General features: G+C 67.6%; 49 protein-coding genes (2 of these 49 cut by a window edge). 32 read left to right on the forward strand and 17 right to left on the reverse strand.

Going from position 1 to position 57671, the window contains the following annotated elements:
* On the forward strand, window positions 1-9275 hold the 3' portion of the coding sequence (locus tag OHB23_RS07895; protein ID WP_328811242.1) for a non-ribosomal peptide synthetase. It extends 10918 nt beyond the left edge of the window; only the last 9275 of its 20193 coding nucleotides appear in the window; its start codon lies off the left edge, out of view; it ends in the stop codon at window positions 9273-9275.
* Between the two features lie 66 nt (window positions 9276-9341).
* Here the strand turns inward: OHB23_RS07895 and OHB23_RS07900 are convergent, their stop codons facing one another.
* The 5 genes from OHB23_RS07900 to OHB23_RS07920 form a co-directional block, all read right to left on the reverse strand.
* Window positions 9342-10817 carry a WS/DGAT domain-containing protein gene (locus tag OHB23_RS07900; protein ID WP_328811243.1) on the reverse strand — a complete coding sequence of 492 codons (1476 nt, stop codon included), beginning with the start codon at window positions 10815-10817 and terminating at the stop codon, window positions 9342-9344.
* Between the two features lie 252 nt (window positions 10818-11069).
* Entirely contained in the window at window positions 11070-11921 is an 852-nt protein-coding gene (locus tag OHB23_RS07905; RefSeq protein ID WP_222639575.1) for an ABC transporter permease, read from the reverse strand.
* Window positions 11918-12733, reverse strand: coding sequence for an ABC transporter permease (locus OHB23_RS07910; RefSeq protein ID WP_374197830.1), 816 nt, complete (start codon window positions 12731-12733; stop codon window positions 11918-11920). The genes OHB23_RS07905 and OHB23_RS07910 overlap by 4 nt, the downstream gene beginning before the upstream one ends.
* A complete protein-coding gene (locus OHB23_RS07915) occupies window positions 12724-13722 on the reverse strand; it encodes an ATP-binding cassette domain-containing protein (protein ID WP_285184397.1) in 999 nt (332 codons plus the stop codon). The genes OHB23_RS07910 and OHB23_RS07915 overlap by 10 nt, the downstream gene beginning before the upstream one ends.
* A 116-nt stretch (window positions 13723-13838) precedes the next feature.
* A complete protein-coding gene (locus tag OHB23_RS07920) occupies window positions 13839-15293 on the reverse strand; it encodes a wax ester/triacylglycerol synthase domain-containing protein (protein ID WP_328811244.1) in 1455 nt (484 codons plus the stop codon).
* Window positions 15294-15456: 163 nt separating this feature from the next.
* On the opposite strand from OHB23_RS07920, the gene OHB23_RS07925 reads away from it, so the two are divergent.
* Together OHB23_RS07925 and OHB23_RS07930 are read left to right on the forward strand one after the other, a co-directional pair.
* Complete coding sequence (locus OHB23_RS07925; protein WP_328811245.1) at window positions 15457-16515, forward strand: alpha/beta hydrolase; 1059 nt, start codon at window positions 15457-15459, stop codon at window positions 16513-16515.
* A 32-nt stretch (window positions 16516-16547) separates the two neighbouring features.
* Window positions 16548-17441 (forward strand): glycosyltransferase family 2 protein, encoded by an 894-nt coding sequence (locus OHB23_RS07930; protein ID WP_222649731.1) that lies wholly within the window; start codon window positions 16548-16550, stop codon window positions 17439-17441.
* A gap of 117 nt (window positions 17442-17558) precedes the next feature.
* Here the strand turns inward: OHB23_RS07930 and OHB23_RS07935 are convergent, their stop codons facing one another.
* Window positions 17559-18035 carry a hotdog fold domain-containing protein gene (locus OHB23_RS07935; RefSeq protein ID WP_027504645.1) on the reverse strand — a complete coding sequence of 159 codons (477 nt, stop codon included), beginning with the start codon at window positions 18033-18035 and terminating at the stop codon, window positions 17559-17561.
* Between the two features lie 588 nt (window positions 18036-18623).
* On the opposite strand from OHB23_RS07935, the gene rpsJ reads away from it, so the two are divergent.
* From rpsJ to OHB23_RS07995, 12 genes are all read left to right on the forward strand, one after another.
* The gene (gene rpsJ / locus OHB23_RS07940) at window positions 18624-18929 is read left to right on the forward strand and encodes a 30S ribosomal protein S10 (protein WP_003938093.1); all 306 of its coding nucleotides are present in this window, start codon (window positions 18624-18626) and stop codon (window positions 18927-18929) included.
* Between the two features lie 14 nt (window positions 18930-18943).
* A complete protein-coding gene (gene rplC, locus OHB23_RS07945; protein ID WP_027504646.1) occupies window positions 18944-19609 on the forward strand; it encodes a 50S ribosomal protein L3 in 666 nt (221 codons plus the stop codon).
* Entirely contained in the window at window positions 19606-20295 is a 690-nt protein-coding gene (gene rplD, locus OHB23_RS07950) for a 50S ribosomal protein L4 (protein ID WP_027504647.1), read from the forward strand. Before rplC ends, rplD begins: the two co-directional genes overlap by 4 nt.
* Window positions 20292-20597: a 50S ribosomal protein L23 gene (rplW, locus tag OHB23_RS07955; protein WP_027504648.1), complete on the forward strand. Its 306-nt coding sequence runs from the start codon at window positions 20292-20294 to the stop codon at window positions 20595-20597. The genes rplD and rplW overlap by 4 nt, the downstream gene beginning before the upstream one ends.
* Window positions 20598-20644: 47 nt before the next feature.
* A complete protein-coding gene (gene rplB, locus OHB23_RS07960; protein WP_027504649.1) occupies window positions 20645-21481 on the forward strand; it encodes a 50S ribosomal protein L2 in 837 nt (278 codons plus the stop codon).
* 17 nt (window positions 21482-21498) lie between these two features.
* Window positions 21499-21780 (forward strand): 30S ribosomal protein S19, encoded by a 282-nt coding sequence (gene rpsS / locus OHB23_RS07965; RefSeq protein WP_027504650.1) that lies wholly within the window; start codon window positions 21499-21501, stop codon window positions 21778-21780.
* Window positions 21777-22181 (forward strand): 50S ribosomal protein L22, encoded by a 405-nt coding sequence (rplV, locus tag OHB23_RS07970; RefSeq protein WP_027504651.1) that lies wholly within the window; start codon window positions 21777-21779, stop codon window positions 22179-22181. The genes rpsS and rplV overlap by 4 nt, the downstream gene beginning before the upstream one ends.
* Window positions 22181-22984: a 30S ribosomal protein S3 gene (gene rpsC / locus OHB23_RS07975; RefSeq protein WP_027504652.1), complete on the forward strand. Its 804-nt coding sequence runs from the start codon at window positions 22181-22183 to the stop codon at window positions 22982-22984. Before rplV ends, rpsC begins: the two co-directional genes overlap by 1 nt.
* Before the next feature lie 3 nt (window positions 22985-22987).
* Complete coding sequence (gene rplP, locus OHB23_RS07980; RefSeq protein WP_027504653.1) at window positions 22988-23404, forward strand: 50S ribosomal protein L16; 417 nt, start codon at window positions 22988-22990, stop codon at window positions 23402-23404.
* The gene (gene rpmC, locus OHB23_RS07985; protein WP_027504654.1) at window positions 23404-23649 is read left to right on the forward strand and encodes a 50S ribosomal protein L29; all 246 of its coding nucleotides are present in this window, start codon (window positions 23404-23406) and stop codon (window positions 23647-23649) included. The genes rplP and rpmC overlap by 1 nt, the downstream gene beginning before the upstream one ends.
* Window positions 23646-23927 carry a 30S ribosomal protein S17 gene (rpsQ, locus tag OHB23_RS07990; RefSeq protein WP_027504655.1) on the forward strand — a complete coding sequence of 94 codons (282 nt, stop codon included), beginning with the start codon at window positions 23646-23648 and terminating at the stop codon, window positions 23925-23927. Before rpmC ends, rpsQ begins: the two co-directional genes overlap by 4 nt.
* Window positions 23928-24027: 100 nt before the next feature.
* Window positions 24028-24720 (forward strand): hypothetical protein, encoded by a 693-nt coding sequence (locus tag OHB23_RS07995; protein ID WP_328811246.1) that lies wholly within the window; start codon window positions 24028-24030, stop codon window positions 24718-24720.
* Window positions 24721-24726: 6 nt separating this feature from the next.
* On the opposite strand, the gene OHB23_RS08000 is transcribed toward OHB23_RS07995, so the two are convergent.
* From OHB23_RS08000 to OHB23_RS08025, 6 genes are all read right to left on the reverse strand, one after another.
* Window positions 24727-26271, reverse strand: coding sequence for an alanine/glycine:cation symporter family protein (locus OHB23_RS08000; RefSeq protein ID WP_222645520.1), 1545 nt, complete (start codon window positions 26269-26271; stop codon window positions 24727-24729).
* A 76-nt stretch (window positions 26272-26347) separates the two neighbouring features.
* Window positions 26348-27352, reverse strand: coding sequence for an aldo/keto reductase family protein (locus OHB23_RS08005; RefSeq protein ID WP_222631698.1), 1005 nt, complete (start codon window positions 27350-27352; stop codon window positions 26348-26350).
* A 42-nt stretch (window positions 27353-27394) separates the two neighbouring features.
* Entirely contained in the window at window positions 27395-30514 is a 3120-nt protein-coding gene (locus tag OHB23_RS08010) for a helicase HerA domain-containing protein (protein WP_328811247.1), read from the reverse strand.
* 14 nt (window positions 30515-30528) lie between these two features.
* The gene (locus OHB23_RS08015; protein ID WP_222630467.1) at window positions 30529-31215 is read right to left on the reverse strand and encodes a hypothetical protein; all 687 of its coding nucleotides are present in this window, start codon (window positions 31213-31215) and stop codon (window positions 30529-30531) included.
* On the reverse strand, window positions 31212-32234 hold the full coding sequence (locus OHB23_RS08020; RefSeq protein WP_328811248.1) for an endonuclease domain-containing protein: 1023 nt from the start codon (window positions 32232-32234) through the stop codon (window positions 31212-31214). The genes OHB23_RS08015 and OHB23_RS08020 overlap by 4 nt, the downstream gene beginning before the upstream one ends.
* Before the next feature lie 137 nt (window positions 32235-32371).
* On the reverse strand, window positions 32372-33697 hold the full coding sequence (locus OHB23_RS08025; RefSeq protein ID WP_328811609.1) for an AIM24 family protein: 1326 nt from the start codon (window positions 33695-33697) through the stop codon (window positions 32372-32374).
* Window positions 33698-33879: 182 nt separating this feature from the next.
* On the opposite strand from OHB23_RS08025, the gene rplN reads away from it, so the two are divergent.
* From rplN to OHB23_RS08050, 5 genes are all read left to right on the forward strand, one after another.
* Window positions 33880-34248 carry a 50S ribosomal protein L14 gene (gene rplN, locus OHB23_RS08030; RefSeq protein ID WP_027504662.1) on the forward strand — a complete coding sequence of 123 codons (369 nt, stop codon included), beginning with the start codon at window positions 33880-33882 and terminating at the stop codon, window positions 34246-34248.
* Between the two features lies 1 nt (window position 34249).
* Complete coding sequence (gene rplX / locus OHB23_RS08035) at window positions 34250-34564, forward strand: 50S ribosomal protein L24 (protein ID WP_027504663.1); 315 nt, start codon at window positions 34250-34252, stop codon at window positions 34562-34564.
* Complete coding sequence (gene rplE / locus OHB23_RS08040) at window positions 34564-35130, forward strand: 50S ribosomal protein L5 (protein ID WP_027504664.1); 567 nt, start codon at window positions 34564-34566, stop codon at window positions 35128-35130. Before rplX ends, rplE begins: the two co-directional genes overlap by 1 nt.
* Window positions 35131-35134: 4 nt before the next feature.
* Window positions 35135-35320 (forward strand): type Z 30S ribosomal protein S14, encoded by a 186-nt coding sequence (locus OHB23_RS08045; protein ID WP_027504665.1) that lies wholly within the window; start codon window positions 35135-35137, stop codon window positions 35318-35320.
* A 194-nt stretch (window positions 35321-35514) separates the two neighbouring features.
* On the forward strand, window positions 35515-37029 hold the full coding sequence (locus OHB23_RS08050; protein WP_328811249.1) for an APC family permease: 1515 nt from the start codon (window positions 35515-35517) through the stop codon (window positions 37027-37029).
* A 71-nt stretch (window positions 37030-37100) separates the two neighbouring features.
* Here the strand turns inward: OHB23_RS08050 and OHB23_RS08055 are convergent, their stop codons facing one another.
* Complete coding sequence (locus tag OHB23_RS08055; RefSeq protein WP_027504666.1) at window positions 37101-37586, reverse strand: hypothetical protein; 486 nt, start codon at window positions 37584-37586, stop codon at window positions 37101-37103.
* A gap of 741 nt (window positions 37587-38327) precedes the next feature.
* Between OHB23_RS08055 and rpsH the strand changes: the two genes are divergently transcribed.
* The 9 genes from rpsH to map all read left to right on the forward strand — a co-directional run bounded on the left by rpsH (window position 38328) and on the right by map (window position 43964).
* Entirely contained in the window at window positions 38328-38726 is a 399-nt protein-coding gene (rpsH, locus tag OHB23_RS08060; protein ID WP_027504667.1) for a 30S ribosomal protein S8, read from the forward strand.
* A gap of 14 nt (window positions 38727-38740) precedes the next feature.
* A complete protein-coding gene (gene rplF, locus OHB23_RS08065) occupies window positions 38741-39280 on the forward strand; it encodes a 50S ribosomal protein L6 (RefSeq protein ID WP_328811250.1) in 540 nt (179 codons plus the stop codon).
* On the forward strand, window positions 39280-39702 hold the full coding sequence (gene rplR / locus OHB23_RS08070) for a 50S ribosomal protein L18 (RefSeq protein ID WP_037184745.1): 423 nt from the start codon (window positions 39280-39282) through the stop codon (window positions 39700-39702). Before rplF ends, rplR begins: the two co-directional genes overlap by 1 nt.
* A gap of 46 nt (window positions 39703-39748) precedes the next feature.
* Window positions 39749-40420: a 30S ribosomal protein S5 gene (gene rpsE, locus OHB23_RS08075; protein ID WP_027504670.1), complete on the forward strand. Its 672-nt coding sequence runs from the start codon at window positions 39749-39751 to the stop codon at window positions 40418-40420.
* Window positions 40413-40598, forward strand: coding sequence for a 50S ribosomal protein L30 (gene rpmD / locus OHB23_RS08080; RefSeq protein WP_027504671.1), 186 nt, complete (start codon window positions 40413-40415; stop codon window positions 40596-40598). Before rpsE ends, rpmD begins: the two co-directional genes overlap by 8 nt.
* Entirely contained in the window at window positions 40595-41038 is a 444-nt protein-coding gene (gene rplO, locus OHB23_RS08085; RefSeq protein ID WP_027504672.1) for a 50S ribosomal protein L15, read from the forward strand. Before rpmD ends, rplO begins: the two co-directional genes overlap by 4 nt.
* 221 nt (window positions 41039-41259) lie before the next feature.
* Entirely contained in the window at window positions 41260-42582 is a 1323-nt protein-coding gene (gene secY / locus OHB23_RS08090) for a preprotein translocase subunit SecY (RefSeq protein ID WP_027504673.1), read from the forward strand.
* Entirely contained in the window at window positions 42579-43166 is a 588-nt protein-coding gene (locus OHB23_RS08095) for an adenylate kinase (RefSeq protein ID WP_027504674.1), read from the forward strand. Before secY ends, OHB23_RS08095 begins: the two co-directional genes overlap by 4 nt.
* Window positions 43167-43169: 3 nt before the next feature.
* A complete protein-coding gene (gene map, locus OHB23_RS08100; RefSeq protein ID WP_056441857.1) occupies window positions 43170-43964 on the forward strand; it encodes a type I methionyl aminopeptidase in 795 nt (264 codons plus the stop codon).
* Window positions 43965-43992: 28 nt separating this feature from the next.
* Here map and OHB23_RS08105 read toward each other — a convergent pair whose 3' ends face one another.
* A complete protein-coding gene (locus OHB23_RS08105; RefSeq protein ID WP_222639397.1) occupies window positions 43993-45012 on the reverse strand; it encodes a glutathione S-transferase family protein in 1020 nt (339 codons plus the stop codon).
* A 9-nt stretch (window positions 45013-45021) separates the two neighbouring features.
* Window positions 45022-45738, reverse strand: coding sequence for a GNAT family N-acetyltransferase (locus OHB23_RS08110; RefSeq protein ID WP_056441865.1), 717 nt, complete (start codon window positions 45736-45738; stop codon window positions 45022-45024).
* A gap of 82 nt (window positions 45739-45820) precedes the next feature.
* On the opposite strand from OHB23_RS08110, the gene OHB23_RS08115 reads away from it, so the two are divergent.
* The 3 genes from OHB23_RS08115 to OHB23_RS08125 all read left to right on the forward strand — a co-directional run bounded on the left by OHB23_RS08115 (window position 45821) and on the right by OHB23_RS08125 (window position 48818).
* Window positions 45821-46411: a PadR family transcriptional regulator gene (locus OHB23_RS08115; protein ID WP_056441868.1), complete on the forward strand. Its 591-nt coding sequence runs from the start codon at window positions 45821-45823 to the stop codon at window positions 46409-46411.
* The gene (locus tag OHB23_RS08120) at window positions 46408-47931 is read left to right on the forward strand and encodes an MFS transporter (RefSeq protein WP_222639404.1); all 1524 of its coding nucleotides are present in this window, start codon (window positions 46408-46410) and stop codon (window positions 47929-47931) included. The genes OHB23_RS08115 and OHB23_RS08120 overlap by 4 nt, the downstream gene beginning before the upstream one ends.
* 95 nt (window positions 47932-48026) lie before the next feature.
* On the forward strand, window positions 48027-48818 hold the full coding sequence (locus OHB23_RS08125; protein WP_328811251.1) for an enoyl-CoA hydratase/isomerase family protein: 792 nt from the start codon (window positions 48027-48029) through the stop codon (window positions 48816-48818).
* A gap of 6 nt (window positions 48819-48824) precedes the next feature.
* On the opposite strand, the gene OHB23_RS08130 is transcribed toward OHB23_RS08125, so the two are convergent.
* Both OHB23_RS08130 and OHB23_RS08135 read right to left on the reverse strand, forming a co-directional pair.
* Window positions 48825-49595, reverse strand: a complete 771-nt coding sequence (locus OHB23_RS08130; RefSeq protein ID WP_328811252.1) for a tyrosine-protein phosphatase — start codon at window positions 49593-49595, stop codon at window positions 48825-48827.
* On the reverse strand, window positions 49588-57671 hold the 3' portion of the coding sequence (locus OHB23_RS08135) for a non-ribosomal peptide synthetase (protein WP_328811253.1). The gene runs 9538 nt beyond the window's last position; 8084 of the gene's 17622 nt are visible here — the last part of the coding sequence; its start codon lies off the right edge, out of view; it ends in the stop codon at window positions 49588-49590. Before OHB23_RS08135 ends, OHB23_RS08130 begins: the two co-directional genes overlap by 8 nt.

The following is a 57671-nucleotide window of genomic DNA, read 5'->3' on the forward strand; positions in this document are numbered from 1 at the left end:
AGGGCCTGAAGGCCGCCGCGTCCATCGACGGCATGGCCGTCACCGGCGCTCAGGTGCTCGACGCGACGCACTACCCGATCAACGTGGTCACGTTCGCGGACACGCAGATCCGCATGACCCTGCGCTACCTGCGCGACCTGTTCTCCGACGAGTACGTGTCCGCACTGGGCAGTCGCCTGCAGGCCGTGTTCGCGGCGTTCGCCACGGCACCGGGTGCACCCGTCGGCCGCATCGAGACGCTGCTCGCCGACGAGCGCACCGACCTGCTGTCGCGCCGCGGATCCGCCGACGTCGACGAGCGCACGCTCGTCCGGATCCTCGAGGACGCCGCGGATCACGCTCCCAGCAGACTCGCCGTCCGCCAGGGATCGGTGCAGTGGACGTACGAGGAGCTCGACGCTCGTGCCACGCGCCTCGCGCGCGTCCTCGTCGACGCGGGTGTCGGACCGGACGTCGTGGTGGCCGTGGCGGTTCCGCGGTCGCCCGAGTTCGTGCTCTGCGTCTGGGCGGTCGCCAAGGCGGGCGGTTACGTGGTGCCCGTCGACCCGGCACACCCTGCCGAGCGCATCGACTACATGGTGCACGACTCGACGGCGGCGCTCGGCATCACGACGGTCGCCGACCGCCCCGCCGACGTCGACGGGCTGCGGTGGCTCGTCCTCGACGACGAGCAGTTCGCGGCCGACGTCGACTCCCGCTCGCCCGAGCGCCTCACCGACGGTGAGCGTCTCGGCACCGTACGCATGAGCAACGCGGCGTACATGATCTACACGTCCGGATCGACCGGTCGCCCCAAGGGTGTCGTCGTCCCGCACACCGGTCTCGCCAATCTGGTGGCCGCACAGACGGACTCGCTGGGGATCGATCACGCGTCGATCATTCTGGCCGTGGCGTCGACGAGCTTCGACGCGTCGATCTTCGAGATCCTGCTGGCCGCCGGCAACGCGGTTCCGCTCGCACCGGCGCCCGCCGGGTTCTACGGCGGACCCGATCTGGCGCGCTTCGTCACCGACGAGGGTGTCACCCACATGGTGATCACGCCGTCCGCGCTGGCGACCGTCGAGCCGGACGCGGTGCCGTCCGTGCGCGCCGTCATGCCCGTCGGCGAGGCTCTTCCGCCGGATCTGATGGCGGCGTGGGCGACGTCCGGCCGCACCGTCGTCAACGGGTACGGACCCGCCGAGACGACGATCATGATCAACGCGTCGGTGCCCCTCTCCGCAGGCGATCCGATCACGGTGGGCGGTCCCAGCAAGGGCACTCGCGAGTACGTGCTGGACGGCCGACTGCGGCCCGTGCCCGTCGGCGTTCCCGGTGAGCTCTACGCCGGAGGTCCGGGTGTCGCGCGCGGCTACTTCGGCCGCCCGACGCTCACCTCCGAGCGCTTCGTCGCCGATCCGTACGGTCCCGCGGGGAGCCGTCTGTACCGCACCGGCGACGTGGTCCGCTGGACCGAGGCCGGCACCGTCGAGTACATCGGCCGCAGCGACTTCCAGGTCAAGATCCGTGGCCAGCGCATCGAGCTCGGCGAGATCGATGCCGCGCTCACGTCCCATCCGGACGTCGACTTCGCCGTGACGGTCGGCCACCGATCCGTCGGTGGCGTCACCGATCTCGTGTCCTACGTCTTGCCGGCGGCGTCCCTGCTCGAGGCGGGCGCGACCCTGGACGTCGCGGCCGTGCACGCATCTGTCAAGGAGAGCCTGCCCGCGCACATGGTGCCCGCGGTGATCATGCCGCTCACCTCCGTGCCGCTGAACCCGGTCGGCAAGCTCGACCGTGCCGCGTTGCCGGAGCCCACCCTGGTGCGGCAGCAGGCCGAGTACCGCGCCCCGGAGACGCCCGAGGACCAGGCCGTCGCCGAGGTGTTCGCCGATCTTCTCGGCGTGGAGCGGGTCGGTGTCGACGACAGCTTCTTCGATCTCGGCGGCAACTCGCTCGTGGCCACCCAGGCCGTCGCGCGTATCAACGCGGCACTGGACACCCACATCGGCGTGCGCGACATCTTCGACGCGTCGACCGTGGGCGAACTCGCGGCGCGCGCACTCTCGGGTGGAGTCGGTCGTCGCCCCGCGCTCGTCGCGGGCGAGCGGCCCGATCCGGTGCCGCTGTCGCTCGCACAGCGCCGCATGTGGTTCCTCAACCAGTTCGACACCAGCTCGCCCGCGTACAACATCCCGCTGGCGGTGCGCCTCACCGGCACGCTCGACGTCGCCGCGCTGGAGGAGGCCGTCCGCGACGTCCTCGCCCGGCACGAGACGCTGCGCACGGTGTACCCGGGGTCGGAAGAGGGTCCCTACCAGGTGATCCTGGGTGTGGACGACGTTCCCCTCGACCTGGCGCCACGTCCGGTCGAGACCGCCGGTGTGCCCGGCGCGTTGTTCGAGTTCATCGCGTCCGGGTTCGACGTCACGGCGGCCGTGCCCGTGCGTGGTCTGCTGCTCGAGGTCGTCGACCCGGCAGGCGACGCGGCGGAGTACGTGCTGTCCATCGTCGTGCACCACATCTCCGCGGACGGATTCTCCCTCGGACCGCTGGCACGCGACGTCATGGTCGCCTACTCGGCGCGCGTCGCCGGAGCGATCCCGGAGTGGGCACCCCTGCCCGTGCAGTACGCCGACTACGCGCTGTGGCAGCGCGAGGTGCTGGGATCGGAGAGCGACCCGGAATCGTTGACCGCCCAGCAGATCGCGTACTGGAAGCAGCAGCTCGCCGGTCTGGACGATCCGATCGAGCTGCCGACCGACAGGCCGCGACCCGCGGTGCAGTCCATGCTCGGCCACTCGGTGCAGTTCGCGCTGACCCCCGAGCAGACGGCCGGCCTGCGCGCCGTCGCCGCCTCGCGTCAGGGCACGGTGTTCATGGCCGTGCACGCGGCGTGGTCCGTGCTGCTCGGCGCCTTGTCCGGCTCGCGCGACATCGCCGTCGGAACCCCGATCGCCGGACGTGGTGAGCGCGAACTGGACGACATGGTCGGCATGTTCGTCAACACGCTGGCACTGCGTCTCGACGTCGACCCGGATGCGTCGTTCGCCGATCTGGTCGCGGCCGCGCGCTCGGTCGATCTGGCCGCGTTCGGTCATGCGGACGTGCCCTTCGAGCAGCTCGTCGAGGCCGTCGATCCGCGTCGATCCACCGCGTACCACCCGATCTTCCAGGTGGGCTTCTCGTTCCAGAACCTCGCGCCGGTGACGTTCGAGCTCCCCGACCTCACCGTCGGGGACGTCGGACTCGAGGCCGCGGTCTCGCAGTTCGATCTGCACCTCATCGTCAGTGAGGGAGCCGAGGACGGCTCGCTGCAGTCGGTGCTCACCTTCGCCGAGGCGCTGTTCGACCGCGCGACGGCCGAGTCGTTCGCCGAGCGTTTCTCCCGCGTGGTCGATGCGCTGATCGCGCGTCCGGACGCGCCGGTGCACAACGCGGACGTCTTGAGCGCGGACGAGCGTCGGTCGATCCTGGTGGACACCAACGACACTCGTGTCGCGGGTGCGCCCACCTCCGTTGCGCGGATGTTCGCCGAGCGAGTCGCCGAGCGTCCCGACGTCGTCGCCCTGACGGAAGGTGACGACTCACTCACGTACGGCGAGTTCGGTTCTCGCGTCGCACGACTGGCGCGCAGGTTGCTCGCCGACGGCGTGCGCACCGGTGATCTCGTCGCCGTGGCGATGCCACGGTCGATCGACTCGATGGTCGCGATGTACGCGGTGGTCCAGGCCGGTGCGGCGTACCTGCCGATCGACCTCGACCACCCGGCCGAGCGCACGGAGTACGTGCTGGGTGATGCCCGGCCGTCGCTGATCCTGCTGGGCGGTCGAGCTCTGTCGGCGCCCTCGGACGTCCCGACGATCGACGTGCTCACGGCGGAGCTCTCGGACTTCTCCGACGCTCCCGTCACCGACGACGAGCGCAGCCGCCCGCTGTCGGCCGAGGACCCCGTGTACGTCATCTACACCTCGGGGTCGACCGGACGTCCCAAGGGCGTCGCGCTGCCGCATCGCGCTGTGGCGAACCAGCTCTGGTGGATCCAGAACGAGTTCGAACTCACGGCGGACGACGCGATGGTGCAGAAGACACCGTCCACGTTCGACCTGTCGGTGTGGGAGCTGTGGTGGCCGCTGACCGCGGGCGCCCGGTTGGTGATCGGTTCGCCCGAGGCGAACCGGGACCCCGCCGAACTCGCGCGACTGATGCGCGAGCAGAACGTCACCGTCGCCGACTTCGTGCCGTCGCTCCTCGGTGCGTTCGCCTCGGTGGCGACGGCCGAGGACGTCGCGTCACTGCGAGCGGTCCTGTGCATCGGCGAGGCGCTGCCGCGCGATGTGGTCACCGCGTTCGGCCGACTGTCCGACGCTCCGGTAATGAACCTCTACGGACCGACGGAGGCTGCGGTCTCGGTCACCGTGCACCACATCGCGTCCGACGAGACGGGTCCGGTGTCCATCGGTGGACCCGAGGCGAACGTGCAGGTCTACGTTCTCGATTCGCGACTGCGGCCGGTACCCGTCGGTGTCGCGGGTGAGCTCTACCTCGCGGGCGATCAGCTGGCGCTCGGCTACTTCGGCAACACCACCCTGACGGCGGAGCGCTTCGTCGCCGATCCGTTCGGGTCCGGCAGGCTCTACCGCACGGGTGACGCGGTCCGCTGGGTCACCCGCGGTGACGCACGGGTTCTCGAGTTCGTCGCCCGCACCGACGACCAGGTCAAGGTGCGCGGTTTCCGTATCGAACTCGGCGAGGTCGAGGCCGCGCTGACCACCGCCGACGGTGTCGCCGCATCGGCCGCCACCGTCGCCCGTACCGCCGGCGGCGAGCTGCTGGTGGGCTACGTGGTGCCCGAGAAGGACGTCACCCTCGACGTCGACGCGGTGCGATCTGCTGCGGCCGAAGCGGTTCCGGGTTACATGGTTCCCGCGCGCATCGTGGTGATCGAGGAGTTGCCGCTGAGCGTCAACGGCAAGCTCGACCGTCGCCGGTTGCCGTCGATCGATCTGGACGTGGCGCGGGAGTACCGCGCGCCGTCCACCCCGGTCGAGGAGATCGTCGCCGCCGCGTACGCCGCGGTGCTCGGTGTCGAGCGAGTCGGCATGGACGACAACTTCTTCGAGCTCGGTGGCAACTCGCTGTCGGCGACGCAGGTGGTGGCGCGGGTCAACGCCCGGCTGAACACCCGCATCGGCATCCGCGAGATGTTCGAGTCGGCCGACGTCGCGACGTTCGCGGCGCGCGCCGAGTCGGCGTCGACGTCGGACACCCGTGCACCGCTGGTGCCCGTCGAACGTCCTGCCCACGTGCCACTCTCGCTCGCGCAGTCGCGCATGTGGTTCCTCAACCGTCTGGAGCCGGAGTCGTCCTCGTACAACATTCCGATCGCGGTGCGCTTCACAGGCGATCTGAACGTGGACGCGCTTCGCGATGCCATCGACGACGTCGTCGACCGACACGAGAGCCTCAGGACCGTGTATCCCGCCGACAGTGGGGCGCCCGAACAGGTCGTGCTGCCTGCAGGTCGAGGCGTCGACGTGACGGAGGTCGACCTGCGGACCGAGGACGACGCCGAGAGTGCGGTCGTTCGAATGGTCACGTCGATGGCCTCGACACCCTTCGACGTCACGACTGCTCCGCCGCTGCGGGTGGCGGTGCTCACCGTCGACTCGAGGTCGCACGTCCTGGTGGTCGTGGTGCACCACATCGCTGCGGACGGATTCAGTGCCGGTCCGCTCGCTCGTGACATCGCTGTCGCCTACGTCTCGAGAGCGCTGGGGAACAGTCCGACGTGGCAACCGCTCGATGTGCAGTACGTCGACTACACGCTGTGGCAGCGTGCTGTGTTGGGGGCGCCCGACGACCCGTCCTCGTTGTTGGCCTCGCAGGGTGTCTACTGGACATCTGTACTCGAGGGCCTCGTGGACGAGATCGGATTGCCCTTCGACCGTCCTCGCACTGCCACACCGTCGAACCGCGGCTCGACCGTGGACGTGCGAGTGGACGCCGGCACGGGATCGCGAGTGCGGGATCTGGCGCGGGCCGCCAATGCCACCCCGTTCATGGTCGTGCACGCAGCCCTCGCTGTGACTCTCCACCGTCTCACCGGGGAGAACGACGTGGCGATCGGCACTCCGTACGCGGGACGAGGCCTCGCCGAGCTGGATCAGATGATCGGCATGTTCGTGAACACACTCGTTCTGCGAACCGAGATGGCACCGTCGGCCACCTTCGCGGACGTTCTCGGTCACGCGAAGGAGCGTGCACTCGGTGCGTTCGCTCATGCCGACGTCCCGTTCGAGCAGGTGGTCGAGATGATGGACCTGCCCAGGGCCACGTCACGGCACCCTCTCTTCCAGGTCATGCTCGCGTTCCAGAACCTGAGGAACGAGCGCCTGACGCTCCCCGAGCTGTCGGTCGAGGGCCTCGAGATCGACCCTGGCATTGCCAAGTTCGACCTGCAATTGACCATGGCGGACGATCCCGACGGAATCGGTGGATATCTCGCACGGTTCATCTACGCCGTCGACCTGTTCGACGAGGAGACGGTCAGGCGTATCGCGGACGAGTTCACGAGCGTCCTCGACGCTGCGGTCGGCGATCCCACTGCCCGCATCGATTCCCTCATTGCTCCGTCCGAGGAGGACATCCGAACGGTCACCGCGTTCGGCGGGCTCGATCGTCGAGGATCGGGCGGTACAGAGACTCTGTTCGAACAGTTCCGTCGGACCGTGCTCGCCGCGCCTGACGACGTCGCAGTCTTCTGCGACGCCTCCGAGACCACACTGACCTACGGACAGCTCTCCGAGGAGATCGTCTCGGTGGCGTCCGAACTGATGGCTGCGGGAGTCGGCCCGGAATCGACGGTCGCGGTCGTCCTTCCACGATCGGCACGACAGCTCGTCGCGTTCCACGCCGTGGTGGCGGCCGGTGCTGCGTACGTTCCGGTGGACCCGAGTCACGCAGTGGACCGCAACGAGGTCCTGGTGCTGGACAGTGGCGCGCGCTACCTTCTCTCGGACCGAGAATCGATGAACGAGTCCGGACTGGATTCCGTCGCGGACGGGCGAACCCGTCTCGATCTCGATGCCATGTCCGGTACGGACGATGACACCGCGCTCGCTCAGGTTCTGCGGCGCCAGCGCGAGATCCACCCCTCGACGCCCGCCTACGTCATGTTCACCTCGGGATCGACCGGTCGTCCCAAAGGCGTCGTCGTGCCTCACGATGCTGTGTCGACCAGTATGGAATGGCGTCAGAACGAGTACTCGCTCGACGCGAGCGACGTCGTGTTCCACAAGACGCCGATGACCTTCGACGCATCGGTGAGGGAATTGTGGTGGCCGCTGCTGGTCGGCGCCCGGCTGGTGATCGCACGACCCGGTGGCCACCTCGACATGCGGTATCTCGCTGACGTCGTGGACGAACGACAGGTCACGGTGATGCACTTCGTTCCCTCGGTGCTGCGTCTCTTCGTCGACGCGATCGCGCCGGGGAGGTGCAGTTCACTTCGCCTGCTCGTCAGTGGAGGTGAGCGACTCCCGACCGATCTGGTGGCCTCGGTCGCGGCGCTCGGGATCGTGCGGCCGACCAACGAGTACGGTCCCACGGAGACGACACTGTCCGTTGCTCGGCACCGCTCGACGGGCTCCGAATCCGGTGCTGTCCCGATCGGTCCTCCCATGGGAACGACCGCGGCGACGGTGAGGAACACGACACTCCGACTGGTCGGACCCTCGGTGCACGGCGAGCTGTACCTCGCGGGACCTCAGCTCGCACGTGGATACGCCTCGCGGCCCGGCGACACCGCCACCAGATTCGTTGCCGATCCGAGCGGCACTCCGGGCTCGCGCATGTACCGCACGGGCGATGTCGTGCGGTGGGACGGTGAGGGTGAGCTGATCTACTCGGGCCGAACCGACGATCAGGTCAAGGTCAACGGTGTCAGAGTGGAACTGGGTGAGGTGGAGTCTGCTCTGCGCGGTCTCGACGGCATCACCGATGCCGCGGTCGTGGTGCGGAGAACCGGTGGGCGCAGTCGTCTACTGGGCTACGTCGTGTCCAGTGAGCCGAACCCGGACGAGACCGAGATGAGACGACGGTTGTCGGAGACGGTCCCGGACTTCCTTGTCCCTGCCCGGATAGTCGCGCTCGATGCATTGCCGCTGAACGCCAGTGGCAAGGTCGACAGGCGGGCACTCCCGGAGCCGACCACGCAGAGGTTCGCGTCGCGGGAGCCACGCGACGAGCTCGAGCGCCGGATCTGCGCTGCGATGGCCGATGTTCTCGAATCCGACGCCGTCGGTCCGGACGACAGCTTCTTCGGCTTGGGAGGAAACTCGCTGGGCGTCATGGAGCTCACCGCAGCACTCCGACGCGACCTCGGCGTGGAGGTTCCGCTGCGGCAGATCTTCCTGGGTCCGACTCCGGCCGACATCGCCGATCACATCCGCAGCGTCGGCGACGGCTCGACCACCGCGTCGACCACGGGGCTGCAGGACATGTTGGGAGTCGTGCTGCCACTTGCCGGCGGGGAAGGGCGACCGGTCTTCTGCGTGCACCCTGTGTCCGGTCTGTCCTGGAGCTTCGGGGCTCTCGCACCCCACCTCGACGAGGTTCCGCTGTACGGACTGCAGCCGCCCGGCCTACTCGACGTCGACGCTCAGGCAACTTCTGTCGCGGCCTTAGCCCGGACCTACGTCGACGCCATGCTCTCCGTGCAGACCGAGGGCCCGTACCGTCTGCTCGGGTGGTCACTCGGTGGCAGGATCGCCCACGAGATGGCTGTTCAGCTGCAACAGCGTGGCGCGGTCGTCGAGTCGTTGGTGATGCTGGACTCCTACGCCCACTCGCTGGACACGACGAACGACGCCGAGGACGCGGATCATCTGACCGATTTCCTGGCTGCATCCGGGCTCGTCGACGGGTCCCTGACAGCACCCGACGATGTCGCGTCCGCGTCCGAGTCGGCCGATGCCCTGGTCGACTATCTCTCGACGAGCACAGCTCTCGCGGGACAGGTGGATCCGCAGATCATTCGGAATGTGATCACGACGGCGACCGTCAACGGTGCGCTGGGTGCCGAGCATCATCCGGGTAGGTACCACGGTGAGATCGTGATGTTCTCAGCAGTGGAAGGGCGTGGGGACGAAGCGGGTCCGGCTGCATCGTGGGAGCCGTTCGCGGACGTGGTCACGGACATACCCGTCGATGTGAGCCACTGGCAGATGACGAGCGACCGAGCCCTGACGATCATCGGCCCCGCACTCAGGGACGTGTTCGTCCGCCGGTGACGGCGACGCCGTTCGTCGGTCCGCGTGCGGAGGCCGACGAACGGCGTGACCAGGTCGAGCCCGAGGTCAGCTGGCCAGCGAGTTCAGCGAGTGTTGCGCTTCCTCGATCAGCGCGCAGTAGCGGTCGGGGTCGGTCAGCATCGAGGCATCGGCCGTGATGGTCAGTGCCAACGTGTCACCGAGGGTGCCCGCGTGGTGGCACAAGCCGAATCCGTCCACGATCGGCATGGGTGTGAAAATTCCGAACGCCGGCCTGCCGAGCAGTTCGAGCCGGCTGTCGCCGTGCATCATGTTCGACAGAACGGTGTTCGACGCGACGTTGACGGGCGTGGCGCGGTTGCGAGATTGCAATGACATGAAAATTTTGACGACGATCGGCGGGATCACGTCGATGGAACGCCTCCGCGCAGACTGCGTCTTCTTCGCGATGCCGGCTTTCGCCATGGCCGTCGACCGCTGAATGGCAGCGAGGCGTTTTCGCACGTCGGACACGTCCGAATGCAGAGACACCGTGAGGAACGACGCGCGGTTGGCCGACTCGGTCCCGTCGAGCGCGATCGGCACAGTGGAGCCCAGCGAACCGTCAGGACGCTCCCCGATCTCCTCGAGATAGCGTTGCATCGCACCCGACACTATGCCCAGGAGAACGTCGTTGGTCGTGCTGCCGGGCACAGCGGCCCTGGACCGTTTGATGTCGTCGACGTCGAACCACATCACACGGCAGACGGTGCCGCGATCGGTGCGGCCGTCGAAGCGTGTCGCCGGATGTGTCGGGCGTCCTTCTTCCGACGCGTCACCGTCCTTGCGTTCGAGAAGGTAGCGGCGCACGTACTTGAGCAGTCCGTAAGGCAACGTGACCGCGTTCTTGAGAGAGGTCGGTACTCGCTCCGCGGCATGATGTCCCCACGTCTCGTCCTCACGACGGGGGAGCGAGACGTCGTCACCGAAGATCGTCTTCAGAGCGTCCGCCAGACCCAGGCCGTCCATGATCGAGTGGTGAACCTTGACCAGGGCGAAGCACGCGCCGTCCGGGACACCCTGGATGTGGGATGTGCCGGTCAGGAACCTGATCTCCCACGTGCGCTCCGAGAGGTTCATACGCTCGTTCATCATCGACGTGACCGCGTTCTCGACGGGCGCCCAACCGGGTTCGCTCACCTGCGTCACGGACAACCCTGCCGCGTGGTCGGGCCTCGGCGAGTCGATCCAGAACGAATCTCCCAGGTCCCACCGCGATCGACGCAGGACGCGTCGGAATTGGGGAACGGTCTCGATGCGAGGAACCAGCCACTCGGCGATCGTTCCGAGGTCGAGCGTGTCGGCCTCGGTGCCCGGATGGGGATGAAAGACCACGACCTCGACGAGATTGGCAACCATTCGTTCGCTCTCCGCGAGAATGTTCACAGCGTCTCGGGGATGCAGACGAACGCCACGAGGGCGAGAGATCAATGAGGTCATCGACGGGATCGACCGTCCTTTCAGGTGCCGCACGTTCGGTGACGCCGCAAGGGCGGGGCGACGTCGCGTGGCGTTCTGCACCATCGGGCACGGCGTCACCCGTTACTTGTCGACCCTACCGAGTGTCGATCATTCGCCGTTCAGGCAGAGATCGACCGGGTGCGGAGCGAGGCCGCGACACGATCGCGGGTCCGGTGCCGGTCACCGGAAAGAGGCCGTCCGGGTGTCCGACGAGTCGTGAACCCGCGCTTCACCGGTCGCAGACCACGAGAACCGGCTCGAAAAAAACGTCCAGCTCGTGAAAAAAGTGACACACATCACATCAGACGTGCCGAGTCAGGTGGGGCTCCCTGCGGCCTTTCGATAGCCGCGAATTGCAGGTCCGAGGAACAGCACGAGCAGCGCTACGGCGAATACCACACTCTGGATCGCGGGAGACTGCAGTGGGCCGCCGAGTGTCAGCGCCTTCATGGTGTCGACCGACGTCGATATCGGATTGTGCTCCACGACCGGCCGAAGGGACGGTGGATAAGCATTGGTGGGCACGAAGCCGGAATTGAAGAACATCAATATGGTGAACGTCATTCCGACCACTTCCACGAGGGGGAGCGTGCTCGACGAGATGGCCAGGAAGGTGACGAACACCGCGAACGCAGTTCCGAACATGAGCGGAACACCCATCGAGAGAATTCCGGCAGCAATTCCTTGATCGAACCGGAAGCCGAGAGCGAATCCCACTGCGTAGATGAGGCAGGTCGTCAGTACGACGCGAAGCGCCTCGGCCATCAGGCGTCCGACCAGGCCCGCGGCTCGATGTGTCGGCAAAGTGTAGAAACGTCCCAGGAGACCGGCCTTGCGCTCGCGTCGCAGTCCGATGGCGCTGGCGAGAGAACCGCTCATGGCGGCGACGAGAGCGATCAAGGGAACGGTGCCGAAAATGGCGTCGACTCCAGTGGCCTGTGTCACAGAATTTCCCAGCACCGTACGCAGCATGAGCAGGAAGAGCACCGGATAGATGACCGCCTGGATGATCGTGCCCGGATCACGCCGCCAGCGTGTCAGGAGGCGTCCGCAGTGAAGACCGCTCTGCAGCAGCAACGCCGCAATGCTGCGTTCGCTGGGGGCAGCGTCGGGTTCCGGAAGATGGCGGAGGGTCAGTGCCGAATCGGTCGTTCTCGCGTCCGTCATGACCGTCTCACGCTCGCCCACACTGCCAGAGGAATCAGTACGGCGATCAGACCAAGAGCCCAGATCACGGCGGGCAGCAAGGTCGCCCACACCACACCCGTGTCGGCGAGGTCGCGCATCGCGCCGGCGAAGATGGATATGGGTTGGTTGCGTACGAACGGCCTGATCCACTCCGGAAAGCCTGTTTCGGGAACGAACCCGGACGACAACATGCCCAGAATCAATTGCGGCAGCGTCAGGGCCTGGCTGGTGGCCTCTGGGCTGCGCGACAGCGATCCGATGGCGTCGCCACCCGTCGACAGTGCGAATCCGACGAGGAGCGCGAAGGCGAAGAACGCCGCCGCGGATGCGAGGCCGCCCGAGAAACGGAAGCCGATGAGCGTGCCGTAGAGGATTGCTGCCACCAGTGACACGAAAGCGTGGACGAAGTTCGCCGTGGACCGCGCGAGGAGCGGTACCCAGAGTTTGATGGGCATCGTCTGTAGACGCGAGGTCATTCCCGAGGTGCCCTCCATCGCGGCGCGCTGTGCGGCGGAGATCGCGGTGAAAGCCATTGTCTGCAAGCAGATGATCGGCATGAGGAATTGGGCGTAATCGATGCCCTGAAGCTGCATGACGAATTTGAGCGGCAGGTAGAACCCAGCGGTGTAGACCGCGGGAGCAATGATCGCGACCAGAAGATGTCCGGATTTGACCATGTGCCGCAGGTTGCGCTCGGAGAGACTCGCCCACTGGTTGAACGCCGTGGGCTCCACCGCGCGATGAGACGCGCGCGTCTCGTCGCGCGCAGACAGGACGCCGGTCACCGAGATCCCGCCTGATGTTCGACAGGAGGCTGTTGGGTGGTCTCGGACGCGCCGGTACCGGTGAGTGAGAGGAAGACGTCGTCGAGGGAGGGTTTACGGAATGCGATGTCCTCGACGGCGATCCCAGCGATCTCGAGTCGACGAAGCGCTTCGCTCAAGACGGTCGGCCCGTCGTCGGCGGGCAGGGACACGACCGGAGCGTCGGAAGAATTGGCCGCCGCGATCGTCGGATTGAGCCCCTGGAACGAGCGGACAGCGCTGTCGAGGTCGGCGACGCTGTCCAGTGTGATCTCGACCGTCTTCGCTCCGATGCGACTCTTGAGCTGATCGGCGCTTCCCTGGGCGATGACGCGGCCGGTGTCGATGACGATGATGTCATCGCTCAACAGGTCCGCCTCTTCGAGATACTGAGTGGTGAGCAACGTCGTGATTCCCTGGTCGCGCAGCGACGACACGAGAGACCACACAGCTTTGCGGCTGCGGGGATCCAGGCCGGTGGTGGGCTCGTCGAGGAACACGACCTTGGGCCTCACGACGAGTCCGCACGCGATGTCGATCCGTCGGCGCATGCCCCCCGAGTACTCGGAGACCCGACGGTCCGCGGCGTCCTCGAGGTCGAAGTCCACGAGCAGGTCCACGGCACGGCTACGCGCTGACCTGCGCGTGAGGCCCATGAGGCGGCCGAACAGGTGGAGGTTCTCGCGACCGGTCAGCGAATCGTCGAGCGCCGCGTACTGACCGGTCATGAGAATGGACCGACGGACTGCCGCCGGGTCGCGAGACACGTCGTGACCGGCCACCATCGCTCGCCCGCTGTCGATGCGGGTCAGAGTGGACAAGATCTTCACCATGGTGGTCTTACCGGCGCCGTTGGGGCCGAGTATGCCGAGGATCGAACCTTCGGGGACGGAGAAATTGATGCCTTGGAGGGCATTGACCGATCCGAAGGACTTGTGTACGTCCTCCACGGATACGGCGGTGTCCACTTGCGGCATTCGATCTCCATTGTCGGCGCTCGGGTGTCGATCACTGACTATGACATCTTCGTCAGCGGTTCGAACGTTACCCGGCGCACTCGCTGTCCCTTCAGGACATCGTGACTCCGCGTACCTCAGCCGGTAGCAGGGAGCATGGGTGTTCGCCGGAAACCCTGCGCCGCGTCGAGCAATGTGTCGAGGGCTGCGCGAAGGCATTCGACGTAGCGTTCCGGGTCCGGTAGCAACTGGACGTGGGAAGACACGGTGACGATCATCCGCGAGCCGTGACTGACGGCGACATGGGCCAGGTTGACGCCGTCGACGGTGGGCAGAGGCGCGAAGACTCCGGTGACCGGTGCACCACACACCTCCATCGGCGCTGCACCGTACGGGATATTGCTGACCATGGTGTTCATACTCACTCGAACAGGGTCAGGAGGCGCGGACGGTTGCAGACGCGCCGCGATGCGCTGGAACACCGCCGGCGCCACCGACGCCGCGTTCGGTGGCAGGGCTCCCACCCTCGTGGTGACTTCGGACTTCGCCCGTGACGTCGACGAGGCGACGGCACGGACACGGTCCAATGGGTCCGGTATGTGGGTGTGCATGGACACCACGGCGAACGCCAGCTGATTCGCCGTGGTGGACCCGCTTCCGGAGCGCACGTTGACCGGGAAGGAGACGCCGAGTGTCTCGTCAGGTGTTTCGTCGACAGTGGCTAGGTAGGACGACAGACCGAGACCGACGACCGACAGCAGCACGTCGTTCACGGTGGCACCGGGGACAGCGGAGCGCACTGTCCGCAGATCGTCGACATCGGCGACGAAGTAGCCGAAGGTCATGTCCGGCGTGACCCGTCGATTGAATCTGGTGGCCGGGAACGTCGTGGTGGAGCGCGACGGGATCAAGCCCTCGAGCTCAGCTCTCCGCTGTGCTCTGTGGCGCACCACCACCGCCTTCGCGAAGACAGCCAGCTCCCGCGGTAGTCGCGCCACTGCCGCCGTTGTCGTGGGTATCGGTCGTATCCGTCGCACGAAGTCGTCGTCGTGGAATCTGCTGACATCCGCGTCCGACGGCGCCAGCATGCGGTGGGCGAGCGCCGAGGTTCCCATACCGTCGATCGCGCAGTGGTGGACCTTGAACAGCATGACGGTGCCATTGTCGGGAACACCCTCGGCACCGTTCAGTCCAGTGACGAAATGGATCTCCCACGTGGGTCGTGAGTAGTCGAAAGGCTGGGACGAGACCCTCGCGACACACTCCGCGAGGTAACTGCCGCCGGAGTCCGTGGGGGCCCGATGCAGGAACACGTGGCGCTCGATGTCGACGTCGCACGAAACCCAGTGCGGCATGGTCAGGTCGAGGGGAGTGGGCACCAGTCGACGGGTGAACAACGGGTGGAAGCTCGTCACCGACTCGGCAAAGGACACTGCCTCCCCGATCGAGACTTCGTGACCGCGGTGCGGTCTTTCTCCGAGCACGTAGCCGTGGACGATGCTGCCCGGCGTACGAGCCGATTCGAAGTAATAGTTCAAGGCGTCCCGCGAGGTGAGCGGTTCACCGATCGATCCACCTGCACCGTTCGACACGACGGCTCCTAGCTTGTCGACTTTTTCCCGAACCGAAACAAACCATACACCTTTTACGGCGGGCTCGAACGAGGACAGATACGGGTACTCGGAGGATGAGAGGACGGGTGGCCGTCGTGCGCCTTACACTCCGATGAACGCACGCGCTCACGACCACAGGGAAATGATGTCGAAACTGACCAGAACGACGCGGTTGTCCATCGCGGGGGTTCTCATCGCGTCTCTCGTGACCATCGGCAACGCCGGGGTCGCGGGCGCGCAGAACGGACCGTCGAGTTCCCCGGCGGTGGTCGCCGGGACGCCTGGCGGAGCACGCGTCGTCGATGTCGAGCACGTGGGCGGGCTGCGATACCTCGTCGACGTCTACTCACCGTCGATGGACACGGTGGTCCCGCTGCAGATCTTTCGTCCAGCCGACACATCCGCGCCCCGACCGACGTACTACCTCCTGAACGGTGCGAGTGGCGGAGAGGATCCCTCCAGCAACTGGCCCGATCAGACCGACGTCGAATCCTTCTTCGCCGACAAGAACGTCAATGTCGTCATTCCGAGGGACGGAGCATTCAGTTACTACACCGACTGGATCGCAGATGACCCGGAACTGGGACGCAACAAGTGGAAGACGTTCCTGACGGAAGAGTTGCTGCCGGTGATCAATTCGTCTCTCGGGACCACCGGTACCCAAGCGATCGGGGGCATCTCGATGGCAGCCAGTGCCGTTCTCATGCTCGCGGCCGACGCCCCCGGTCTGTACGCCTCGGTGGCGTCGTTCAGTGGTTGCGCGAGCACGTCCGACGACCTCGGCCGTGCGTGGGTGAAACTGGTGGTGGAGGCCCGCGGTGGCGGCGACACCACCAACATGTGGGGCCCTGACGGCGGACCCGAGTGGATCGCCAACGACGCGCTTCTCAATGCCGAGAAGCTGCGGGGTACCCCCCTGTACTTGTCGACGGGCAACGGTCTGCCCGGCTTCGACGACACCTTGGCGAGTGCGCGCATAGCCGGCGACGTCCCGGCGTTGGTCAACAGGGTTCTCGTCGGCGGCGGTATCGAGTCCATCACGGACTCCTGCACGCGTGCGTTCGCCGGAAAGCTCTTCGATCTGGGTATTCCGGCAACTGTCAACTTCCGCAACGGTGGCACGCACTCGTGGGCCTACTGGCAGGACGATCTGCACGAGTCCTGGCCGATGGTGGCCGGATCCCTGGGCCTCGACAAGTGAGCAGACAGTCGGAGAACGGGAGTGATGACAGCGTGAACACCGACAGACGACCCACCGTCTCGATCGTCGTGCCCGTGCTGAACGAGGAGCTTTTCATCGCTCCGTGTCTGGACCATGTGCTGCCCCAGATCGACGAGGTGACGGAAGTGATCGTCGTCGACAACGGGTCGAGCGATCGCACTGTCGAGATCGTCGAGGCATACATTGCGCGAGACCCTCGAATCCGCTTGGTGCACGAGCCCCGTAAGGGACTCTTCCACTCGCGCGCAGCAGGTTTCCGGGCCGCCACGACGGACATCGTCGGTCGGATCGACGCGGACACGCGTATCGCGCCCGACTGGGTCGCCGCCGTTCGACGCGCGTTCGAGACCACCGATCCGGCTCGGAGGTTGGGTGGCGTGACGGGGCTCAGCGCTCCTTACGATTCTCCGTTCAGCAGATCGAAGAAGCTGCTGGTCGAGGTACTCGTGCGCACGAAAGCCATCGGAACCGGCAAGACGATCGCCAACATGCACGGTGCCAACATGGCAGTCAGTCGCGAGGCGTGGGACGCGGTCGAGGACCAACTCACCCCGCGTGCGGATGTACACGAGGACATCGACTTCGCCTTGTGCCTCAGGGAGGCAGGTTTCGCGATCATTCAGCCGGCCGACATGTGGGCCGACGTGTCTCCTCGGCGAGCGTTGACTCCCCCCTTGCAGTACACCTCGTTCGTTCGGGCCGGCATCACCAGCTTCGAGATCCATGGTCGAGGACACTGGACGTTGCGTTGGTTGGTCGCGCCTGTGACGTGGCTCTCGCACGCGGTCTTCTGGTTCCCCTACCGCGCATACGATCCGACCACGCGGCGCTTCTCGGTGCGCCGGCTCGTCAGTCGCCAGGAGTTCCGGCCGGCAGCGCTGTCGGAAGCACCTCCCGGGAGCTGACCGACAGCAGAGCACCGGATGTCACCGCGGGCAGGCCGGAGGCCGGTCGGATGTCACCGCGAGCAGGCTGGAGGCCGGTCGGACGTCACCGCGGGCAGGCCGGAGGCCGGTCGGACGTCACCGCGGGCTGACCCACACGGTGATGTCGGCGTGGACGACCTCGGTGCCGCCGGCGTCGCGCAGGCTGACCGGGATGACGAGTTCCACGCCGCTGGTCACCGATTCCCAGTCCGGCCGATCGTCGAGCAGCGCGGTGGCGGTGAGCCCGGATCTGCCGGGGGCCAGGTACTGGACGTTCATGCCCTTGGGGATCCACCGGTGGGTCGTGGGGATCGTCGCCTCGGCGAGCATCCCCATCGCCACCTCGGCCAGATTGCAGGCCGCGATGGCGTGGAAGGTGCCCAGGTGGTTGTGCACTCCGAACCACGTGGGCCCGGAGACCACGCACCGCCCGGGGGCGAGCTCCCGTACGCGGGGGAGGACCGTGGCGAAGAAGGGCACGCGGACACACATTCCCGCGGAGAACGCCAGGGAGCGGGTGATCCCGCCGGGGAGTCGCTGCCAGAGCGCGTACGTGCTGGTGACCGTTGCCATGGCTGCACATTACTCGGCGGTAAGTTGGTCGGGTGCGGTAAATCCGCGCGCTCACCGGTCGTCCGCGCTGGTTGCATCACGTGCGGATGGGTACAACCTGCACGGATCGCTGCGATCGACCGTGCGCTCCGGCCGCGGTACCGCCTCGATTTGAACTCGACCCCCGGCGTGGGTCATACTGTTCGGGTTGCCTTGACCGAGGTGATCTCTGTCGTGCGTGTTGCGACGTGATCTCGCGGTCGAGGTATGCGACGAGAACGATATGCAGTGATTGCGCCGGCACGATGGGCGCATCCGGTCCGCGTTCTCCCGCCGGTCGAGTTCGGGCCGAGGGAGAATCATGTGCGGGAATGGGACACGCCCGACCGCGTGGACCGGAGAACCATGACAGATGAACAGCAGCAACGGATTCCTCCTGGCCACGCGTGTGCGTGGATGCGAGAGTCCGCCACGTTCGTCCTCATGGATGCGCCTCGCGCTCGGCTTCATGCCGGCGTCGGGTCAGCACACTGCCGGGTTCTCCGGATCGACATCCGGAGACGAGAGACCTGACCAACGGTTAACCAGGGCAAGGAAGAGGACATAAGCGTGGCGGGACAAAAGATCCGCATCAGGCTCAAGGCCTACGACCACGAGGCGATCGACGCGTCCGCGCGCAAGATCGTCGAGACCGTGACCCGCACCGGGGCACGCGTGGTCGGACCTGTGCCGTTGCCCACCGAGAAGAACGTGTACTGCGTCATCCGTTCGCCGCACAAGTACAAGGACTCTCGCGAGCACTTCGAGATGCGCACGCACAAGCGACTCATCGACATTCTCGACCCGACGCCGAAGACGGTCGACGCGCTCATGCGCATCGACCTGCCGGCAAGCGTCGACGTCAACATTCAGTGAGCGCGGAGACAACCATGACTGACAACATCAAGCGTCCGGCCAAGGGCATTCTGGGCACCAAGCTCGGCATGACCCAGGTCTTCGACGAGAACAACCGCGTCGTCCCGGTCACCGTCGTGAAGGCTGACCCGAACGTCGTGACCGCGATCCGTACCGAGGAGCGCGACGGCTACAGCGCCGTCCAGGTCGCCTTCGGTGCCATCGATCCCCGCAAGGTGAACAAGCCGGTCACCGGCCAGTTCGCCAAGGCAGGCGTCACGCCTCGCCGCCATCTCGCGGAGCTGCGCGTCGCCGACGCCGCAGGCTACGAGATTGGCCAGGAGCTCACCGCAGCCGAGTTCGAGGACGGCGCTTTCGTCGACGTCACCGGAGTCAGCAAGGGCAAGGGCTTCGCGGGAACGATGAAGCGCCACGGCTTCAAGGGCCAGGGCGCGAGCCACGGTGCGCAGGCTGTCCACCGCCGCCCCGGTTCCATCGGTGGCTGCGCGACCCCCGGCCGTGTCTTCAAGGGCATGCGCATGTCGGGCCGCATGGGTAGCGACCGCATCACCACGCAGAACCTCTCGGTGCACAAGGTCGATGCCGAGAACGGTCTGCTGCTGATCAAGGGTGCGATCCCGGGCCGCAAGGGCGGCGTCGTGATCGTCAAGAGCGCAGTGAAGGGTGGTGCGCGAGCATGACCAGTCTCGAGAAGAAGACCGAAGCCAACCTGACGCTCGACGTCAAGGAGCTCGGTGGCAAGACCAACGGCACCGTCGATCTCCCCGCCGAGATCTTCGATCGCACCGCGAACATCGCGCTGATGCACCAGGTCGTCGTCGCGCAGCTCGCTGCGGCACGTCAGGGAACGCACTCGACGAAGACGCGTGGCGAGGTCCGCGGTGGCGGCAAGAAGCCGTACCGCCAGAAGGGCACCGGCCGCGCACGTCAGGGCTCGACCCGCGCACCGCAGTTCGTCGGCGGTGGCACCGTCCACGGCCCGCAGCCGCGCGATTACAGCCAGCGCACCCCCAAGAAGATGATCGCCGCAGCTCTCCGCGGTGCTCTCTCCGACCGGGCGCGCAGCGAGCGCATCCACGTGATCACCGAGCTCGTCGCGGGACAGGTGCCCTCCACCAAGGGTGCTCGCACGTTCCTCGCGGAGCTCACCGATCGCAAGAAGGTCCTGCTGGTCATCGGCCGCGCAGACCTGGCCGCATGGAAGTCCGTCCAGAACCTCGACGGCGTTCACCCCATCGCGCCCGATCAGCTCAACACCTACGACGTCCTCGAGGCAGACGACGTGATCTTCAGTGTCGAGGCACTGAACACGTTCATCGCAGGACCGGCCAAGGCAGCAACGGATTCACAGGAGGAGGACAAGTGAGCACCATTGCCGATCCCCGCGACATCCTGCTGGCCCCGGTCATCTCGGAGAAGTCGTACGGGCTCATCGAGCAGGGGACCTACACGTTCATCGTGCACCCCGACTCGAACAAGACGCAGATCAAGATCGCTGTCGAGAAGGTCTTCGGCGTGACTGTGACCAGCGTGAACACCGCCAACCGGCAGGGCAAGCGCAAGCGGACCCGATTCGGCTACGGCACGCGTAAGAGCACCAAGCGCGCGCTCGTGACCCTCTCGGCCGACAGCAAGCCCATCGAGATCTTCGGAGGCCCGGTCGCGTAAGCGGCCGGAGCTCAGAGGGTCCTCGAGGATCAAGGGACGAGACAAACATGGCAATTCGTAAGTACAAGCCGACCACTCCCGGTCGTCGTGGCGCGAGTGTCTCCGATTTCGCGGAGATCACGCGCTCGACACCGGAGAAGTCGCTCATCCGCCCGCTGCACGGCCGCGGTGGCCGCAACGCACACGGCCGCATCACCACCCGTCACAAGGGTGGCGGTCACAAGCGCGCCTACCGGCTCATCGACTTCCGCCGCAACGACAAGGACGGCGTGCCGGCCAAGGTCGCTCACATCGAGTACGACCCCAACCGCACCGCCAACATCGCGCTGCTGCACTTCGCAGACGGTGAGAAGCGCTACATCATCGCGCCGAAGGGCATCTCGCAGGGTTCGCCCATCGAGTCGGGTGCCACGGCCGACATCAAGCCCGGCAACAACCTCCCGCTCCGCAACATCCCGACGGGTACCACCATCCACGCGGTGGAGCTTCGTCCGGGTGGCGGCGCCAAGATGGTTCGCTCCGCCGGTGCCGGTGCTCAGCTCCTCGGTAAGGAAGGCGCCTACGCCACGCTGCGTATGCCGTCCGGTGAGATCCGTCGAGTCGACGTGCGCTGCCGCGCCACCGTCGGCGAGGTGGGCAACGCCGAACAGTCCAACATCAACTGGGGCAAGGCCGGCCGTATGCGCTGGAAGGGCAAGCGCCCGACCGTCCGTGGTGTCGTCATGAACCCGGTCGACCACCCGCACGGTGGTGGCGAGGGCAAGACCTCCGGTGGTCGCCACCCGGTCAGCCCGTGGGGACAGCCGGAAGGCCGTACCCGCAAGAACAAGCCGAGCGATCAGCTCATCGTCCGCCGCCGCCGCACCGGCAAGAACAAGCGATAATCAGGAGGGAGTAGCAGATGCCACGCAGTCTGAAGAAAGGCCCGTTCGTCGACGACCACCTCCTGAAAAAGGTGGACGTTCAGAACGACAAGGGCACGAAGCAGGTCATCAAGACCTGGTCACGCCGCTCGACCATCACCCCCGACTTCATCGGTCACACCTTCGCCGTCCACGACGGTCGCAAGCACGTCCCGGTGTTCGTCTCGGATGCGATGGTCGGACACAAGCTCGGTGAATTCGCGCCGACGAGGACCTTCAAGGGTCACATCAAGGACGACCGGAAGGCGAAGCGGCGATGACCAACTTCACCCCCACCGACAACCCGATCGCCCGGGCCACGGCCAAGCACGTTCGCGTGACGCCGATGAAGGCCCGTCGCGTCGTGGACCTGGTCCGCGGAAAGAGCGTCGAGGATGCCCTGAACATCCTCAAGTTCGCACCGCAGGCTGCCAGCGAGCCCGTCGCCAAGGTCGTTGCCTCGGCAGCGGCCAACGCGGAGAACAACCTGGATCTCGATCCGAGCACGTTGATCGTCTCGGCTGCATTCGTCGACGAGGGCGCGACCCTCAAGCGTTTCCAGCCTCGTGCCCAGGGTCGTGCGTTCCGCATTCGTAAGCGCACATCTCACATCACGGTCATCGTGGAGAGCCTGCCCAAGACCGGCGGCTCGACACGTGGTCGCCGGAAGGGAGCTCAGTAGTGGGCCAGAAGATCAACCCGCACGGCTTCCGCCTCGGCATCACGACCGACTGGAAGTCCCGCTGGTACGCAGACAAGCAGTACGCGGAGTACGTCAAGGAAGACGTGCAGATCCGCAAGCTCCTCGCCACGGGCATGGAGCGCGCCGGCATCGCCAAGGTGGAGATCGAGCGCACCCGTGATCGGGTTCGCGTCGACATCCACACCGCGCGTCCGGGCATCGTCATCGGTCGCCGCGGCGCCGAGGCGGATCGCATCCGTTCCGAGCTCGAGAAGCTGACCGGCAAGCAGGTCCAGCTGAACATCCTCGAGGTCAAGAACGCCGAGTCCGAGGCACAGCTCGTCGCACAGGGTGTGGCCGAGCAGCTCTCGAACCGTGTCGCTTTCCGTCGTGCGATGCGCAAGGCCATCCAGTCGGCCATGCGTCAGCCGAACGTCAAGGGCATCCGCGTTCAGTGCTCCGGTCGCCTCGGCGGCGCGGAGATGAGCCGTTCCGAGTTCTACCGCGAAGGTCGCGTTCCGCTGCACACGCTGCGTGCGGACATCGACTACGGCCTCTACGAGGCGAAGACCACCTTCGGTCGCATCGGCGTGAAGGTCTGGATCTACAAGGGCGACATCGTCGGTGGCAAGCGTGAAGCTGTCGCCGCCGCTGCTCCGGCAGGCGATCGTCCCCGTCGTGAGCGTCCGTCTCGTCCGCGTCGCAGCGGTGCCTCGGGCACCACGGCGACCAGCACCGAGGCCGGCCGCGCAGCGACAGCAACCGCTGATGCACCCGCTACGACCGAGCAGAAGGAGGGCTGACGCATGTTGATCCCCCGTCGGGTCAAGCACCGCAAGCAGCACCACCCCAAGCGTTCGGGTGCCGCCAAGGGCGGAACTCAGGTGACCTTCGGTGAATACGGCATCCAGGCTCTCGAGCCCGCCTACATCACCAACCGTCAGATCGAGGCAGCCCGTATCGCCGTCACCCGCCACATCAAGCGTGGTGGCAAGGTCTGGATCAACATCTACCCGGACCGTCCGCTCACGAAGAAGCCTGCCGAGACCCGCATGGGTTCCGGTAAGGGTTCGCCGGAGTGGTGGGTCGCCAACGTCAAGCCCGGCCGCGTGCTCTTCGAGCTCAGCTACCCGGACGAGCAGATCGCTCGTGAAGCACTGACGCGCGCGATTCACAAGCTGCCGATCAAGGCACGCATCATCACGAGGGAGGTTCAGTTCTGATGGCTACCGGTACCCCGGCTGCCGAGCTCCGCGAGCTCGGCGACGAAGAACTGATCACCCGCCTTCGTGAGTCGAAGGAGGAGCTGTTCAACCTCCGCTTCCAGATGGCCACCGGCCAGCTGGACAACAACCGTCGGCTGCGAGTCGTCCGCCACGAGATCGCGCGCATCTACACCGTGATGCGCGAGCGCGAGCTCGGGCTTGCCGCCGGACCTTCCGAGGACACGGCAGGTGACGCAGCATGAGCGAGGAAACAGTGACTGAAGAGACCACCCGCAACAGCCGGAAGACGCGTATCGGATACGTCGTCTCCGACAAGATGCAGAAGACGATCGTCGTCGAGCTGGAGGACCGTGTGAAGCACGCCCTCTACGGCAAGATCATCCGACGCACCACCAAGGTCAAGGCCCATGACGAGAACGGAGTCGCCGGCGTCGGCGACCGCGTTCAGCTCATGGAGACTCGTCCCCTGTCCGCCACGAAGCACTGGCGACTGGTCGAGGTCCTCGAGAAGGCCAAGTAAGACCTGCAGCACCCATGGACGACCCCGCACTCCTCGTGAGTGCGGGGTCGTTCTGCGTTCTCCGGTCCTCGCTACGATGGCCGGACGAGAGGGGATCGGCATGGACAGTGTGATGCAGTTCGCCGGGCAGTACTGGTGGCTGGTGTTCGTCTTCGGCGGATCCATCGCCGGTGCGGTGAAGGGGATCGGTGCTGCCAACGAGCGGCGGGCCGATCGTCGCCTCGAGCGGTACCGCATCAAGCAGCAGGCCAAGGTCGCAGCGCTCGAACTCTCGAAGTCCACGAAGCAGGACGCGGAGACACAACGTCGATCCGTCGAGAAGGCGCTCGCCGAGCACGACGACGTGAACGCTCGGTGGTTCGCCTACGAGACCGACGTCATCAACCTGCTCGAGTTCCCCATGATGACGAACATGCGCGACCCGATGACGGTGGCCTTCCACCGCGCCAAGCTCGGAGCCGACTCGCTCCGGCCGTCGGCGGCGGACGAACTGGTCGGCGATCCGGAGGCGCAGCGGCTCTACCGCTCGGCCGTGCACGACTACGCCGTGGCGTTCACCGCTGCCGAGTCCGAGGCGAAGCGTCGTCGCCGCGGAAACTTCAGCGAGGCGGAGCAGAACCGACTCACTCGCGCGCAGTCGCTGCTGCGCATGGCCTTGGACGGCGCCTCGACCCCCGCCGAGCGGCAGGCGGCGTACCGCAAGGCGCGCACCGAGCTCGAGGGCCTGGTGACGCTGCCGACGACTGCGTACGCACAGATCGAACAGCGGATCGCGGGGGCATTGGAGGCGTAGGCGCGGTCAGCCCGTGACGTCCACGTCGTCGACCGCCACCGTCTCGCCCCGGCGATGCGCCATGTAGTCGCGCAGCTCCCGCTTCACGACGGGAAGCAGCAGGTAGAGGCCGATGATGTTGACGAAGGCCAGGGCGAACAGCGCCGCATCCGCGAAGTCCAGTACGGATCCGAGCGACAGCACTGTGCCGACGACGGTGAAGAGGCAGAAGATGACGTTGAAGCTGTGCTTGGCGAGGGCGCTGCGGCCGAAGAGGGACGTCCACGCCTGCGACCCGTAGTAGGCCCACGTGATGGCGGTGGACAGCGCGAAGAGCGCCACCGCGACCGTCAGAATGTACGGGAACCAGGGGAGCACCGTCTCGAACGCGTCCGAGGTGAGTGTGACGCCGCCGGCAGGAAGAGCGCCGGTCTCCGCGACGATGGCGCGCTGGTCCTGCCAGGACTGCGTGTTCGCGATGACGATCGTCAGAGCGGTGGCCGTGCAGATCACGACCGTGTCGATGAACGGTTCGAGCATGGCCACGAATCCCTCGGTGACCGGATGACGCGTCTTGACTGCCGAGTGCGCGATGGAGGCCGAACCCAGTCCCGCCTCGTTCGAGAACGCGGCGCGCTGGATGCCGATGATCATGACGCCCAGTACGCCACCCGCCACGCCCGTGGGGGAGAAGGCGCCCGTCACGATCGCACTCATGGCCCCGGGGACCTGCTCGATGTTGACGGCGATCACCACGGCGCATCCCAGCACGTAGACGATGGCCATGGCGGGAACCAGCTTGGCCGTCACGGCGGAGATGGACTTCATCCCGCCGATGATGACCAGCCCGATCACCACGGCGACGACGAGCCCGAAACCGAACTTCGCGCCGTCCGAGCCGAGGAAACCCTCGTCGCCACCGGTGACACTGCGCACCTGAGCGTAGGTCTGGTTCGCCTGGAACATGTTTCCGCCGGAGATGCCGAAGAAGATGATGATCACGGCGTAGACGGTGGCCATGATCTTCCCGACTCGGCTCATCCCGCGCTCCGCGAGCCCCTTGGTGAGGTACTTCATGGGACCACCGGAGACGGTGCCGTCCTCGTGGACGTCGCGGTACTTCACACCCAGCGTGCACTCGACGAACTTGGTGGCCATACCGAGGAAGCCGGCGAGGATCATCCACAGCGTGGCACCGGGTCCGCCCAGGGTGACCGCGACCGCGACACCGGCGATGTTGCCGAGCCCGACGGTGCCGGACACGGCGGCGGTCAGGGCGCGGAAGTGGCTCACCTCGCCGGGTGCTGTGGGGTCGTCGTGTTTCCCGCGGACCAGTTCCACCGCGTGTTTGGCGCCGCGTACCTGCAGGAACTTGAAGGTGACCGTGAAGATGATCGCGGCGGCCAGGAGCCAGATCACGACCAGTGGCACCGACGCGCCGCCGATGTCGACGGAGAAGAAGACGACGGTGGTGACCGCCTCGGTGACGGGTTCGAAGGTGGAATTGATGGCATTCTCGATGGTGGTGAGGGTGCCACCGTCGGCCGCAAGGATCCGGGGTACGGAAGTCATGTCTCATTCGACCCCGGCATCCCGGATCCTGCACGCCTTCAGTCGTATCTGACCGATCCTTTACCTGATCTTGACCTCAGACCAGACGCTTCTCGGGACTCACCGTCTTCGACGGATCCTTCTCGACGATGTCGCCCAGCGCCTCGTCGATCTTGGCCAGCACGTCGGCGTCGAGGGTGACGTCCTGCGCCTTGACGTTGTCGGCGATCTGCTCGGGACGAGACGCGCCGACGAGAGCGGCCGCGATGTTGTCGTTGGCCAGCACCCAGGCGATGGCGAGCTGGGACATCGTGATGCCCAGGTCGTCGGCGATCGGCTTCAGCTTCTGCACGCGCGTCAGCGTCTCGTCGTTCATGTAGCGCGAGATCATGTCCGCGCCGCCCTTGTCGTCGGTCGCGCGCGAGCCCTCGGGAAGCGGCTGTCCGGGAACGTACTTGCCCGTGAGGACGCCCTGAGCCAGCGGTGACCAGACGACCTGCGAGATACCGAGTTCCTTGGACGCCGGGACCACGTCGGACTCGATGACGCGCCAGAGTGCGGAGTACTGAGGCTGATTGGAGACGATGGAGAAACCGCGCTGCCGGGCCAGTGTCTGCGCTTCGCGGAGCTGGTCCGCGGTCCACTCGGACACACCGATGTACAACGCCTTGCCCTGCTGGACGACGTCACCGAAGGCGGCGATGGTCTCCTCGAGCGGCGTCTCGTGGTCGTATCGGTGCGCCTGGTAGAGGTCGACGTAGTCGGTGCCCAGGCGTCGCAGCGAGTTCTCGATGCCCTCGAAGATGTGTTTGCGCGAGAGCCCCGTGTCGTTCGGGCCCTTCTCGCCGACCGGGAAATACACCTTGGTGAAGATCTCGAGACCTTCACGACGCTCGCCCGCCACCGCCTTGCCCAGCACGGTCTCGGCCGCGCCGTTGGCGTAGACGTCCGCGGTGTCGAACGTCGTGATGCCGGCGTCGAGAGCCGCCTTCACGCAGGCGGTCGCGACGTCGTTCTCCACCTGCGACCCGTGGGTGAGCCAGTTGCCGTAGGTGATCTCGGAAACCTTGAGTCCGCTGTTGCCCAGAAATCTGTAAGCCATGCGAACAACGCTACTCGCGCGCCGGCGCCAGGACTTCTCCTCTCACTCGCGCGCCAGCGCGAGGACCTCCTCTTCGGTGGGGGGACTCTTCGGGTGGAAGGTGAGGCACAGGGGAGTGGCCGTACGCCGGAACTCCGAACCCTCGACGGCCGCGTAGAACTGACCTGCGGGGAGACGTCCGACGTCGGGCACGGAGCCGCCCTTGGCGCGCGCCATCTCCTGCGCCGCCTGGATCTGGGCGGGGCTGTTCAGCAGGCCGTAGAACTGGGTGGCCGCGTTCCCGGCGATGCGATTGTGCAGCCCCTTGGGGGCCTGGGTCGCAAAGACGAGGCCCAGGCCGTACTTCCGGGCCTGCGACGCGAGTGCGAGCGTGCTGTGCGTGGCCGGTGTCGCTTTGTCCGAGGGCGCGTAGTTCTGCGCCTCGTCCATGACGAAGAGTCCGCCGAGCGGTCGATCACCCGCCGGGTTCTTCTTGATCCAGGCGAAGAGACCCATCTGCAGCTGATTGACGAAGCTCTGCTTCTGCTCCTCGGTGGTGAGCCCCGAGAGGTTGATGACGGACACGCGCGCCTTCTTCCCCTCGGCCGGGGTGAGCAGCACACCCGGATCGACGGGAGTGCCGGACCCGGCGAACATCGGGTCGTTCGTCATCGCGGCCTTGAGGTTCTCGGCGAGATCGGCCGCGATGCGCACGGCGTCGCGCAGATCGCTGGCGTCGGCGGGGAGATTCTCCAGCAGTTCGATGAAGTCGGACATGTCGCCGGCCGAGCGCCGGCCGAACCCGTCGAGTGCCGCGCGAAGCACCGCCTGGCGGTGCTTCGCCTTCTCCGTGGTGCCCGTCGCCAGTGCGGCGGGAGCCAGCGCCGCGAGGCCCGACTCGACGGACGCGTCGAACTCGTCCTTGTCGTTCACGACGCTGGCGAAGTCGGGGAGCGGCTGGAAACTGAGCGGCCGCCCCGACGACTTGCGCGGAGTCCAGATGACGACGTCCGTGTCCCGCAGGTACGCAGCAGCTTTCGCCTCGTCGCCCGGCGGCCACGTGCGCTCGTCCTCCGGCCACGGTGTCCCGAGGCGGGCGAGATCGTTGTTGATGTCGAGCACGATCGACGAGACACCGTGCAGGGCACACTCCTCGACCAGCCGGCGGATGAGCACGGTCTTACCGCTGCCCGATCCGGCGAAGATCGCCGTGTGCTTGCGCAGCGCCTCGAGCGGAATGCGGACCTCGGCGTTGGTGCTGAGCTCCGTCCCCATCTCGATCTGCTCCCGGCGCGGAGTTGCCGCTGGAGCCTGCGACACCTCGGGTTCGATGAGTGCCTGATCGTCGTCGACGACGCTCGCGTCGGGCAGCACCTCGCGGAACAACGCGATCTCGTGCGCCGGCTTGCGAGCGAGCAGCCACGACGTGAGGGCCGGCGAGTTCTCCGACCGGAGAGCGCCCAGGGCGTGCAGCGAGCGGCGATCGTCCTCGCTCAGCGGCACCTCGACACCACCGGCGCGGTGCAGCGCCGCCACGGTCTGTTCCGTCTTCGCGCCCTTGGGCCACGGTGCGTTGCGGATGAGGATCAACCGACGGCGCGGCATGTCGATGTGGAGACCCGCCGCAGTGACGGCCCGCTCGATACGGGCCAGTGCCGCACGGGCATTGGTGGAGGAGACGGCGCGGAAGCACCAGTGTTCCTCGTCGTCGGTGTCGCTGTCGACGGTGTGGCGGAGCCGTGCGTGCAGTGCCGGGCGGCCGCTCGGCGGAGGATCCTGCGCGAGGCTGTCGTCGGACGACTGGTGTTCGTGGATCCACGCGTCGAGACCGGCGGAGAGCAGTGCCGGGACGAGGCTGTCCTCGGTGCCGGGCTCGAGCGGTGTCGACACGTCCGCGGCGCTGCGCAACTGCGCGTACCGCTCGTCGAGCGCCTCGAGTTCGGATCGCTTGGCCGTGGGGAGCGATGGTGTGTCGGATCCCCCTCCGCTGGAGGCGAAGTCGGTCAGTTCCATCGCGACCCCCGTCTCGAGGCAGTGGCGGATGTGCTTGTCGACGGCGATGAGCAGCTGGCGGGGAGTGAAGTCCGGCGCCTTGTCGAACGCGTCGACGGCCACCGGCCATGTCGGGTGCGGGGTGGCGAAGCCGACCTCGCGGAAGCACGCCTCGAGGCGACGCTCGAGCAGCAGGCGGCCGACGTCCGACGACGGAATCGGCTTGAGCCGCTGCGTCACCCGGAACCGGTCACGCATCGGTGCGACCCCGCGAGCGGCGATCAGATCCCACGCGCTCGACAGCGCCGACAACACGGAGGCGGTGCGCGGCAACGTCTCACGGAGAGTCATCAGACCGTGGGCGAGCTGCTCGACCACCTTGTCCTCCTGCTCGTCCGCGTAGTCCTTGTCGGCGCCGGTGCGCGCCTGCGCGACGAGGGTGTCGATCTGATCGATGGCGAGGATGGTGGGACCCGTGATCGCGAGCAGTCGGGAGATGTTCTCCGCGATGCCCTGGTGACCGAGCTCCGCGCGGCGGATGCCCCACGACTCGAACTCGTCGGCGTCCACGTCGTCGATCGACTGCAGGTAGGCGTCGCCGATGTCCTGCACGGCCGCGTCGGGTGCGATCGAGAGGACCAGGGCACGCAGGGTGTGCTGGGAGGTCCGACGATGGCGGGGATGGGCCTTGTAGACGCCGGTGACGAACTCGTTCAGCGTGTCGGCGTCGATCATGGTCTCGCCCATGACCTGTCGCCGCTGGTCCTCGCTCACGCCGGCGATGTCGCAGAGCCGCCGCAGGACCAGGCGGAGCTGACTGTCGTCACCGCGACCCGATGGGCGGTTGAGATCGTCGAGCATGCCCATCAGCGTCGAGCGCCAGAAACCCGCGGCGTCGAGGAGCCGGATGAGGAAGAAGTAACCGCCGCGCGACTGCACCTCCTCGCGGACCTGCCCGAGAAGGTGCGTCTTGCCGGAACCCGCGGGGCCCTGCACGACGACGCCGAGCGGACTGGCGTCGTCCGAGTTCTCGGCGTCGGTGTACGCACTCATGACCTCGGTGAACACCCGCTCGTGCATCCCGGGCACGTGGACGTCCGACTGGGACCGCCACACGTCGTCGGGTGTGGGGGCCCAACTCAGCCGCACCGACTCGAGAGCGCGGATCTGTTCGGACTTCGTGGTCGTCATCGTGGAGCCGCCCATCACTGTTCGATCGCCAAGAGGTGGTTCTGCTGGTTGCCGACATCGACGGCCGCGGCGCGGTCCTCGTCGGTCAGCGTCTTCTGGTTCTCCTCGGGGATGAGGGAGACGTCGGGGGCGCGTCGCAGCCGGGCGAGCGCCTCGTCGAGATCCGTGCGCGAGATGTCGGACAGGGCGGGCCGCAGCCGCGACAGCCGCACCCAGGCCCCGGGCTCACGAGCGAGGTCCGCGTACGTCGACCGGATCCGCTGTTCGACGTCCGCGGCGGACAGTTCACTGCGGACCGCGGGGGCGACGATGGCGTTGGGTGGCGTCGGCGGCGCCGTGATCGACGTCGGAGTGTCGCGCGGGAAGAAGACCTCGGCGGGACGTACGTCGTCGCGGTGGAACCACCGGCCGAGGCCTGCCATGACGGTGAACAGGGCCTTGCCGGGGCCGGCCGCACCCTTCGGCGCCTGCGTGCCCATCAGGTCGGAGCAGTGCTTCCAGCCCTTGTCGGTGAGTTCGACGGTCATCGTCCGACCCTGCTTGCCCACCTCGATCAGGCCGAGCGACGCGAGGTGGTCCCGGTGGGGCTTCTTCAACTCGGGCCCGAGTGTCGACAGTTCGGGGTTGCGCACCGCGCGTGCCTCGGCCATCAGCACCATCAGCACGGACACCTCGGTGCCGGTCAACTCGTTCGCGCTCACGTGGGAGTCCCCTTCGATCGTCGTCGGTGCAGTGCCTGTTCGATCATCGTCATCACGCTCTCGTGGTCCGCGAGCACTTCCTCGTTGGTGAAGCGCAGCACGATCCAGCCGTGCGTCTGCAGCAGGTTGTCGCGGGACCGGTCGTCGGCGAACTGAGCACGCGCACGGTGCTCGTGGCCGTCGATCTCGATGGCAACCCTCTCATCGACCCACGACACGTCCAGCGTGAACGGTCTGCTCAACGTCGTCGGCCGGACGGACCGGTTGTGGCGTCGGCCCGCCGCCCACTCGCGGGTGGAGAGGACGCGATCCAGCAGGATCTCCGCCGCGCTGGCCGCGTGCGGACGCCCCTCGACGGGCGGGTAGCTCAGCGGCCGGAAGCGGTCGACGATGGTGTCGACGTCGTCCGGGGTCGACGGAGTGCGCACGGTCAGCACCGGGAACCTGTCCACGGCGGGTGCACCGGCCCCGGTCAACCACACGCCCGTCCCGGTGCTGCACCACCATTCCGCGGCGGTCGCCACCGCTGCCGGGTCGGCGTCGGCGGGGACGTCCACGACGAGGACGGCGCGCTCTCGCCCGTGGACGTCGGCGATCACGCGGGCGGCACCGGCGGCTCGGGTCTCGCGAGCGAAGGCGTCGACACGCAGGGGGCGTCCGGACGTCGACGCGCCCGCGAGATGGGCCAGGTACGGGCCGAAGTGTTCGCTCGAAGACGCGTGCTCGTGAGCTCGTGCCCGAGCGGCGTCGCGGGCCAGCGACGAGCGGTCGCCGACGTCGCCGGGCAGCAGGAAGGGGACGAGGTCGAGCGCGGCCTGCTCGATCGCGGCGACGACGGCGTCCACCATCTCCGACGCGGAGCCGTTCGTCAGGGTGAAGAAGAGTGCGGCCGGAGCATCGGACGGCAGCGGGTCCACCGACTCGGCGAGATCCCTCATCGCGGCGCCGGACAGTCGTACGACCCGGTCGAGCGGGGCGTCGTGCCACCAGGGCGTCGCGGTGTCGACGCGTGTCGTCACGTCATCACCCCCGCCCTGGTGTCGAGGCCGACCGGACCGGCCACCGCCCCGCGGCCGATTTCGGCCGACTTCAGGCCTGCCCTGTCGGTTACCATCCCCGAAACCGTACCCGGGGACGGGAACCCGTGTCGCGCGGGTCACCGTCCGAGCAGGCCACCCAGCGCGCCGCCGACACCGGCCTGCTGCCCGCCGCCCGTGCCGCCGACGAACCCGCCGGGCGGCTGCTCCGACGGCTGCACGACGACGAACCCCTGCCCGGAGAACTGCAGGGTGAAGCGCTCGCCGGTGCTGCGGCCGATGAGGGTGCCGAAGTTGAGTTGATCGTTGCTCTTCACCGAGGTCTGCAGGCTCGACGACCACGCGACCGCAGCCTGCGGATCCGCGAAGGTGGGCTGGTCGACGTTCAGCACGACGGGTTGCCCGTCGGTGGTGATGGCGATGCGCCCCTGCCCGGTGAAGATGCAGTTGAACAGGCCCGCGTTGCTGCTGGCGGCCGCACCCTGGACCCGGCCGATGCGGTACGACAGCGACGAGTCGAACGCGAGCACGTTGGCGCCGTTGATGGTGAGACCGTCGCTGCCGTCGAGGTCGATGATGTGCACGTCCTGGGCGGCGTTCGCGAGGAAGAGGTCGCCTCTACCGGACACCTTCATCAGCGGCACGCCCTCGCCCGTCACCGTGCGACGGATCATGTTGCCGATGCCGCCGGATCCCTGCGCCTCGAACTTCAGGTCGCCCTGGTAGGCCACCATCGATCCCGAGCGCGCCATGATCTCGCCGTTCATCGCGACGCGGGCCATCTTGCTGCCCTGCTTCTGGATGCCGACGCCCTGGACCTCGGCGTGGGTGGGGGCGAACAGTTCACTTCTCACGGCCAGTGCTCCCTGCGTCGGTACGGGTGGTGGTGCTGCTGTGGTGGGGACGACGGTCGGTGTCGGTGTCGGTGTCGGTGTCGGTGTCGGTGCCGGTGTCGTGGCCGGCGCGGGCTCGTCGTCGACGGTGATGCCGAAGTTCGTCGCGATGCCCGCGAGCCCGTCGTCGAAGCCCTGGCCCACGGCGCGGACCTTCCAGGCGTCGCCGCGTCGGTAGATCTCGACGCACACGACGGCGGTCTCGCTCGTGAGTCCGCTCATCCGGAACGACAGGTCCGGTCCGATGGAGATGGTCGGCTCCAGGCCGCCGAACGTGGTGGGGCCCGATCCGTCCAGGCTGGCGGTGACGGCCACGGTGTCGACGTCGCGGGGCACCGCACCGGTGTCCACGCGGATCCCGCCGCTGCCGTACGTCACGCCGGGGCCGACCGGGTTGTTGAAGAAGACCAGGTCCGCGTCCGATCGAACCCGGCCCGCGGAGTTCAGCAGGAGCGCCGAGACGTCCACGGCGGCGCCGGACACGGAGATGTCGAGGCTGTCCGAGGGTGCGGGGCGGTTCTCCCCCCGTGCGAGGCTGTCCACGGACATCAGTGTGCCACCGGCGCCTGACAGAGACCTGTGCCGTCGCGCGTGGTGGGGATTTGGATCCCGTCCGCGTGTTCCCTACACTAGAGCGGTTGCCCGTGGTAGACGCATGCGTCGGCCAGGGCCGCAGACCGCGCGCGTCGGGTCGGTATCCGCCGCGTACGTACATCCAGGTCACTAGGAGACCCATGATTCAGCAGGAGTCGCGGCTTCGCGTCGCCGACAACACGGGTGCCAAGGAAATCTTGTGCATTCGCGTTCTCGGTGGCTCGTCACGCCGTTACGCCGGGATCGGCGACGTCATCGTCGCCACCGTCAAGGACGCGATCCCCGGTGGAAACATCAAGAAGGGCGAGGTCGTCAAGGCCGTCATCGTCCGCACCACGAAGGAGCGTCGCCGCGCCGACGGTTCGTACATCAAGTTCGACGAGAACGCTGCCGTTCTCATCAAGCCTGACAACGATCCCCGCGGTACCCGCATCTTCGGCCCGGTCGGCCGCGAGCTGCGTGAGAAGAAGTTCATGCGCATCGTGTCGCTGGCTCCGGAGGTGTTGTGAGATGAAGGTGCACAAGGGCGACACGGTTCTCGTCATCTCCGGTAAGGACAAGGGAGCGAAGGGCAAGGTCATCACGGCCTACCCCGAGACCTCCAAGGTCCTCGTCGAGGGCGTCAACCGCATCAAGAAGCACACCGCTGTCTCGGCCAACGAGCGCGGCGCCTCCTCGGGCGGCATCGTCACGCAGGAAGCCCCCATTCACGTTTCCAACGTCGCGGTCATCGACTCGGACGGCAACCCCACCCGCGTGGGCTACCGCACCGACGACAACGGCAAGCGCGTTCGGATTTCCCGTAAGAACGGGAAGGACATCTGATGACGACCACCGAGAACAAGATCGTTCCGCGCCTGAAGACTCGCTACCGCGAGGAGATCAAGGACGCGCTGAACACCGAGTTCGAGTACGCCAACGTCATGCAGATCCCCGGCATCGTCAAGGTCGTCGTCAACATGGGTGTCGGCGACGCCGCCCGTGACGCGAAGCTGATCAACGGTGCGGTCGCAGACCTCGCCGCGATCACCGGCCAGAAGCCCGAGATCCGCAAGGCCCGCAAGTCGATCGCGCAGTTCAAGCTCCGCGAGGGCATGCCCATCGGCGCGCGCGTCACACTGCGCGGCGACCGTATGTGGGAGTTCCTGGACCGTCTCGTGTCCATCGCGCTTCCCCGCATCAGGGACTTCCGTGGCCTGTCGGGCACGCAGTTCGACGGCAACGGCAACTACACGTTCGGCCTGAACGAGCAGTCGATGTTCCACGAGATCGACGTCGACAAGATCGATCGCCCTCGCGGCATGGACATCACCGTCGTCACGACGGCCACCAACAACGACGAAGGCCGCGCGCTGCTCAAGCACCTCGGCTTCCCGTTCAAGGAGAACTGAGCGTATGGCTAAGAAGGCACTGGTCAACAAGGCCAACAAGAAGCCGAAGTTCGCGGTTCGCGCGTACACCCGCTGCCAGCGTTGCGGCCGTCCGCACTCCGTGTTCCGCAAGTTCGGCCTCTGCCGTATCTGCGTGCGCGAGATGGCGCACCGCGGCGAGCTCCCCGGAGTGCACAAGAGCTCCTGGTGATCTGATCACCTGACACACCCCGACAGGCCCGAGCCATCACGGCTCGGGCCTGTCGGCGTTCACGGGTGCAGTGCGTCGAGGAATGTCGCGCGGTCCGAACGGTCTGTTCCTCTCTGCGTGTCTCCCGCCGTATGCCTCGCGCCGGCGCCTCACCGGGCCTAGTGTTGCGCGACGGGGGAGCGAGCGGAGGAATCATGACTCAGACCGCGGAGACCGAGACCTCGGCCACGCCGGAACTCAAGCGGGTCCTCGGACCCGGACTGCTGTTGCTCTTCATCGTCGGCGACATCCTGGGCGCCGGCGTCTACGCCGTGACAGGCGACATGATCGCCAATGTCGGCGGAATGGCGTGGCTGCCGTTCATCCTCGCCTTCGTCGTGGCGACGCTGACCGCGTTCTCCTATCTCGAGCTGGTGTGCAAGTACCCGCAGGCCGCCGGCGCCGCGCTGTACACGCACAAGGCCTTCGGCATCCATTTCGCGACGTTCCTCGTCGCGTTCGCCGTCATCTGCTCCGGCATCACCAGCGCCTCGACGTCCTCGAACGTGGTGGCGGGCAATATGTTGGCCGGCCTGCACGAGACCTTCAGTACCGAGGACGGCATCGGGTGGTTCGACGTACCCACCGGCGACACAGCGCAATTGGTGGTCGCACTGGCCTTCATGCTGCTGCTGGCGGCGATCAATCTGCGCGGTGTCGGCGAGTCGGTCAAGTTCAACGTGATCCTGACGATCATCGAGATGGCAGCGCTCGCCATCGTCATCGCGATCGGCTTCGTCGCGGTGGGAAGTGGTAGCGCCGAGGGCGACATCGCCAATCTGGTCGTGTTCGACGACGCCAACGAGAAGGGCTGGTTCCTCGCCGTCACCGTCGCGACCACCATTGCTTTCTTCGCGATGGTCGGCTTCGAGGACTCGGTGAACATGGTCGAGGAGACCAAGGAGCCCGAGAAGATCTTCCCGAAGATGATGCTCTCCGGACTCGGCATCGCCTGCCTCATCTACGTTCTCGTCGTCGTGGCCGTGATCGCGGTCCTGCCGCTGGACTACGACTCCGGCAGCGAGGGCATCCTGCTCCACGTCGTGCGACTCGGCGCACCGGGACTGCCGATCGACGAGATCTTCCCGTACCTGACGGTGTTCGCCGTCGCCAACACCGCGCTCATCAACATGCTGATGGCGAGTCGGTTGATCTACGGCCTCGGGCGTCAGCGCATCCTGCCCAAGTCGCTGAGCGCTGTTCTGCCGACGCGTCGCTCGCCGTGGGCGGCCATCATGTTCTCCACCGTCATGGCACTGGTGCTGATCGTGGTGGTCAACCAGCTGCAGGGGAACTCGGTCGTCAGCGCTCTGTCCGGAACGACCGGGCTGCTGCTGCTCTGCGTGTTCGCGGTGGTCAACGTCGCCAACCTGGTGCTCAAGCGCAAGAAGGAGACGACGGGCTTCAGTGCGCCGCTGTGGGTTCCGGTGACGGGCGGCACGCTGTGCCTGTTCCTCGTCGGACCGTGGGCGCGGACCGATGCGCAGATGATCCAGTACCGCATCGCCGGCGCGATGCTGCTCCTCGGTGTGGCGCTGTGGGTGGTGACGTTCTTCGTCAACCGTGCCACGCAGGGCAAGTCGCGCTTCATCGACGTGGATGCGCTCGACCGCGACGAGAAGGCGAACCTCGGTGACCGGGTGCGTGATCGGGGAGACGGCAAGGACTGACCGGCGGGGTCGACCCGCGCACGAGACGAGCCCCGGACCTCCCTGAGGACCGGGGCTCGCGTCGTCGAGCGTCAGCTCTCGAAGATGTCCAACGGCAGAGAGCCACCGCCACCGACAGGTGGGACGACAGGCGGGAGGCTGCCCTCCGGAAGCACTGTGACGGGGAGGTCGACGAGCGTGTCGACCGATGTGCCGCCGTCGTCACACGTCACCGCGACGCTGTAGAGCCCGGCCTCGAGTCCGTCGATGACGATGGTGCCGACGGCGGGAGCGATCGGCAGGAATGGCGTGGCGGGGCCCGAGGCGCTCGCCGTGTTGGTCTCGTCACCCACTTCGGTCGCGGTGACGGTGCAGTCCACCGCGCCCGTGAAGGCGAGAGCGGGTGTCACGGTCACCAGCGTGCTGATCGATTCGACGCCGGGCGTGGGTACCGCGACGACGGCGAGCACCGCCGCCGACGCCGTTCCCGACCCTGCCAACAGCGCCGCAGCAGCTGCCGCTCCCACCATTCCGACCTTGCCGAATGTGCGTACACCGGTCTTCACATCGTCCTCCATCACTCGTCGTGCGCGATAAACGTTGTGAATGGACACTAAAAGGCTGAACGAGAATGGCGGGATGAAACGGACCAATCGGTCACCGAACTTGGTTCCCCGGCTGAACCCGACCGATGTCGCGGTGAACCGTTCGGGCCGGCACTGGGCACCGTGCACACCTCCCGTGAGGCTCACACCTGTCGCGGCAGGCCGGAGGGGGTGTTCGCTCACCGCAACCTGTGTGCACACCCCCTGCGGCACTGGCGAGTGCCACACCGGCACCCACGCCGCACCCGGCCGACACCGCCGCCGCGCACTCGTTCCGTGATGCGCACACCCCTCGCCGCAGGCTGCAGAGGGTGTCCGCCCACCGGAACCGGTGTGCACACCCCTCGCAGCACCCCACGCCGTCCACCCGAGCCCACCGGAACCGGTGCGCACACCCCTGCAGTACCGGCACCACCCGCCCTACCTGCACCGATTTGGTCCCCGCAGGTCACTCCCTTACACTTGACCGGTTGCCCGGGTACCGTCATGCCTGCATACGACCCGAGCTACTCAGGTTTCTTGCCATGATGCTCGAAACACCCGCCAGTGCTCACGTCTGCACTGGCAGGAGCGCAACCCCTGACCGGCAACAGTCGGTCAGGACAAAACACTTCGCTGTAGGCCCACGACGGGACGAGTCAGGCCCTGCTATCAGGGCACCAGCTCGCACGTGCTGTATGGGAACCGCTGCGAGAAAGGGCCATGAACTCTGTCATGACCATGACCGACCCGATCGCAGACTTCTTGACGCGTCTGCGCAACGCCAATTCGGCGTACCACGATCAGGTGAAGCTGCCTCACTCGAAGATCAAGGCGAACATCGCCGAGATCCTCAAGCGTGAGGGCTACATCTCCGAGTACCGCACCGAGGACGCCGAGGTGGGCAAGACCCTCATCGTCGACCTCAAGTACGGCCCCAGCCGCGAGCGCAGCCTCGCCGGTGTGCGTCGGGTGTCCAAGCCCGGACTGCGTGTGTACGCAAAATCCACCAATCTGCCCAAGGTGCTCGGCGGCCTCGGCGTGGCGATCATCTCCACGTCCACCGGCCTGCTGACCGATCGCCAGGCGGCCAATCAGGGCGTCGGCGGCGAAGTCCTCGCGTACGTCTGGTAAGGGAGGCCACCACTATGTCGCGTATCGGAAAGCTTCCTGTGACAGTTCCCGCCGGAGTCGATGTCACCATCGCCGGCCAGGATGTCACCGTCAAGGGACCCAAGGGCACCTTGAGTCTCACCATCGCCGAGCCGATCACCATCGCCAAGAACGATGACGGATCCATCTCGGTCAACCGGCCGGACGACGAGCGTCGTAGCCGCTCGCTCCACGGCCTCTCGCGCACTCTCGTCGCGAACCTCATCACGGGTGTGACCACCGGTTACACCACGAAGATGGAGATTCACGGCGTCGGTTACCGCGTGGCACTGAAGGGCAGCGACCTCGAGTTCGCTCTCGGCTACAGCCACCCGGTGCCGATCACGGCGCCCGACGGCATCACCTTCGCGGTCGAGACGCCCACCCGATTCTCGGTCTCGGGTATCGACAAGCAGAAGGTCGGCCAGATCTCTGCCAACATCCGTCGTCTCCGTCGTCCCGACCCGTACAAGGGTAAGGGCGTTCGGTACGAGGGTGAGCAGATCCGCCGCAAGGTCGGAAAGACAGGTAAGTGATGAGCAACTCCGCAGCAACGAAGGGTTCCGACGCGAACCCGAAGCGCATCCCGCTGGGCAAGGACGCCTCCACGCGTCGTCGCCTGTCCAAGACGCGCCGCCACTTCCGTCTTCGCAAGAAGGTCTCCGGAACCGCCGAGCGTCCCCGTCTGGTCGTCAACCGTTCCTCGCGTCACCTGCACGCACAGCTGATCGACGATCTGACCGGCCGCACTCTCGCGTCCGCGTCCAGCATCGAGGCCGATGTGCGCGCGACCGAGGGCGACAAGAAGGCCCGTGGCGCGAAGGTCGGCGCTCTCATCGCCGAGCGTGCCAAGGCGGCCGGCATCGAGGCAGTGGTCTTCGACCGCGGTGGCCACGGTTACGCCGGACGCATCGCGGCACTCGCCGATGCAGCTCGCGAAGGCGGGCTGACGTTCTGATGACCAACGCAGCGAAGATTCAGCTCACCAACGGAAGGACAGCCTGATGCCGGGACGTCAACGGCGTGACGGCGGCAGCGGACCCGCCGGAGCCAACGCAGGACCCAATGCAGGCGGAGGTGACAACCGCGGCGGAGACAACCGTGGAGGTCGCGACCGTCGCGACTCGCGGGGCGGCAACGCTCCCGAGAAGAACAACCTCGAGCGCGTCGTCGCGATCAACCGCGTCTCCAAGGTCGTGAAGGGTGGTCGTCGCTTCAGCTTCACCGCCCTCGTGATCGTCGGAGACGGCAACGGTCTGGTCGGCGTCGGCTACGGCAAGGCCAAGGAAGTTCCGGCCGCCATTCAGAAGGGTGTCGAGGAGGCTCGCAAGAGCTTCTTCCGCGTCCCGCTGATCGGTAGCACGATCACGCACCCCGTCCAGGGTGAGGCTGCGGCCGGTGTGGTCATGCTGCGCCCGGCAAGCCCCGGTACCGGTGTCATCGCCGGTGGCGCGGTGCGTGCCGTGCTCGAGTGTGCAGGTGTCCACGACATCCTCGCCAAGTCGCTGGGTAGCGACAACGCGATCAACGTCGTGCACGCCACCGTTGCGGCTCTCAAGAGCCTGCAGCGTCCGGAAGAGGTCGCGGCTCGTCGTGGTCTGCCGATCGAGGACGTCGCTCCCGCCGGCATGCTGCGCGCTCGCGCCCAGGCAGCAGCAGGAGCAGCTCATGGCTGACCTCAGAGTGACCCAGATCAAGAGCACCATCGGTCAGAAGAAGAACCAGCGTGACAGCATTCGCACGCTGGGCCTCAAGAAGATCCGCCAGTCGGTGATTCGCGAGGACACCCCGCAGACCCGCGGGCTGATCAACGTGGTGCGTCACCTCGTCGTCGTTGAGGAGGTCACCAAGTGACCATCAAATTGCATCATCTTCGCCCCGCACCGGGTTCGAAGAGCGCGAAGATCCGCGTCGGTCGCGGTGAAGGCGGAAAGCGCGGCAAGACCGCAGGTCGTGGCACCAAGGGCACGGGCGCTCGTAAGAACGTCCCGGCCGGCTTCGAGGGTGGCCAGATGCCGATCCACATGCGGCTGCCGAAGCTCAAGGGCTTCACCAACCGCAACCGGGTCGAGTACCAGGTCGTGAACCTGGTCGACATCGAGCGACTGTTCCCCGAGGGTGGCGAGATCTCCAAGGACGATCTGGTCGCCAAGGGTGCGGTGCGCAAGAACCGTCTCGTCAAGATCCTGGGCGACGGCGACCTGTCGGTGAAGGTGTCCATCACCGCCGACAAGTTCACCGGCAGTGCCAAGGAAAAGATCAACGCAGCCGGCGGATCCGTCACCGAGTTGTGAGTTCGGCGGCCCGCTCACTCGACGAGTGAGCGGGCCTCCGGCAGTACGGACCGATGGCCGTGGTACGACTCTCGTGCTGCGGCCATCGGCCGTTCGGTGCCACGGTGAGTGGGTTGTCCGGCTCGGCCCGGGCTGCGCACTCCGCGGCGCTGTTAGAGTTCGACGGGGTGCCAGTGCGCCCCGACCATCTCCCTCGTTAGTCACCCCGTCCAGGAGGATCGTTGCTTTCCGCCTTTGTGTCGGCCCTCAGGACACCTGACCTGAGACGGAAGATCCTCTTCACTCTCGGCCTCATCGCTCTGTACCGCTTCGGCGCGACGCTGCCGTCGCCCGGTGTCGACTACGGCAACGTCCGTCAGTGCATCGACCAGGTGTCGGGCGGCGACTCCGCCGGCATCTACTCGCTGATCAACCTGTTCTCGGGCGGCGCTCTGCTGCAGCTGTCCGTGTTCGCGATCGGCATCATGCCCTTCATCACCGCGAGCATCATCGTCCAGCTCCTCACCGTGGTCATCCCGCGGTTCGAGGAACTCCGCAAGGAGGGCCAGGCCGGCCAGGCGAAGATGACGCAGTACACGCGCTATCTCTCCATCGCGCTGGCGATCCTGCAGGCCACGGGTCTCGTTGCGCTCGCCTCGCGCGGGCAGCTGCTCCAGGGCTGCAACCTCGACATCATCGCGGACTCGTCCATCTTCGGACTGGTCACCATCGTGCTGGTGATGACCGCGGGTGCTGCCCTGGTCATGTGGTTCGGCGAGCTCATCACCGAGCGCGGCGTCGGCAACGGCATGTCGCTGCTCATCTTCGCCGGCATCGCCTCGCGCATCCCGTCCGAGGGCAAGTCGATTCTCGACAGCCGCGGCGGCATCGTCTTCGCGCTCGTCTGCCTCGCCGCTCTCGCCATCATCATCGGCGTCGTCTTCGTCGAGCAGGGCCAGCGCCGCATCCCGGTGCAGTACGCCAAGCGCATGGTCGGCCGCCGCATGTACGGCGGTTCGTCCACCTACCTGCCGCTGAAGGTCAACCAGGCCGGTGTCATCCCGGTGATCTTCGCGTCGTCGCTGCTGTACCTCCCCAATCTCATCGCCCAGCTGACCAATGCCAGCACGGCGGCGGATCCGAGTTGGTGGCAACGCGCCATCAACACGTATCTGGTGAACCCGGCGAACCCGGTGTACATCGCGATCTACTTCGGCCTCATCGTCTTCTTCACCTACTTCTACGTCGCCATCACGTTCAACCCCGAGGAACGTGCCGACGAGATGAAGAAGTACGGCGGATTCATCCCGGGCATCAGGCCGGGACGTCCGACGGCCGACTACCTCAATTTCGTTCTCAGTCGCATCACGCTGCCCGGTGCCATCTACCTCGGCACCATCGCTGTGCTTCCCAACCTGTTCCTCGACATCGGTAACTCCGGTGGCGCCCAGAACCTGCCCTTCGGCGGAACCGCGGTGCTCATCATGGTGAGCGTGGGACTCGACACGGTGAAGCAGATCGAAAGCCAGCTGATGCAGCGCAACTACGAAGGGTTCCTCAAGTGAGACTCGTCCTCCTCGGTCCTCCCGGAGCAGGCAAAGGTACGCAGGCGACGCTGCTGTCGGAGAAGCTGGGAATTCCCCACGTCTCGACGGGCGATCTCTTCCGCGCGAACATCGGCCAGAAGACGCCCCTGGGCATCGAGGCCAAGAAGTACCTCGACGCGGGCGACCTGGTCCCGAGTGCGCTGACCGTGGACATGGTGCGCGACCGTCTGGCCGAGCCCGACGCCACCAACGGCTTCATCCTCGACGGCTTCCCGCGATCGACCGATCAGGCCGACTCACTCGCCTCCATCCTCGAGGACGCGGGCACGACGCTCGACGCCGTCGTCTCCTTCGTCATCGACGAGGACGTCGTGGTCGAGCGCATGCTCGCCCGTGGGCGCGAGGACGACAAGGAGAGCGTCATCCGGAACCGGATGAAGGTCTACCGCGACGAGACGGCTCCGCTGCTCGAGTATTACAAGAGCCATGGTCGCAGCGGGCAGGCCGAAGGCCGGTCGGGACTACTCGTGACCGTCGACGCCGTCGGCGAGGTCGAGGATGTCAACAAGAAGGTCATCGACGCGATCCAGGGCGACGACTGACCCATGGCTTTCGGACGTAAGCGCAAGGTGGTCCCGTTCCGCAGCGCCGGTGAGCTCGATGCCATGGCTGCGGCCGGGGCCGTCGTGGGCGCCGCTCTCGTGGCGGTGCGCGACGCGGCGAAGCCCGGCGTGTCCACGCTCGAACTCGACGCCGTCGCCGAGTCGGTGATTCGCGCCGCCGGCGCGGTGCCGTCGTTCCTCGGGTACCACGGTTTCACGGGCAGCATCTGCAGCTCGATCAACGATCGCGTCGTGCACGGCATCCCGAACTCGTCCGACGTGCTCGCCGAGGGTGACCTCATCTCGATCGACTGCGGCGCCATTCTCGACGGCTGGCACGGCGACTCCGCCTGGACGTTCGGTGTCGGTGCCGTCATCGAGGCAGACGAGCAGCTGAGCGAGGCCACTCGGTTGTCGATGGAGGCCGGTATCGCCGCGATGCTCCCGGGCAACCGCCTGACCGACGTCTCGCACGCCATCGAGCAGGGCACGCTGGCCGCCTCGGCGGCGCACGGACGTACCTACGGCATCGTCGACGGCTACGGCGGCCACGGCATCGGCCGCGAGATGCACATGGAGCCGTTCCTCGCCAACGAGGGTGCGCCGGGCAAGGGCCCCGAGCTGGTGGTGGGGTCGACGCTCGCCATCGAGCCGATGCTGACACTGGGCACCCACGAGACCCGCGTGCTGGACGACGACTGGACCGTGGTCACCACGGACGGATCGCGATCCGCGCACTGGGAGCACACGGTCGCCGTCACCGAGGACGGGCCGAGGATTCTCACTCTGCGTCCCTGACGCAGATCCTTCCGACCCGTCCGGGTCGTCAGGCCCAGTGCTCGGCCGGAACCTGCTCCGACTCCTTCGGCGGCGGCGGGGGAGTGCCGTCTCCGAACGGCCTGCCGCCCAACGCTTCCCGGCCGTGTGGGCTCAACCAGCTCGACAGGTCCGGCCCCTTGGGCACGATGCCGGTCGGGTTGATGTCGGTGTGCACCTCGTAGTAGTGCGACTTGATGTGCACGAAGTCCGTGGTGTCGCCGAATCCCGGTGTCTGGAACAGGTCTCGGGCGTAGGCCCACAGCACCGGCATCTCGGAGAGCTTGCTCCGGTTGCACTTGAAGTGGCCGTGGTAGACGGGATCGAACCGCGCCAGCGTCGTGAACAGACGGACGTCGGCTTCGGTGATGGTGTCGCCCACCAGGAATCGCTGGTTCTCGAGACGGTCGCTCAGCCAGTCCAGTCGCGCGAAGAGAGCGTCGTACGCCTTCTCGTACGCGCTCTGGGAGCCGGCGAAACCGCACTTGTAGACGCCGTTGTTGACGTCGTGGAAGATCAGTTCCGCCACCTCGTCGATCTCGCCGCGCAACGCTTCCGGGTACAGGTCGGGTGCGCCCTCACGGTGGTACCGCGTCCACTCCGTCGAGAAGTCGAGCGTCATCTGCGGGTAGTCGTTGGTGACCACCTCGCCCGTCGACACCTCCACCATGGCGGGCACGGTGATCCCGCGTGGGTAGTCGGGGAAGCGCGCGAGGAACGCGTCCTGCAGACGTGGGATCTTCAGCACCGGGTCGAGGCCGTCCGGATCGAGATCGAAGGTCCAGCTCCGCTTGTCGTGGGTCGGTCCGCACACTCCCATCGAGATGGCGTCCTCGAGACCCAGGAGCCGACGCACGATGATGGCGCGGTTGGCCCACGGGCAGGCGCGGGCCACGACGAGGCGGTAACGACCGGGCTCCACCGGGTAGCGCGACGACGGATCGTCGATGATGCGGTCCTCGATGTAGTTCGTGTCGCGGTCGAAGCCGCCCTTCTCCACGTAGGACGGGGTACCGCTGTCGGTGCTCATGGTCGTAACTTACCCGGGGTCGGTCAATTCCATCCCGATGTGCACTCCCAGTTCGGTGAAGCCGAGCGAGAGGCCGAACAGCCGGGCGGTCGCGTTGTCCATCGGCACCGACCACTGCGGCACGAGTCCCGCGTCGATGGCCTCGTTCGTGGCCAGCCGTGCGGCGGTCGAGCCGTACCCCCGCCGGCGTCGTGACGGCACGGTGACCGCGACGGTGTCGGCGAGGAAGCCGCGCCACTCGACGTACCCGGCAGCGGCCGCGGGGAGAGCGTCGTCCTCACCGTCGGCGTCGTCGAACACCGTGAACCACGAGTCGACGCCGACCGCGCGGATCCCGGTGGCGTCGTCGGGAGGCACCAGTGCGAGGACGCGGTCCACATCGTGCCCGTCGTGGGAGATCAGAGGGTGTTCGACGCGCACGTCGTCGCGACTGTCGTCGAGGAAGGCGAGGACCCGTGGTCCACCGCAACGACCCCGGCGCTGTCCCGCGAGCTCGGCGAGACCGTCCCGCGTCGCGAGCACGTCGTTGCCCAGTGCCTCGGCGCGGTCGAGGATGTCGCCGGGTCCGACCAGGACCGCGTGGCCGTCCAGGACGACGAACGTGAGGCGGGTCGCGTCGTCGTCGACCACGTGCAACCGCTCCGCGTCGTCGAGCGAGGCGTCGTCGGGAAGACCCAGTTCTCGCGCCCAGGCGAGACGGACGATGTCGATCTGGTGGGAGTTCATCGCCGTCCACGCTAGCGCCGCTTGTGGCGACCATGCTCGGCGCCGTATATTCCAAGCGGAATATACGGGCGAGGGGATCGACATGGAACGCGTGACACCGCTGGCCATCGCCGTGCTCGCGTGCCTGTTCGAGCGGCCGATGCACCCGTACGAGATGTATCAGCTCCTGCTCGAGCGCAAGGACGACCGACTGCTCAAGGTACGTCCGGGGTCGCTCTACCACGCGGTCGACCGCCTGGCGGAGCGTGAGCTGATCGTGGCGGTCGGCACCGAACGGGAAGGTAATCGGCCCGAGCGCACCACCTACTCGGTGACCGACTCGGGTCGGGCGGCTCTGTCGGACACCCTGCGTACTCTCCTGGCGGAACCCACGCCCGAGTACTCGCAGTTCACCCTCGCCTTGTCCGAGTCGCACAACCTCCCCGGGCCGGAGGTCGCGACACTCGTCCGTACCCGTATCGCTCTGCTGGAGAAGGATCTCGACGAGATGCGCGTCATCGATGCGATGGCCGTCGATCGCCACGTTCCCCGGCTCTTCTCCGTGGGCCTCGACTACACCCTCGCCCTGCGCGAGGCCGAACTCACCTGGCTCCGGGCCTTCGTCGACGACATCGACTCCGGACGTCTCCCCTGGCTGGACAGCATTCTCACCGAACGACAGGACCACCGATGACCAGCACCACCAGCCCGGCCGTGAAGGAGGCGTCCCCCTGGATCGCGCTCTGGACCCTGTGCCTCGGCTTCTTCATGATTCTCGTGGACACCACCATCGTCGCCGTCGCGCAGCCGGCGATCCTCGAGGGTCTGCAGACCGACATCTCGAACGTCATCTGGGTGACCAGTGCGTACCTGCTCGCGTACGCGGTACCGCTCCTCGTGACCGGCCGTCTGGGCGACCGGTTCGGGCCGAAGAACCTCTACATCGGCGGGCTCGTCGTCTTCACTCTCGCCTCGCTGTGGTGTGGCGTGTCGGGGTCGATCGAGATGCTCATCGCCGCGCGCGCCGTGCAGGGCCTGGGCGCCGCGATGATCACGCCGCAGACCATGGCCGTCATCACCCGCATCTTCCCCAAGGACAAGCGCGGTGCCGCGATGGGCGCCTGGGGCGCGGTCGCCGGCGTCGCCACCCTGGTGGGTCCGCTGCTCGGTGGCGTGCTGGTCGACGCGTTCGGGTGGGAGTGGATCTTCTTCATCAACCTCCCCGTCGGTGTCGTCGCCATCGCACTGGCCGTCAAGTTCGTGCCGACGCTCCCCACCAACGACCACAAGTTCGACATCCCCGGCGTCGTACTGTCCGCCGCCGGCCTGTTCTTCATCGTCTTCGGTCTGCAGGAGGGTCAGAAGTACGACTGGAACGGGTGGATCTGGACCTCCATCGCCGTCGGCGTGGTCGTCTTCGCCGCGTTCATCGTGTGGCAGTCGCGCAACCGCAACGAGCCTCTGGTGCCGCTCGGGTTGTTCCGCGATCGGAACTTCTCGCTCAGCAACATCGGCATCGCGGCCATGGGCTTCGCGATGACCGGCATGATGCTGCCGATCATGTTCTACGCGCAGAGCGTCACCGGACTGACGCCCACGCGTTCGGCCCTGCTGTTCGTGCCCATGGCGGTGCTCACCGGCGTGCTCGCGCCCAACGTCGGCCGTCTGGTGGACCGCGTGCACCCGCGCTACATCGCCGGCACCGGCCTGACCCTGCTCACCGTCGCCCTCGTCTGGCTCGCGATGGAGATGACACCGACCACGGCGATCGTCCGGCTCCTCATGCCCATCGCCCTGATGGGTGTGGCCAACGCGCTCATCTGGTCTCCGCTCGGTGCCACGGCCACCCGCAACCTGCCGATGTCGCAGGCCGGCGCGGGCAGCGGCGTCTACAACACCACCCGCATGATCGGGTCCGTGCTGGGCAGTGCGGGTATCGGCGTGCTGATGCAGTCCCGCATCTCAGCCGAGGTGCCGTTCGCCGGTGCGGCCGGCGCGTCGGGCGAGCTGTCCACGGGCCGGGTGCCGGCACAGGTGGCGGAACCGTTCGCCACCGCGCTCGCCCAGTCGCTGTACCTCCCGGCCGCGGTCCTGCTGGTCGGAGCGATCGCGACGCTCTTCTACGCGCGCCCCAACTTCGGTGGGCACGGGGCTGCGGTTCCGGATCCGTCGGTCGAGGCGAGTGTTCCGGCCGGGACGACGCCCGTCCGCTGAGGCGGGCAGGCCGGAGGCCGGTCGGGGTAGGCGGGCAGGCCGGAGGCCGGAGGCCGGAGAACGAGGATGTGTGCGCACCTGGCATGCTCCGATCCATGAGTGAGAAGCCCACCCGTCTCGAGCGCACCACCACCGACGCGGGCGCCGAGGTCGCGATCCTCACGTTCGCCCACGGCGCCCTGAACCTGTTCGACCAGGCGATGTTCGATGCCGTGACGGCCGACGTCGCCGAGCTGGTGGCCGCTCCTCCGCGTGCGCTGCTGCTGCGCGCGGAGGGCAAGGTGGTCTCGGGTGGGGTCGACGTGCACGTCTTCGAGGGGCTGTCGGAGGCCGAGGGAACGGCGTTGTGGGAGGGGCTCTTCGCGGCCATCGCCCACCCGCTCGAGGCGCTGCCCTGCCCGGTGGTGTTCGCCGCGCACGGTCTGACGTTGACGGCCGCGCTGGAGATCGCCCTGGCCTGCGACATCATCCTCGCGTCGCCGAAGGCGAAGTTCGGTCTGGTGGAGACAGTGGTGGGTCTGACTCCGTCGATGGGTGGTCCGCAGCGGATGGCGGAGCGTGCGGGCAGCGGCCGGGCACGTGAGTTCGTCATGACGGGCGATCTGTACACGGCGGAGACGCTGCGCGAATGGGGAGTCGTCAACCAGATCCACGAGGACGTGGACTCCGCCGCCAGGGCTCTCGTCGCACGGCTCGCGGACGGGCCGACGCGCGCCCATGCGGCCACGAAGGAGATCATCGGTGCGTGGCGCTCCGGCGGTGTGCGCCATGCGGATTCGGTGACGTCCGTGGTGTCGGGTGCTCTGTTCGAGACCGAGGATCTGCAGGGCGCGGTGCGCAGCTTCCTCGATGTGGGGCCTGGTAAGGCGACCTACACCGGGCGCTAATACTGATCAGCGCTGGGTGTCCACCAGCGCATTCCTCAGTCGAGTGACCGCGTCGTGGTCGAGGCCGAGCCAGTCCAGGTAGCCGTCGAACGAGCCGTGCGCCGTGGTCATCGCCTCAAGCCCGGCGCGGTAGTACTCCTCCCGCACGCCCAGCAGGTCGTCGTCGAGGTCGGCGGGGGCCACCTCGTCGTGATCGAGAATGTGGCGCCGGAGTGGAGCGACGGCGGCGTTGCTGCGCAGGTAGTCCGCGACGATGTCCTCCTCGACGACGCCGGCGGCGCGCAGCACGGTGGCGACGGTCCACCCCGCGCGGTCCTTGCCGGCGGCGCAGTGCACCAGCGACGAGGTACCGGACGACAGGGCCTCGACCACCGCCCTGATCGCCACCCGTGCACCGGGCAGCGTCGGAAAGGCGCGGTAGGCGTCGTCGAGGTAGCCCCGGGCGGTGGTGGCGGGCACGGCGCGCTCGTGCGGCGCGTCGCGTTCCGCGGCGATGTAGGGGACGCGATGCACGGTGACCGTGTCCGGGGCCCGGTCCGAGCCCCACCGCGTCACCTCGGCGTCGCCGCGCAGGTCGAACACGTCGCTGACCCCGAGTCCGGCCAGCGTGGCCCGGCCCTCGTCGGAGAGGTGCGTGAGTGCCGACGCGCGGAAGAGCAGTCCGCTGCGGGTGCGTCCGCCGTCGGACGTGCGCAGGCCGCCGGTGTCACGGAAGTTCCACGCGCCGTGCAGGTGGAACTGGCCGGGTTCGGAACCATCCGTGCTGCGTTCACTCACCTGTCGACAGTAACGACGCGGTCTCCACGCGTCCGAGCCACCGTCCCACCAGGGGACCGATGTCCCCCACGGCGTCGCTCGACAGCAGTTCGCCGTGTCGCCACGGCACGGACTCCACGTCGGCGGGTCCGGTGCAGTACTGCGACCAGAAGTCCGACATGCGGCCGAGTTCGACGGCGGTGACGTCGGAGTCGATCATCAGGACGGCGCCGCTGTAGGTCGGCGGCACGTGCTCGTCGACGAGGGCGAACAGCGTGAGCATCGCCTTGGTGATCAGTCGCGCCTGGATGTCCGAGACCGGTAGCTGGTCGCCGCCCATCGCCGACCACACCGACCACAGCGCGTCCGGCGTCATGTCCGCCAGGTCGTCGGTCAGGTGCTGGTACGCGCCGAACATGGCGTCCGCCTGCGCCTTCTTGACCGCACTGCCCGGCACGATGCTGTGCACCGGGTCGAGCAGCGACAGCGACGCGACGGTGTGGCCCTGCGATTGCATCCGGGCCGCGACGGCATGGGCCAGCACACCGCCGACCGACCATCCGACGAGGTGGTACGGGCCGACGGGATCCACGCGACGGATCTCCTCGAGGTAGCGCTCGACGACGTCGTCCATCGACCGTGGTGCGAAGTCGGGGTCCGCCACCGCCGGCGTCTGCACGCCGTACAGGGGGCGGCCGCTCTCGAGGTGGCGGCCGAGCTCGAAGTACGGCCAGGCCAGCCCCATCATCGGGTGGATGCAGAACACCGGGGCGAGCTCGTCTCCGCCGCCCAGTCGGAGAACGGGACCGACTGCGTCGGACGAGGCGATGGACTCGTCGTCGTCCTCGCGGTCGAGATGCTCGGCGACGGCGCCGACGGTGCCGTGCGAGAACAGGAGTCGGAGCACGCGGTCGACCCCGGCGGCACGACCGAGGTGTGCGGCCGCCCTGGTCGCGGTCAGCGAGGTCCCGCCGAGGGCGAAGAAGTCGTCGTCGAGTCCGACGTCGCCGACGCCCAGCACGAGGGCGAAGGCGTCGGCGACCATGTGTTCCGTCGAGGTCGTCGGCGCGCGGTACACCGTCGGTGCGAACGTCGGTGCGGGAAGGGCCGCCCGATCCACCTTGCCCGCGGTGGTACGCGGCACCGCGTCCAGAGCGATGACGCGCGACGGCACCATGTACTGCGGAACCCGTTCCGCCACCGCCTCTCTGACAGAAGAGACGTCGATCCCGTCGCCGGCGACGTACGCGACGAGATGATCCGATCCGGTTCCGGCGTCGCGGTGGAGGAGGACCACCGCCTGCGTCACCGCGGGATGGGCGAGGGCGGCGTTCTCGATCTCGCCCGGCTCGATGCGCAGTCCGCGGAGCTTGATCTGGAAGTCGCTACGTCCCAGATACGCCAGCTCACCGGCCGAGTTCCACCGCACCAGGTCGCCGGTGCGGTACAGGCGCGCGCCCGGCGGTCCGTACGGCGCGGCGACGAACCGGCTCGCCGTCAGCCCGGTCTGCCCGACGTACCCGCGCGCGAGATGTGGTCCGGACAGGTACAACTCACCGACGGCGCCGAGAGGTACCGGCCGCAGTCGGCCGTCGAGCACCACCGCGTCGACACCGCGGACCGGTGTGCCGATGCCGACGGGGCGGTCCGGCGTGATCGGTCCGTGCGCGGTGGCCCAGACGGTCGTCTCGGTGGGGCCGTAGTCGTCGTACATCTCGCGTCCGGCGGACCACGTCGCCGCGAGGTGATCCGGGAGGGCCTCGCCGCCCACGACGAGGACGCGCACGCAGTCGAGGCCGGCGGGGTCCAGGGAGTCGAGCACGCGGGGCGTGATGATCGTGTGCGTGACCCTCTCGTGGCGAATCAGCGCGCCGACCTCGTCGCCGCTGTGTACGTGCGCCGGCGCGAGAACGAGAGTGCCGCAGTGCGCCAGCGCCATCAGCAACTCGGCGATCGAGGCGTCGAAGGTCGGTGAGGCCACCGCGAGCACACGCACGTCCGGCACGTCGCCGCGCCGGGAACGTTGGTCCGCCAGCGCATCCGCCAGGCCCGCGTGGGTCACGGCGACGCCCTTGGGTCGGCCCGTGGAGCCGGAGGTGTAGATGACGTACGCGATCGAGCTCGGATGCAGCCCCGGACGACGCTCCGGCGCGAGCACCGTGTGCGCCGGGTGACGGTCGAGCGCCGACACCACGTCCGGATCGTCGAGCACGATGCGCGGAATCCACGGCGCCGCGGTCGAGGTGGTCTGCTCGGACCGGGACTCCGTGATCACGACGACGGCGCCGGAGTCCTGGAGGATGTGCGCGATCCGCTCGGCGGGTTGCGCGGGATCGACCGACAGGAACGCGGCCCCGGCCGCGGCGACGGCCCACACGGACAGGACGTGGTCGATCGAGCGCGGCATCGCCAGCGCGACCACGACGTCGGGTCCTGCGCCGCAGGCGATCAGTTCCCGCGCGAGACGATTCGCGCGCGCGGACAGGTCCGCGTAGCTCAGGTCGATGCCGTTCGCCCGCAGGGCGATCGCGCCGGGACGGGCCGCTACCGCGTCGGCCACGAGGTGGTCGAGAGTCCGGGCCGCCAGCGCGGGGACACCGCTGCGGGGACGCATCGCGGCACGCTCCGAGGGCTCCACCGTCTCGAGGTCCCCGATCCTGACCGAGGTGTCGCGTGTCATCGACCGCAGTGTCCACACCAGTCTGCGCGAGACCCGCTCGATGGTGCTCCGGTCGAACAGATCGGTCGCGTAGGACAGCTCGATCAGCAGGCGCCCCTGGTCCTCGCGCAGCGTCACGGCGAGATCGAACTGGACGGGAGCGCCGCCGAGATCGAGCACCTCGACGGCCGGTGTGGTGGCGGGGAATCGCGGCGGCGCGGTGTTCTGCAGAGTCAGCATCACCTGCACCACAGGGTGACTCGCAGTGGAACGCACCGGGTCGAGGGCCGTCACCAGGGTCTCGAACGGCAGAGCGGCATGTGCGAAGGCGTCCAGGGTGGTCTCGCGCGCCGCGGCGAGGTGGTCCGCGACGGTGCCGTCCTCGTCGATCGTGGACCGCAGGACCACCGTGTCCACGAACATGCCGACCACGTCGTCGAGTGCCGGATCGGTGCGACCCGCGACGGCCGTCCCGACGAGGAGATCGCGGGTTCCCGCCCACTGGGCGAGCACGATCGACAGCGCGGTGTGCGCGACCATGAAAAGGGTGACGTCGTGGGCCTGCGCGACGGATCGGAGCGCGCCCAGCGCGTCCGCGTCGAGAACGGTCCGCACCCGATCGCCCTGCTGTGACGGGGTTCTCGGCCGGGCGCGATCGGTCGGCAGCGCGAGATCGAGGGGTACGCCGGCCAACCGCTCCCGCCAGTGATCGAGGTGTCGCGACAACGCGGAGCCGGGATCGTTCAGCGATCCCAACGCTGCGCGTTGCGCGAGGGCATGGTCGGCGTACTGCACGGGCAGCGGTGGTAGGTCGAGTGGCCGTCCCTCCGCGCGAGCGGCGTACGCCGTGACGACGTCGCGCGTGAGCGGCGCCATCGACCACCCGTCCGCGGCGATGTGGTGCACGAGGATCACCAGCACGTGATCGGTCGGCGACACGACGAGAAGAGTGGCGCGCAGCGGAGTCTCGGTGGTGACGTCGATGCGCGCCGCCGCGGCCGTGCGTACCGCCGCGGGCACGTCTGCGGCAGTGGTGCGCACGAGGTCGAGGGGAACGTCGACCGTGGGCGACACCACCTGGTGCGGCACGCCGTCGAGGGCGGGATGGACGGTGCGCAGGATCTCGTGCCGGAGGGTCACGTCGTCGAGGGCGGACCGGAGCGCGTCGACGTCCAGCGGACCGGTCAGCCTCAGCGCGAGCGGGATCAACTGTCCACCGCGGTCGGCGTCGACGCGGCCGAGGAACCACATCCGGTGCTGAGCGAAGGAGAGCGGCACCCTGTCCGGGCGCGGCGCCGCCGTCAGGGGAGTGCGCGCCGCGGTCGGCGCCGCGACCAGCACTGCGGCGAGCGCACCCACGGTGGGGTGGTCGAACACCGCGCGCACCGACACCTCGCGCTCCGTCGCCGCCGACACCCGCGCGGCCACCCGGGTCGCGGACAGCGAATGGCCACCGAGAGCGAAGAAGTCGTCGTCCGGCCCCGGCAGCTCCGGCAACTCGAGCACAGTGGCGAAGGCCTCGGCGACGGCGCGCTCGGCCGGGCCGACCGCCTCGCGACGCGGAACCGTCGCCACGGTCCCGGGAAGGCCGGAGGTCGGTCGGCGAGGGGCCGACGGGAGTGCGCGACGGTCGAGCTTGCCCGACGCCGTCAACGGGATCGCGTCCACGGTGACGATGTGCGCGGGCACCATGTACCGCGGCAGGCGGCGCGCGGCGTCGTGTCGGAGGTCGGCGGGGTCGACGGCACTCGTGCCGGACGGCACCACGTACGCGACGAGGTGGTCGTCCTGCACCAGCACCGCGGCACGGTCGACCGACGGGTGCGAGGCGAGTGCCGCCTCGATCTCGCCGGGCTCGATGCGCAACCCGCGCAGCTTGACCTGGACGTCGGTGCGGCCCAGATACTCCAGATCTCCGCCGCTGGTCCAGCGCACGCGGTCGCCGGTGCGGTAGAGCCGCGCGCCCTGAGCCGCGGCGACGAACCGCTCGGCCGTCGCGGTGGGGCGGCCGACGTACCCGCGCGCGAGGTGGGTGCCGTCGAGGTAGAGCTCGCCGACCACCCCGATCGGCACCGGACGCAGGAACGTGTCGAGCACCCGCGCGCCGACCCCGCGGACGGGCCGCCCGATGGTCACGGCGTCGTCCGCCCGGAGCGGGCCGCTGCTCGTGGCCCAGACGGTGGTCTCGGTGGGACCGTAGTCGTTGAACAGGCGTCGACCGGGGGCCCACCGGGTGGCCAGTGCCGGTGGGCAGGCCTCACCGGCGGTGACCAGGACGTGGAGTGACGGAACGTCTTCGGGGATCAGCGAGTCGAGCACTCGCGGCGTGAGGAGAGCGTGGGTCACCGCCGACTCAGCCACGAGGCGACCCAGTGCCGGTCCGCCGAACACGTCTGGTGGAGCGACCACCAGGGGAGCGGACAGGGCCACGGCGATGAGCAGCTCGGCGATGGACGCGTCGAACGTGGGGGACGCGACCGCGAGCACACGTGCCTCCGCAGCCTCGCGCAGTCGCTGGTCCGGCCGCGCAGCGCCGCGCAGTCGCTGGTCCCACAACGCGTCCACGAGGCCGCGGTGTGTGACGCCCACGCCCTTGGGGGTTCCGGTGGAGCCGGAGGTGTGGATGACGTACGCGAGGGTGTCGGGACGGATGGCACCGAGCCGGTCGGCGGGCGTCACGTCGGCCTCGGACTCCGCGCCCGTGTCGAGGACCGTCGGTGACACCGTGGCGAGACGTACCAGTGCGGCGGGAACCGTCACGGCGGTGACGGCGACGTTGGCGCCCGTCTCGGTGAGCATGTGCCGCAGTCGGTCCGGTGGCCCGTTGGGGTCGATCGGCAGGAACGCCGCGCCGGTCTTCGCTACCGCCCACACCGCGGTGATCTGGTCCACCGAGCGCGGCAGCGCGACGGCGACGACGGTGTCGGGCGCGGCGCCGAGGGCGATCAGTGCCCGCGCCCAGCGGTTGGAGCGGCGGTCCAGCTCGGTGTAGGTGAGCGTGCGCTCCCCGATCAGGGCGGGCCCGTCCGGGTTGCCGGCCACCGCGTCGGCCAGCAGACGAGGCAGCACGCGCGGTGGCAGTCCGGCGCTGCCGTGCTGGGAGAGCAACAGTGCCCGCTCCGACGGGTGCAGGATCTCGAGGGCGCCGATCCGGTCGAAGGGCCTGCGCGCCACCGCGTCGAGGACGCGGAGCAGGACGTCGACGATTCCGGCCGCGGTCCGCCGGTCGAAGAGGTCGACGGCGTAGGTCAGTGCGCCGCTCAGTCCGTCCCCGGTCTCCGTGAGATCCAGGGTCAGGTCCACCGGCGCGGCCACGGGAACCGAGTCCAGGACGTCGATCTCCAGTCCGGCGGCCACGAGAGTGGGCGGAGTCTGGTTCTGGAACGCGAACATGACCTGCACGACGGGGTGGTGCGCGGTGGAGCGCACCGGATCGAGAGCGTCGACGATCAGCTCGAACGGCACGTCGGCGTGGTCGAGGGCCTCCACGGTGTCCTTGCGCACCTGATCGACCAGAGCCGCGACGGTATCGGTACCGGTGACGAACGCGCGGTGCACGACCGTGTCGACGAACATGCCGACCAGCTCGTCGAGATCCTCGTGACCGCGGCCTGCCACCGGTGTTCCGACGGCGATGTCCTCGCTTCCCGTCACGCGGGCGAGAGTGACGGCCCAGGCCGCCTGCAGGACCATGACGAGCGTCGCATGGTGGGCGGTGGCGAGCGCACGCAGCGCCGCGGTCGTGGCGTCCGGCACCGTCACGCGTACACGCGCCCCGCGGTGCGAGGCCACCGGCGGCCGCGGTCGATCGGTCGGCAACGGCAGCACGTCCGGGAGACCGGCCAGGCGGTCCGTCCAGAACGCGACTCGACCACGGATGTCGTCCGCGTGATCCTGTTGCCACACGGCGTGATCCGCGTACTGCATGGGCAGGGGGTCGACAGTCCACTCTCGACCGGACCGGCGGGCCGCGTAGGACGCCGTGAGATCGCGGGTGAGCGGCGCCAGGGACCAGCCGTCCGCGGCGATGTGGTGCAGCACGAGAAGCAGGACGTGATGCTTCTCGGTCACCGCCACGACGGAGGCGCGCAGCGGGAGATCCGCTGCCAGGTCGAACGGTGCCGACGCCATCCGGTCGAGGACGGCCTCCGGTGTCTCCGACTCCCGGTCGATCGCGATCCGCGCGTGATCGAGAACGTGTTGCTGCGGAACACCGTTCACGGCGGGGTAGACGGTGCGCAGTATCTCGTGGCGGTCGACCACGTCGGCGAGTGCGCCCTGTAGCGCGCCGTGGTCGAGGACACCGCGCAGCCCGAGTGCGAGCGGGATGACGTAGCCGCTGTCGCTGGAGACAGTGTTCAGGAACCACATGCGCTGTTGGGCGAACGACAGAGGCACCACGTCGGGGCGCGGCCGTGTCCGCCGCGGTGCGAGAGCGCTCCGGGGCACGGCGTCGATCTGCGCGGCGAGTGCGTGCACGGTCGGTGCCTCGAACACGGTACGGACCGGAACCTGCAGTCGAGCAGCGACTCTGGTGGCACTGAGGGAGTGGCCACCGAGCGCGAAGAAGTCGTCGTCGAGTCCGACGGGGTCCGCGAGTTCCAGGACCGTCGCGAAGACGGCCGCGACGGCGACCTGCCCGGCGGTGGACGGAGCGCGGAACTCGGCCGTGTCGAGGGGCGGGCGGGGCAGCCGCGCGCGGTCGAGTTTGCCCGACGTCGTCATCGGCAGTGCGTCCATCACGACCACCGCGGCGGGAACCAGGTACCGCGGCAGTGCCGCCGCGGCTGCGGCCGACACCTCTGCCGCGTCGATGCTGTGCCCGTCGGCAGCGACCACGTAGCCGACGAGACGCTCGTCGATCACCCCGGCCGCGGCGGCGCCGACGCCCGCGGCGCCGGCGAGCGCGGTCTCGACGTCCCCGAGCTCGATCCGCAGGCCGCGCACCGTGATCTGGTGATCGGACCGTCCGAGGTACAGCAGGTCGCCGACGGCGTTGCGGCGCATCAGGTCTCCGGTACGGTACGTCCGCTGTCCGTCGGGAGCCGCGACGAAGCGGGACGCGGTGAGTCCCGGCCTACCGAGGTACCCGCGTGCGAGATGGTCGCCTGCGACGTACAGCTCACCGACCACGCCGTCCGGAACCGCGTGCAGGCGGACGTCGCGAAGCGAGACCTCGACGCCGAGAGTCGGGGACCCGACGGTCACGGGATGCCCGGCGGCCAGGAGTGCCGTCGTCGACCAGATGGTCGCCTCGGTGGGTCCGTAGACGTTGGTCATCGTCCGGCCGGGTGCCCACGTGTCGACGAGACTCGGCGGGCATGCCTCGCCGGCGCTCATGACGACGCGGAGGTCACCGCCGGGATCGGGTGTCGCGTCCAGCGCGCGGGGTGTCATCAGGGTGTGGGTGACACGGTGCCGCCGCATCAGGTCGCGGA

The organism is Rhodococcus sp. NBC_00294, from assembly GCF_036163995.1.
Taxonomy (GTDB): Bacteria; Actinomycetota; Actinomycetes; order Mycobacteriales; family Mycobacteriaceae; genus Rhodococcoides.

Coding starts and splice junctions, on each gene's coding strand:
- OHB23_RS07900 (WP_328811243.1), bottom strand. CDS start 10,817: ATGGTGCAGAACGCCACGCGACGTCGCCCCGCCCTTGCGGCGTCACCG.
- OHB23_RS07905 (WP_222639575.1), bottom strand. CDS start 11,921: ATGACGGACGCGAGAACGACCGATTCGGCACTGACCCTCCGCCATCTT.
- OHB23_RS07915 (WP_285184397.1), bottom strand. CDS start 13,722: ATGCCGCAAGTGGACACCGCCGTATCCGTGGAGGACGTACACAAGTCC.
- OHB23_RS07925 (WP_328811245.1), top strand. CDS start 15,457: ATGATGTCGAAACTGACCAGAACGACGCGGTTGTCCATCGCGGGGGTT.
- OHB23_RS07935 (WP_027504645.1), bottom strand. CDS start 18,035: ATGGCAACGGTCACCAGCACGTACGCGCTCTGGCAGCGACTCCCCGGC.
- rplC (WP_027504646.1), top strand. CDS start 18,944: ATGACTGACAACATCAAGCGTCCGGCCAAGGGCATTCTGGGCACCAAG.
- rplD (WP_027504647.1), top strand. CDS start 19,606: ATGACCAGTCTCGAGAAGAAGACCGAAGCCAACCTGACGCTCGACGTC.
- rplB (WP_027504649.1), top strand. CDS start 20,645: ATGGCAATTCGTAAGTACAAGCCGACCACTCCCGGTCGTCGTGGCGCG.
- rpsS (WP_027504650.1), top strand. CDS start 21,499: ATGCCACGCAGTCTGAAGAAAGGCCCGTTCGTCGACGACCACCTCCTG.
- rplV (WP_027504651.1), top strand. CDS start 21,777: ATGACCAACTTCACCCCCACCGACAACCCGATCGCCCGGGCCACGGCC.
- rplP (WP_027504653.1), top strand. CDS start 22,988: ATGTTGATCCCCCGTCGGGTCAAGCACCGCAAGCAGCACCACCCCAAG.
- rpmC (WP_027504654.1), top strand. CDS start 23,404: ATGGCTACCGGTACCCCGGCTGCCGAGCTCCGCGAGCTCGGCGACGAA.
- rpsQ (WP_027504655.1), top strand. CDS start 23,646: ATGAGCGAGGAAACAGTGACTGAAGAGACCACCCGCAACAGCCGGAAG.
- OHB23_RS07995 (WP_328811246.1), top strand. CDS start 24,028: ATGGACAGTGTGATGCAGTTCGCCGGGCAGTACTGGTGGCTGGTGTTC.
- OHB23_RS08000 (WP_222645520.1), bottom strand. CDS start 26,271: ATGACTTCCGTACCCCGGATCCTTGCGGCCGACGGTGGCACCCTCACC.
- OHB23_RS08005 (WP_222631698.1), bottom strand. CDS start 27,352: ATGGCTTACAGATTTCTGGGCAACAGCGGACTCAAGGTTTCCGAGATC.
- OHB23_RS08010 (WP_328811247.1), bottom strand. CDS start 30,514: ATGACGACCACGAAGTCCGAACAGATCCGCGCTCTCGAGTCGGTGCGG.
- rplN (WP_027504662.1), top strand. CDS start 33,880: ATGATTCAGCAGGAGTCGCGGCTTCGCGTCGCCGACAACACGGGTGCC.
- rplX (WP_027504663.1), top strand. CDS start 34,250: ATGAAGGTGCACAAGGGCGACACGGTTCTCGTCATCTCCGGTAAGGAC.
- rplE (WP_027504664.1), top strand. CDS start 34,564: ATGACGACCACCGAGAACAAGATCGTTCCGCGCCTGAAGACTCGCTAC.
- OHB23_RS08045 (WP_027504665.1), top strand. CDS start 35,135: ATGGCTAAGAAGGCACTGGTCAACAAGGCCAACAAGAAGCCGAAGTTC.
- OHB23_RS08050 (WP_328811249.1), top strand. CDS start 35,515: ATGACTCAGACCGCGGAGACCGAGACCTCGGCCACGCCGGAACTCAAG.
- OHB23_RS08055 (WP_027504666.1), bottom strand. CDS start 37,586: ATGGAGGACGATGTGAAGACCGGTGTACGCACATTCGGCAAGGTCGGA.
- rpsH (WP_027504667.1), top strand. CDS start 38,328: ATGACCATGACCGACCCGATCGCAGACTTCTTGACGCGTCTGCGCAAC.
- rplF (WP_328811250.1), top strand. CDS start 38,741: ATGTCGCGTATCGGAAAGCTTCCTGTGACAGTTCCCGCCGGAGTCGAT.
- rplR (WP_037184745.1), top strand. CDS start 39,280: ATGAGCAACTCCGCAGCAACGAAGGGTTCCGACGCGAACCCGAAGCGC.
- rpsE (WP_027504670.1), top strand. CDS start 39,749: ATGCCGGGACGTCAACGGCGTGACGGCGGCAGCGGACCCGCCGGAGCC.
- rpmD (WP_027504671.1), top strand. CDS start 40,413: ATGGCTGACCTCAGAGTGACCCAGATCAAGAGCACCATCGGTCAGAAG.
- map (WP_056441857.1), top strand. CDS start 43,170: ATGGCTTTCGGACGTAAGCGCAAGGTGGTCCCGTTCCGCAGCGCCGGT.
- OHB23_RS08105 (WP_222639397.1), bottom strand. CDS start 45,012: ATGAGCACCGACAGCGGTACCCCGTCCTACGTGGAGAAGGGCGGCTTC.
- OHB23_RS08110 (WP_056441865.1), bottom strand. CDS start 45,738: ATGAACTCCCACCAGATCGACATCGTCCGTCTCGCCTGGGCGCGAGAA.
- OHB23_RS08115 (WP_056441868.1), top strand. CDS start 45,821: ATGGAACGCGTGACACCGCTGGCCATCGCCGTGCTCGCGTGCCTGTTC.
- OHB23_RS08120 (WP_222639404.1), top strand. CDS start 46,408: ATGACCAGCACCACCAGCCCGGCCGTGAAGGAGGCGTCCCCCTGGATC.
- OHB23_RS08125 (WP_328811251.1), top strand. CDS start 48,027: ATGAGTGAGAAGCCCACCCGTCTCGAGCGCACCACCACCGACGCGGGC.